This is a genomic window from Epibacterium ulvae, from assembly GCF_900102795.1.
Taxonomy (GTDB): Bacteria; Pseudomonadota; Alphaproteobacteria; order Rhodobacterales; family Rhodobacteraceae; genus Epibacterium; species Epibacterium ulvae.
Genome location: NZ_FMWG01000004.1, coordinates 226,680 through 284,350, shown reverse-complemented (window position 1 = coordinate 284,350; position 57,671 = coordinate 226,680). Strand labels below are relative to the sequence as shown.

The window sequence follows — 57,671 nt, the reverse complement described above, 5'->3', positions numbered from 1 at the left end:
CCTCGCCAACTTCAATAACGAGAGTCGACTGAGTATATCCTGGCTTCACAGTTACCAATGCAAAGCTAAGCACGATACAACAAAGGCATAGGAAGCGAAAAATATACCTGGTAACTGGCGCGGTATGGTTTGTTTTTATCATTGATATCTGCTCAGACCGATTAGGTTTAATTTTCGGGAATGCCTGATATCTGGTCTGCCATCAGCTTCGTGTGAGCGTCACCAGACCTGTTCCAGAAATTGCCCGACAAGATATCAATAACACGATCAGCTGGGTCCTTGGCAACCATAGTAGAGACTTCTTCGATGCTCATCTGACCACTTTTAATCATAAGATCATCGTGTTTCTTTGTAACTTTTTGCAGATCGACCTTAGAGGAGACCGCCTCCACTTTGTTTTCGTCGATTGCACCAGCAACATTTGCCTGCTTTTCGGGTTCGTTACTATCCTCTGCTTGGGTCGGCCGCTTGGCGTTGACCTTCTCGGTCTCAATTGCACCCTGATTGGGTTGATCATTCGGCTGACGTTTTTGTGTTAACAGAGTCGCCGCTTCTGTAACCTCATCGGTATTGTTTTGAGCGTCTGCAAGCTGCTGAGTATACATATCATCGGGTTTGGGGCCCGAGTTTATGGCTTGCGTAAATGGGGAAGGTCCACCAGGCGTTTGTGGAGGTGGCTGATTTTTCGGCGCAGCTTGATGGTTGTTCTTGACGCGCGGTTTGACAGGTTGTTCGTCATTAACACGGCCAATTCCCGAAAACGGTGTAGAACCGGCGGTATTGATTCTATCTGCCATGTTACAGCCCCTCCCCGTTATGAAATAAATTTATACCACAGGTATACTCATGTAGATCATAAGAACTTCTTCTACTCATATAATTTTTTTTTACTACTTTTGCGCAGGTGGCTCGTCTGACATGAAGGTGAATGTGAAACTAATGCAGCCTACACTTAAGTATTTGATATTAAAAAAATTACGACCTACCTGCGCCTCGCAGTCGGCACCTTCTCGCTGAAACTACGGTCGAGTCAAAAAAAAACGCAACGATGTTTCACCCGTATTTTACCTCCAAATTCGGGTATTTTACTTAGGTATTTTGATTCTTATGACAAAGGTGGGAAATATTCTTGCAGATCAACAGACGTTGATTGCAACACTATGGATCCATTTGTCTTCCGAATAATTTAAATATTGCTCATACAAATGCATGCGTGCGAAGATTGTTGTATAAAAATGGCAAAAAAATCGAGCACAACATCAGGCATGATAAAACAAACTTTTGGCTTCGCTAGTACGCAGCGCTCAAGCCGCGCTTTGATGGTCGCTTTTATGGCCGCGGCCTCTACGTTGCTTCATGGCTGCGACTTTCTGGGTTCTCAGCCTGTCGGTTATCAATCTCAAATTCAGTTGGCTGAAAATTTTCTTCAAGCAGGTGATTTTGACAGAGCATACAATCTGTTTGATCAGGTGGATGAGGCGAATAGCCGGTCTGCAAAAGTTCAGCTGGCACTTGGGCGCGCTTATTTTCGCCAAAATGCTTTTTTAAAAGCGGAACGTGCCTTTGACAACGCATCTGGTCTTGGGGAGATAACAGAAGCACAACTCGGGTTAGGTGCGCTTGAGCTTTCCCGTAACAATGCCGGAAAAGCGATGCGTATTTTTGCCAACATTTTGGTTGAAGATCCCGAAAATCTGCGCGCGCAAAACGGAATTGGCGTGGCACATGATCTCAATGGAGATCACTATCTGGCGCAGGTTGCCTATCGAAATGCCTTGAAAATTGATCCTGGCCATGTCGACGCAGCCAATAATCTTGGCTTGTCTCTCACCCTGTCCGGAAGCGCAGAATCAGGAGCAAGTATCCTGGCTGAACTTGCAAGCTCCCAAATTAACGATGTCACCGTGAGGCAAAATCTTGCTATTTCCTACTATATAATAGGACGGAAAGAGCTTGCGCTAGATATTGCTTCTATTAACTTCAAAAAAACGGAAGCGTTGGCATTATTTGAAGCCGTTTCTAACTATAGGCTGTCTGGATCATGACGAATATCAGCATCAAGAAAATAAGGGTTTTCTTGGCTGCGGTAGAAGAGAAAAGCTTCACTCGCGCGGCGCTCAGGGAAAATATCAGCCAGCCAGCGGCTTCAATCATTATCAACCAGATTGAAGAAGAGTTGAACACTGAACTGTTCATGCGCCAAGGTAACACGCGCAAGTCTCAGTTGACGCCGATCGGTGTCGAAGTCGCTGAAACCTTTAGCCAAATCATGATCTCTTACAATAGTGAAATCGAGAAGGCCTATAATATCCCTCTTGGCAAGACAAAGGCCAAAGAATTATTGATCCAGTCTGCGTACGCAGATGCTATATCGCCTGATTGGTTAGCGGCGTTTTTTGCTATGCACAACGGCGATCATATAAACGTAAGAGTTTTAGATCGCGCTGGGATCATAGAACTTCTGAAAGAAAGAAAAACGAATTATGCAATTGTCGACGGAGCCATCGAAGACAGTAGAGTCGAACAAATTACGTTGTTGCAGACAAATCTACAGTTAGCTGCGTACGACGCTAAGGCGTTGTCGACTGAGCCTGGACATTTAGAAGGTCTAAATGCGGATGTTGTACTATATCACGATATAGATCCCACAGGTCTGCAGCGTGTAAAAGCAGCACTTCGAAAGAGCCCGGCTCCATTTTCAAGCACAGATGTGAAAATTTTACAGGGACAGGCTGCTCTGATTTCGGTCTTGACTTCATCCGAACGCGGTGTCGTATTGCCCGCACCTTTGGCGCAAAAGATTGCAGCGACCAACGAAACAAGATTCGACTCCATTGATATCCAACCCACAATTGGTCTGGATGTCACTTTAGCTTTGCCTTGGGGTGCAGGTAGTCGTCTTGATCAATCAATTTTGCGCGACATATCTCTTTTTTGACCTGAATATGACACTAACTATACTCAAGCTTTGAGGACAGGAGCGTGACAGCGATGAGCACAAGTGACACTCACAGACACATTGAGGATACAGCTGAGCGTTTTCCAGAACAAATGCTGCTGATCAACCATGTGTTCGACTTTGATTTCAATGAGATTGAAAAAGTCGTGGAGCGGATTTCATCTAACATCGATCTGATGCAAGCTTTTGAGCAGACAGCAAAGTATATTGAGCAGAGTGAATTGCCGGATATGGAAAAAGCTCAACTTATGCAGTTAATCGGGGAAGAAACTGAAGTCATCGCCTATGCGCAGACGTCACGTTGCAGCGTAATTGCGATCTAATCAGCAGGTAAGCTTTAGTCGTCCAAATTGACTTGTAGATTCTGCAACAGTGATTTGACAGAGCTTGAAGTATCTGGGTTTTGGCCACCAGACTGCACGTTTGGTAGAGGGATGCTTTGGCTGTTTCCGGTCAGTCCTGACAGGCTTTGCAATATGTAGCGGGCAATATGGCCGCGGAACTCTTCTGTTTCAGTGTCTTCAAAGGTTATGTTTACACTAAACTCATCATCCTCCTCTCCGGAAGATGACACATCTGCTGCAAAAATTTTCCGTGCAACTTCATGATTTAACTCGGATGACGAGACTTCAAAAAGTTGCCCAATCTCTGACAGGTCTGACAAAGGCGGCGCGTAGAGGTCTCCATAATCAATCATGGTAACGTTGGAAATCAGAGACTTTGCTTGAACCTTCTCCAGATGCATATGAAATTTAGATATAGCTTTGAGCAATTCTACAGTGAGATCTGGACGTGCATATGGTCGGCGCTTGAAAGCAAACACCACCTCTATAGCACCACCTGAACAGGATGGGATATCCAAATCACCTTGATTAATTTCTGGGAACAGATGATAGGGAAAATCCTGTCGTTCTTGAGACACAAACGCAGTCGCAACATGTTCAAATTCGGACCGTGATAGGTCCAAATTAACAATAAAAAGCGTTGTTCGATTTTCCGTCATGCTCGCTACACCGTTATGAAGAAAAAGCATTATTATGATTATAGTTGGAATGCTATCGCTTCTCTCATCAATATGCAATGTGTGCGCAATTTGCTTCAGTTTCCCTAGGTATGCAGTTCAATACGCTGAGCATTGATATTCGCGGAAAGAATCCCCTCCTTAAGCACCGGCTGCTTCACGAAGAGTTCTCGCGGTCTCATCAAGCAATTTAAAGGTATCCGCTGTACGAGAGGTTTCCGCTTGTTCTTCAACATTCAATCGCTTTCGTACGCCTTCCGACTCCGCTTCTTCTCGACGCTGAGCTGCCATCAGATTTTGCTGATGCATTTGCATTTCATTGTTCATCAGCATTTGTTGAGCCAAACCTTGTTCACTCGCATGTTTTACAGCGGCTTGAACCTCATTCAAATCCAAAGGTTTGTCTGGATCTGCCGGGTCAGTTGGATCATCACCTCCCTCCTGGGTTTGTGATGTATCTCCTGCAACTTTACCCGACGCAGCACCTGTATCATGGTCTGCTGTCGTTGCACTGGATTGATTCGCTTGACTATTCTGGCTGGGCGCTGCTTCAATTAAGCGTCCTTCCGGAGTAGGTTTGGGACCGTCGTCAAGCTGTTCAATTGTGGTCTCACTAGACGCGGCAGAAATTTTTGGTGCAACAATCATCGCTTGGGCTTGTGCGAATGGGGATTGTGATGATTGTGGTTCGATGCGTCCAAGTGGCATTACTTCTGTATGAATTGAACTATCATCTGGAATTTCAACTGTAACTGTAGGTTCGCTGGTCGAATTTTGTATTGTAGCGGATGCTATAGGTGTACTCGTCGATGGTTGAGCTAGGGCGGCCACATGATTTGGACGCGTAGCGATAAGTTGACTATCGGTCGAAAGTTTCGGTTCTGGTGCCACGGCTTGTGCAAACGGCGACTGACTTACAGGAGCTTCGATCTGCGCAGGCTTACCCGAAACAGGCTCATCATCAGGAAGCTCGACGACAATCGCAGGCTCATTCATGGGATGTGGACGAGCATCTGCCTGAACCAGCTGATTGGGTTTGGTCTCCACCGTAGCAACTTGTTTCCCCGATGAAGGTAGTAAATCCCCGGAAATTTTAGGTTTTGGTACCAAAGCTTGTGCAAAAGGGGATGACTCAGCAGAAGTCTGTTTTTTGCCTGCAGGAACAAGAGCTCCAGAAGACGAATCGTCATCTGGAAGTTCAACCACAGTTGCCGGTTGATTGATGGCCGCTTGTGGCCCTGCCGAACGATTGTCAATTTTAACGGTAAAGTTCGGAGCTTTTACCACCGCCTGAGAAAATGGCGAAGTTTTAGGCTGTTGCTCCTGAGGTTGAGCTGCAGCTTGTAAAGCCCGGTTTTTATTGCGTAAGACAAGTTTATTCTGAGGGGAATCTGCAGCGGGACGGTCTGTGATCTGTAGCGTCTGAGCGTTAGACTTTATTGAACCTACCATTTTATTCCCCTGATCATGTACTGCATCTTCGTTGGTCCCACGCTAACACGCAGCAGCTAAACTATTCATCGTACTCTAGGCGCTTGTAATATCCGACCTGCACCTGATTGAACCCCATACGTTCCATCAAAGGGTGCTCATGCTTGAGGGCACATAATGCATGCGTAGATTTCTTTTCGCGGGCCCAATTTAAATATTCTTTCAATAATCTGATCCCTCGCCGATCAGACTCTTTTCTCGTGTACCAGATCAATTCCTGGGCAACGGGCTGTAGGCTAAACTGTGTTGGCAGCATCATCCCGACTAAAATCCCTTGATCCTCATCCAAGAGCAAAATTAATGCTGCAGGCTGGTCGATTACGGCCTCTACAAGGGATGAAAAATATTCAAAATCATGGGGAAAATCCGGAGTATGATTTTCTCGAAATCCTCTTAAAAGATCTCGTATGACTGGCATATCTTCTTTGGTGGCGCGTCGAACAGCTGGCATATGCTTCCTTTCGCTTTTCAGCCCATACCCTGGATAATTTTTTGAATCAGGCTAAATTTGCTAAACATAGAAGACAGAACGCGATTTGAGTGCTCGTTTGCGAGTGCACGCTGCGTCTGAAATGCTGTTGTTTCAAGCTGTTGCCGTGACATTAACAGGTCTAACCGACGATGACGCTCAGCTTTTTCAAGCGACATTTGTGCTTGCTGCCGTGTCGCGTCGACGCGAATGTTCTGTAAAATCTGTTCCCGTTGCTCATTTGCTTCAGAAACCGAACCTACACCTTCCAACATCACATCCCCACACATTTATAAAGGATTAAGAGCGCTAAATAGCGCTCTTAAAAGTTCTAATGCCTGCGCTTAGGCTGCTGCCGCACCACCAAGTTCTTGCTGAGAGTTTTTGTTCAGCTCGAAGCGGTCCTTGGTCTTTTGATCTTCCGCTTTTTCTTCGCGGTTGGCTTTGTTACGACGACCTTCATCCTCGATGCGCATGCGGCGGTCTTCACCCTGACGGTTTTGTTCGCCAATTTGGGTTTGAGCGTTAAGCATTGTTTGGCGCGCCATGTTTGCTTCCATCGCTGCGTTTGCTGCTGCTGTTGCTGCTGCTGCACTCATGATAGTTCTCCTTTAGGTCAGACTTTATTAAGTTAGTTCACTTTGGGATTTCAGAAAGGGTTGTGTTAACCCTCTTGATTAAGCCTTATGGCATCTTCAACAGCGCATCTTGCAGCAGCTGGTTTTTCATCTTCTCTTTACCTTCATCAGAAAGAGAATTGTTGTTATCGATCTTTTTATTAGTGTCGCCGATTCTGTTTAAGTTGTCATCAACTTTATCGAGATATTTATCAACATCTTCGAGAACTTTATCATCACTCACTTGTTGAGAGTTTTGAGCAGGACGTTTATCGACGGCATCATTGCTATTATCAGGGTCAAGAATTGCCTGCTTTGCTTTTTCTACAGCTGCATCAATTCTATTTTTGATCTTCTCGCCATCTTCGGCTGAAATTTCGCCTGATGCAACTCGCTGATCAACTTCGTTTTTATTCTCTTCCGCTTGCTTCGTAATATCTTGTAATTTATCCAGCTTCCCAGCCATACCTTTGAAGTCTGGAAGTTCCATCTTGTCGAAGGCTTTAGGATTATCGACAAGTTTATCTTCAGCGCGTTGAAATTGGCGCTCCATTTGATTTTTGAGCTTATCGCCTTCAGCTTCAGTCATAACGCCTTGATCTACAAGTTTGTCGACCTTGTTACTTGCATTATCGAGCTGATCTTCAAGTTTGTTCAATGTGTTCAAACGTTGTTCGGCCGCTTTAATCGGATCGTCGGAAACCGGAGGCCGTTCTGGTTTGCCTTCGACAGCACCGCCACCCCCTTGACCTTCAGCTGCGATTGCGTCGTTTTGCGTTTGGTTTACAAGCTCATCCAAAGCTTTGATCATTTCCGCAATCGGACCACCAAATGGCTGCGAAAGCGGGTTTTCGCCTTCGCCTTGCAGCAAGTTTAGACCACCAAATGGCTGATTGAGATCAGGCATGTTGAGATCGCCGCCAGGACCACCGGGCGCACCACCAGTTTGATTCGCGCCACCAGGTGCGCCGCCCGCTTCCTGTTGAGGCTTGGAATCGTTACCTAATCCCAAGTCTTCAAGCTTGTCCATCATCTGCTGCAGCTCTTGATTAATCTTTTGCTGCATCTGCTGTGTTTCTTGCATCTGCTGCTGAGCTTGCTGATTCATCTGGTCTGCTTGCTTTTCAGCTGCAGCTTTAGCAATCGCTGCCTGAATCTGCTGGATGATCATGCTTACAATCATTTCAAATGTCCCTCTGTCATTCTGACCCTAAAGCCATTTACGTCTGTTCTACGTTCACTAAACATTAGGCTTCGATTAATTGGTTATGATTTTTTTTAATAGGTTGAAATTTTTCACTTAATTTTTTCTTATTTCATCACCAGATTTTTTTATGGTCGTAATTGCATCTTTCAAAACATCAGTGATTCTCTTTTGCATCATCGTTCTGACGGCGCGCTCAGCATTTACTTTATGAAGCTCACGATCAACAATCAGGGCGCTTTTATCGCTCCTCATTTGTGTTTGGTGTGTTTTCAAGGTTTGTTCGGTGGCACTTGCAATAACTTGACTATTTGCACTATCTACGGAAGATATCGTCATTTATTCATACCTGTTTTTGTATTTTTCGTGGTCACGCTATTATGCGCATTCCGAGATCAAGATTTGACGGCTGGAAATATTTGTTCTCTCATTTTTTTCGTAATCGCCATAATCTGCTATCACACGAAGTCCAACTTTTTCTAAATACTTCCTTATTTCAAGGTTTGAATAAAAGCGGTTGTCGTAGCTGGAGGTCGCTTTAAGATCCCGTGTCTCATCATCAAATGCGCTCCACTGCACATTCATGATGTTTGTTTTCCGGTCGAACTTCGTTTTCTCTAATACAGTGATATTGCTATCGCTGGTTTTATCTTTGAATTGGGCTCTGATACCTTCAAATTTTTTTGGCATATACTCTAGAGCAACTTGATCAATTGATACGATAACCTTGCCATTCGCACTACAGTGCTCCTTAAAACACGTAAGCGCGGCCAATGCCTGATCTTCAGTGCATAGGTGCATAAACGAATTCAGAGGGCACAAAACCAGATCAAAGGTTTCGTTCAGGTCGAACGCGCACATATCACCTTTGACAAATTCGGCCTCTTTCGTGAGCGATCGCGCCTTCACTAGCATTTCTTCCGAGAGATCAACGCCAACCACACGCCGATCTTGCCTGCACAAGGCTTGCGCAAGAACACCTGATCCTACGGGCACCTCCAAAATCGACTGCGCATTGGATGCTTGTTCTTGGTAGAAGGCAATCTCAAGTGACCGATCACCGTGGATCTGGTCATAAAAATCTGCCAGATGGTTATAAAATTCAACGTTCTGATTCATGTGCGCACCCTTTGCGGGGTACGAAACCAACAGATTGCTAAAATTTGGAATAAATTAAATTTATGATCACATACGAACGTATTTAAGTATCTGTAAAATATAGACTTTTCAAATAAATCTCCCGCAAAATCATTCACCGCTTCATCAAAGTTCCGGTTACGAGAGGCCCATCAGGTGACGACGCAGAGGATTAAGGATTTCATGACAAGATTTAGTTATATGTCAAATGCAACGTTGCTGGAGCAAGACTAAACGACTAAGTGTTCTTTGGGTGGCATATATTGAAATTATCTGTGTTTTAGGCGCAGCATCAGGAGTGCAGGTGTGAGAAAAGCAGCGGATATTCTGTATCTTCTTTCGACCTATGCAATCAAAGGCCAATTTGTTGAAAAAGCTTTGATTTATAGCCAGTCGGGTCACCATTTGTTCCCCCAAGACACGAGGCTGCTTGAGACCTATGTATTCTCACTTCTGTTAAATGGAAATTATGAGAAGGCAGAGGAGGTACTTAAGAGTACGGATATAAGGTCGCAGAATCTGGATTTTTTGCGCCTTCGATTGTCGATGATCTTAAAGAAAACCACTGAAGAAAAAACCCAACTCGCTCGAATGTATCTATCCACATAGGTTGAAACGCCTTAACATTTGCTATCTGCACCGCTTTTTTGCCAAGAAACTGCGGGAGCGTTTGCCTCATCTGGTTAGTGTGATTGGCGGCGCGTTTGCTTTGAAGTAAGCGTCGCGCTTCGAGGGGCTTGCGTTTAATCCTCCCCCTTTGTTTTAGAACGCCTTCTTTACCACATGTGAAGTCAACACCGGCTGGCGCAATGTTGTTCAGGCTCTTGCGATATCGTTGATAGTTGTTGTGATAGACGAAGGCTTCAATCTGGGTTTGAAGGTCACCCGGCAAGAAGGTGTTTTCCAGAAAGATGCGGCTCCTCAAGATTTGGTGCCAACGCTCAATCTTTCCTTGTGCCCGGGGTGATACGGTGCACAGGGCGCATACTTCGTACCTTTGTCTCGAACTATTCCGCCAATCCGCTTGAGACATAGTTGGAGCTGTTCCCGCTCGGCAGCCTTGGCTTGTGGAGGACCTGAACAGGTCAACATCCTGACGCTTGAAACGCCAACTACAAGGTACCACTTAGCCTGTCTTCAGCCCGCATATTGATGCAATACTCCCACGAGGAGATCTAGCGGCTATAATTGTCGAGGATAGTCCTGAGATAGAGCCAGTCAGAACCGAGAACTTTGAGATAGGCAAAGTAGGTCTGCCAAAGCTGGGTTATTGCCATTGTCTTGTCTTTGGCCTCATTTGCAGCCTTTATGACAATAAAGACTGGGCTACTGAGATATTAGTAATCCGTCCAAGCCAAGGAAAGACCATGAAACGTAGATTTTGAGATGAACAGATATCATTGGAATGGTCAGAGGATATGAGCTGGTGTGAAGGCGCAGCAGCTGTGAACTGCCCGGGTCTTGCGGGTGACTGTTGAGTTCGTCTTTCAAGCTGTGATTTTGTCTGATTTCGAGATTTGTTGGTATCATTCATTCGCTTCGATGGGCATGCCGCAGCAGGCGCTCTTATTTGAACCAGTCTACCCATCCATTCGACCTGCTCTTTGGACGTCCTTTGAACAGGCCGATGGTCGTCTCGGCCGGGGCGTTCTGCGCCTTCAAATGATCCCCCGATCATCTGGATTACCTATTCCAGTGCGTCTAAGACAAACTGCGTGCCCTGTGTCGTCGATGCTGTCCAGCCGATGATCCCGTTCGCGAAGCCAATAACACTCTCTTATTAAATTGCTCTGTTGGAGCCTATTTGTGCTGCCGTCAGGCATCTACTGTCGATTGGCTGGTGCCATGGAAACTCCGTGGCTGCTAAGGTTCAGTTGGGATTTGCGACATAGCCTTTGACATAGGTTTTGTTAGTGAGGCGCGTCGATAGGTCATAAGTTGATCAGTTGAAGACCCTTATGCCTCCAATTTGTAGCCTATAAGAAATTTAAATTACCTAATATCTCGCGAAAAATTGATGATCGAGGATGAGCTTTTGTTAATGCGAGATTCCAATGCCCTCAACTCCGAACATCGGTGAGATTGCCTCATCCTCACGTCCTTCAGCAGAATTTGACGCTAAACCTTCTGCGCCATCGCGCAACAATACCGCTCAAAACTCTGCAAAGCCTGACTCATCCTCTGCTGCTTCTGCGCCCAAAGAGTGGTCAACCATGTTGTCTTCAGCTTGCGAAGATAACACCCGGACAGAAGTTAAAGTTCCAAAGTTACGTGAGACGGCAGGCACCGATGAAATTCCGGAAGCCTGGATGCGCAATAACAGCGAGATAGAGACCAATGCCAAGCGTCATAAGGCAACCGCACAGAAAGTCATGGTCGCGATCAAAGGGACGCCTGAGCAAAAGTATCATGATCCCGACCCGAAGCGTGGTTTTCCTGAACAAGAGCGATTGCATCGGGGACGCCCGTTTCCAGCCAACAGAGATTTCTTCCAAAAACCTCAATATGATCCAGACTCTGAGGGCAAATCAAAAGCTGAAGTTCTGAAGCAGAACAAAAGATCAGCGAATAATGCCCATTGGGATATTGAGAATATGCAACAGACATTCAAAATAGAGTTGGAACGCAAGTATCCGAATATCACACCGTTATTAAGGTCTGGCCGTGGAGGTGAAGATCCGGGCAAATCTATGCGCCGTCTGGAGGCGATGAGAACGCTGGCGATTGAAGACTCCCAGAACTTCAGTGTGAAAAGGGAAGAGAGAAATATCGATGCCAGCGATAAGATGTTTAAAAAGGGCAACTATTCAGAAACACCCCTGACAGATCAGGAAAAGGCACAAAAAGAAGTTACAGATAAAGCCAAGTTGGCAGCGGCAAGGTTCGACGGGATGCGTGGGGCGACTTGTGATGCGCAGACTGCTCTGGCATTTCTAGAGTTCAAGAAAGACGATCCTGAGGCGAAGCTTGAAGTCTTTGACTTGCGAAAAGGCAGTCGTCGTTTTGTGAGCGTGCCGGATGAAAATGGCGCTATGAAAACACGTGTATTTAACGGTGAACGCGTGACAACGCCAATTACAGGTTCGGTGTTTGATCTGAACGGCGGGCCCCAGCATCGGTTCCTTGTCATCAATCGTGACACCGGCACTGATGAAAGTGATCCACGAACCTGGAACCCCGACGCCGTCATTCTGGATGCATTCGCAGAACGCATTTATCAAGTGCCGGAAATCATGAGCGAAGTGGACTTGCTGGCGCGTTTCAGCGGCGGTGAGTTCCGCACGCAGCTTGCCTATGATGATAATGATGTGGCGGAGCTGACCGATGTGATTGCGTCAGAGGAAGACAAACTGCAAACAGCTGCAGAAGAGGCTAAAAAAGCCGCAGCGGAAGCGGAGCAGGCTCCTCAGCGGACGCGGAAAAGGGATAAATTCGCCAAAATGTTTGGCATGAATCGCCACTGATTAAAAAAAATTCAGAACACTGTTACATCCCACCGTTCGGCTGCGAACGGTGGGTTTTTATTCATAGGCTGAAGACACTTCTGGTTTGAAAATAGGGAAGCCGTGCGCGGTCTCAATAGTATCGGCGTTTTCAGGGGTCTGTTGCAGCGATTTCTGTAGACGACCACTTTGGGGCATGGTCTGGCGTGATCGCGGTTGTCATGAATGATTTCAGGGGGTGTCTTTTCACTGGCAAGGTCGTTCTTTGAGCAGCAGTTTGATAGCACTTACCACGCCCAAGGAGACTGAATGATCTGGCTTTGATATGTTGCCGGTTTTTTAACGCCCTGCAAACAGTCATCTCCCCAACCACTAACCTAGCATGAAGATGCAAACCTATCGCTCTTCAGAAGGTTTGCATCATCTGGCGGTCTCATCACAAAAAGGCCGCCGGATCGTTTCCGCATTAAAACTCAACAGTGATTTCTTCACCAGCAGCGCGGGACACACAAGGCATAATTGCCGTATGTCGCTCTTCATCTGATAGCACGATGTCGCGATGTGCAACTTCACCTGCGGTCAGTGTCATCCGGCAGGTGCCGCATGTACCACTTTCACAAGAGCTCTCATAGGCGATACCGTTTTCACGCAGAACATCCAGAATGCTCTTATCTGCAGGTACGTCAAACAGCTCATCCGTCGCCGCGCGCCGCAGACGAAATGGGTGTGCCGTACCGCTATGTGCAACGATACCTGCAAAATCTTCAGAATGAACTTGCGACCGCGGCCAGTGGATCGAGTTCAGATAAATCGCCTGCATCAACCCCGCCGGGCCGCAATAATACAAATGGCAGTCTTCTGGGGTCTGAAGATATGGCCAAAGATCAATAATCTGCTCGGGATCACCATTGTCATGATGCACTATGACACAAGCCGCATCTTGAGCGGTGAGAGCATCTAGATATGCTGTATCTTCAGCGCTGCGTGTCAGATAGATCAATTGCACCGGTTTGCACTCTTTGCGCAATGCAAAAAACATAGACAAAATCGGTGTAATTCCAATCCCGCCGGCAATCAGTAAATACCGGGGTGCTGTTTCAAGAGAAAATGCATTCTTCGGCACGCGCGCCTCAATTAGATTTCCGATAGAAAGATCCGCATGCATTGAATTGGAGCCGCCCTGCCCGCCCTCTTCTCGCTTCACTGCAATCACGTAACGATCCGCGGAAGTGTTGACACCGGTCAACGAATAGCTTCTCCAATTTCCAGAAGGGGTATTCAACGTCAGATGGGCGCCCGGTTCATATGGAGGAAGCGGGGCGTCACCTGAGGACGCAAATGTAAACTCTGTAATCTCAGAGGTCAGATCGCGACGCGCCTCAAGGCGGAGTTTCAACGTTTCGTTCATCTCACACTCCTTCACAACGGATAGGGGTACCGGGTTCAATCTCTGCCCCGGTTTCAATTTCGGCATAAACACCCATATCCGCATGCCCATAGTGCTGCACCAGCAGGCGAGGCAGGGGCAGATCGCGTTTGACGGTCTTAGGGTTTACTTCAGTTGCGGCACACCGGCGCGTGCGCAATGTGATTTTGGCCCGGGCATCACCAATTCGAATTTCCTTACCGACAAGATCCAGTTCAGAAAAAGGTGGCCACCCATCAAACAGGATATTGCCGCGAAACCGCATAGGATCGATCTCTTGGCCAATCTTTTCACCAAAAGCTTTCACACTGTTGGTATTGATCAGCGACACTGCATTCATCAAGGCTTCAGAAGCAACGGATACATCTGTAAACCGATGCGGGGCGGCATGAACAAAACGCGGCATCTCGTCCGCGGTCATATCAAACATGCGTGCAAAAAAAGTTTCGGTTTCCTGTCGGCCCTTTTGGGTTGAAAGATCCGCCGCCATCAAAGGCTTGCCTTGCACATGTAACGACAACTGCCAGGTTTCAGTGTCAAAGTGGCTCTCTAACCCCGCAAGACGTTCGTCCATCATCAACATCAAGAACCGCGTTTTGGGAAGCGGTTTATAGGCGTTTGGGTCATATCCACTGTCATGACGCGCAAAGCCAAATTCGCGATCAAACGGAAAGCCTTGCGCAGGGTTCAAGCGCACATGATCAATACGTTGCGCGGTCAACCCTTTCACAGGGTAATGGTAAAGAGCTTGAATATTTCCTGTCAGCATACGGCCTCTCTCAAAACACATGGCAGCTCCGCCATTTAAAGACCCTGCCAGTACATGTCCTCGTTGTTATCAAATCCATGATGGAATTCTATCCATAGTTTTGGGGATAAGCAGACGGGTAATTGATCGTGAGGAGTGTCACTATCCCCAAAATGTGATCCCTTCACAGTGGAATTCTAGATCGTATACGCGGTGTCCTAACGTGATCTGGAAGAGATCACTATGACGAAACCAAGGCTTTGCGCAGTTCGCCAACCTCGCAGCATAGGCGCGTCTTCATAACGACTATTGCTCTAAAGCTCTGCGACACATTCCTTAAACCTTCAACAAGTTCGAGATTTCGTTTCGCAACTCTGGCCCATTCGCAGTCTCGTGGATGATCGCCCCATGATCCATCACAATCACCCGATCTGCAATTGCCTCGATTAACGATAGGTTTTGCTCCACTACAATCACAGAATGCCTCGCCTGGAGTGTCGATCTTATGACGGTTGCCATGTGATCAATATTTTCCGGCGCCACACCCTCTGTTGGTTCATCCAGTAGAACGACTTGTGCATCTTCAGCCATAACGCGCGTGAAAGAGAGTATTTTGCGCTCGCCACCTGATAGGCTACCAGCAGATTGCTCCAACCGTTCGCGTATCCTGGGAAACAGAGCAAACAGATGTTCATATCGCTCAAGATTTTGGTCTTGATAATGAAGCGTTAGATTCTCTTTCACGCTCAGCGGTGCAAAAGTCACGCTGTCTTGTGGTCCGTAACTCAGGCCCAAGCCATGGCGGCGATTGGTCGGCAGCGCTGAAATTTCTGTTCCTTGCATCTGAATCCCACCTGATATGAGCGGTAACTCTCCAGAGAGCGCACGCATTAATGTGGTTTTGCCCACACCATTGCGACCAGCAATACAAAGACATTCGCCAGCACCGACATCAAAGCTGATATCTTGCAGAACCTGTAGGTCGCCGTATCCGGTTGCAAGGTTTTGAACAGTGAACTGTTGCATGCTCATTTGCGCCCTCCTGCATAGACTGCCTGCACTGTGGTATCGGCGCGAATGTCTTCTAAACTGCCCTCTGACAGCGCAGCACCTTGGTGTAATACGTAAACATGGTCAGACAGACTTTCGATGACCGAGAAATCATGCTCAATGATAAGGGCTGAGATTTCGAATTTCCGACAAATCTGGCGAATAGCTGCGGTCAGCTCTGCGGTTTCCTCCGTTGACAGTCCCGCGCAAGGCTCATCCAATAACACCAAATTAGGCCGAGCAATCACGGACAGTGCAAACTCCAAGACCTGCCGATGACCCAGCGACAGGCTGCCCGCCCGTTTGCTCTCATCTCCCAAAACAGGGAACAAATCATGGAGCACATCTAAAATCTCATTGCGGCGACGAAAGGCGCGTTGGCCCAGCATTTCCGAAACCGTCAGACCCGTTGACCACAGACCGATATCGATGTGTTGGCCAATGGTCATATCAGGGAAAATCGCAGGTACCTGAAGCTTACGTGCAATGCCAAGGCGCGCAACGCGGTGCGGCGGTAAGTTGGTAATTTCACGCTCTTTCCAATGGATTTGGCCACCTGTCACCGGCAAACGTCCTGTCATAGCATTAAAGGCTGACGTTTTGCCCGCACCATTTGGCCCAATCACACAATGCAGCCCTGTTTTTTTCACATCTAAGGTTAAACCGCGCAAAATGTTTACGGCGCCAACCGAAACGTTCACATCCTTAAACCTTAACGAAGCGGGAACTAGTGGCCTATCCACTGTGCGAAGGTCGTCTCTGTCGGTTTTGGTTTTTTGGGCAAAGGGAGCTAAAAACCGTTCCGTCAATCCGGCAAGACCGCGTGGCGCAAAAAGAACTGTTCCAATAAACAACAGCGCCATGATGATTTCCCAGGACTGCACCGTATTGCGCAGTTCAGATGTCAGCATTCCAACCAGAACAGCACCGACGACCGGGCCGATAAGACTGTTGCGCCCGCCAAGCGCCGTCCAGATCAACAGCTCACCAGCCAGAAGGTAGCTGAGCGATTGTGGCGTTACGATCCCTTGCTGAGCCGCAAACAAAGCACCGGCCATGCCCGCAAGACCTGCTGAGATGGCAAAGGCCAGCGCCTTGAGCTTTGCTGTGTCATAACCAAGGAAGGACATGCGCAGCTCGTTTTCGGATACCGCCTGAAACAACTGCCCCAGCGGGCTGCGTGTGATCCACAGTAAAACTGTCGTTGATAAAATCAGCGCCAGAACAATAACCCAGTACAAATTGGTCCAAGGGTCTGTGCCGGGCAAGGACGGGATGCCGGACAGACCGTTGAAACCGCCCGTCAACCAGTCCGTACTGAGCGCCACCTGATAGGCCAGCATCGTCAACGCCAGCGTGATCAGCGAAAAATAAGGGCCAGACCCGACCTGCCGGCGAAACACCAAAAAGCCAATTCCTCCCGCTAGCGCTGCCGGCACTAAGATGGCACCTAATAGTGCGGGATAAAGGACCACAGGCTGCGTTTCATATGCAATCAGTGCACTACCGCCAAGATACGCCCCCAAGCCAAAGAACAACGATTGTCCAAGGGGCAGGATGCCCACTTTGCCCCAGCACAATGCGATCCCCTGTGCGACGATCCCGTAAAGTAAAAAGAGGCCCAATTGATGAGCGGTAAACTCGCCCATCGTAAAGGGCACGGCGCAGATCAGCGCCAGAACCACTGGAAAAGACAAATCAGCGACGCGCATGAAGACCCTCAGGTTTGAGCCACAAAAATAGGATGGAGATCAGAAGAACGGTTACATACCCCGCAGTGCCTCCCATCAGGGTTGATCCTGCGCTTTCTGCGCCACCGATAAGGCTTGAACCGATAAACAACCCTTCAAGGCTGCCAAGACCGCCGACAACCAGAACGAAAAAGGACTGCAGCAGGAAATCGATGCCCATAAAGGGTTCAATCCGCACCAAAGGCGCAAGCATTGCGCCGGCCAAACCCGCTGAGGCAGCACCAGCCGCAAACGCCAGACGCGCCAGCTTCTGAGTGTCGATTCCGACAATCGTTGCAAGCTGTGGATTCGCGATCATTGCGCGCACCCGCACACCAGCATTGGAGCGACGATACCAAACATAAAGCGCGGCGAAGCCGATTAACAGCGCAACCATCAGCATGATGCGATAGATGGGATAATCCACACCCAAAAGGCGCACACTGCCGCTCACAGGTTCAGACACCGACCGGTATTCAAGCCCAAATGCCAATTCGATCCCTTCGCGTAAAAGGATCGAAAGCCCCCATGTCGCCAAAAGCGTATCAAAGGGCCGCTTATACAGATGGCGGATAACGGAAGCTTCGATCAGCCACCCGACAGCCCCCGTCGTTATGATCGCAAGTGGCAATGACAGGATCAATGGTAAACCCGCGGATTGCACCGCAAATGCGCAATAGGCACCGATGGCGACAAATTCACCATGGGCCATATTCAGCACGCCCAGGAGGCCAAAGATAATCGCCAGGCCCAATACCACCAATGCAAGCGTTAGCACCGCATAGCTGGTATTGAGAAGGAACAGAACTGATGACTCCATGAGATTAGATTGAACAGGTCGTGCCGGAAGCGATGCCTCCAAAGTTTTCGATAATTTTGAACTCCGTACCTTCAGCCTTGGCCAGATAGATATTGGCGTTCACAAAGCGACCCGACATGGTGACATCTCCGCGTGGTCCGCTGTAGCTGATGCCTTCGGAGGCTGCTGTGATGGCATCAATGCTGGTCTCGCCGGCCTTTTCGATCACAGCCTGCAAAAACAACACTGCTTCAAAACAGCTTTGCCCAAGCGTGTTTAAAACCGGCGCATCGACCCCAAAAGTGTCATAGTATGTTTTGCGGAATGCAAGCGCTGCAGGCGTGTCCAATGCATCAAAGTAACCTGAAACAGAATAAAGATCCCCGCTGTTTTCCGCCCCAATCCCAGCCAATGTGTTTTCTTCGATTAATGTGCCAAGGCGCAATGCTTGTTTGTCTAACCCAAAGGACGCGTAAGCCCGGTTAAAGACAACAGAGGCTCCACCCACCAAATTGATCAACACAGCCTCGGCGCCGCTGTCGCGGATATTGGCAAGCGAACTGTCAAAATTGTCAGTGGTAAACGGATGATATTCTTCCCCAACCACTTCACCGCCTGAGTCTTCAATAAATTCTTTTGCAGCTGCATTGGTGATGCGGGGCCAGCTGTAATCATTGCCGATCAAATACCAGCGTTTTATACTACGTTCCTTGGCCAGATATGGAATAGCAGGTGCCAGCTGCTGGCTTGGCGTTTCGCCTGTCGTGAAGACACCGTCAGTACAATATCCCCCTTCATTCACAGGAGAATAGACATATGGCAACTGGCCACGTAGCGCACCTGCAACCGCTTCGCGAGAGGCGCTGCCATGTTCACCGACAATGGCCTCGACACCGTCGCGACGCCACATACGCTGTGCAGCTTGCACAGTGTCGCTTGGCGCGCCACCCGCATCCCCAAGCAAGGCTTCAATCGGGCGACCAAGAATGCCGCCTTCTGCATTGATCTTATTGACCGCCAGTTCGATGCAGGCTTCAGATGAGGGGCCAAACAATCCTGCAGTCCCAGATCGGGGTATAAGAAAACCCAGTTTTAATGGTTTACCTACCGGAGTCGCTTGTGCAGTTGCTACGCGAGGCAGTTGGCTCGCAGCCAGCGCCATAGCACTGGAACTTAAAAAAGCTCTTCTATCCATCTCAAAGTGTCTCCCAGTTGGTGGAATAGGGCTTTGCCCCTTTTTTCTGTTCGCTGAAGCCTAATGAGAGGTACCGATCCGGGGTATCGACATTATTGACGATAGGGTGATGTACATGCGCTCCTTAAGATCAAGCCGTCTCGTTTGATCTTCTCCAAAGGCTCAATATGCCCAAAGCTTCAGCTCACTTTACACCTTCAGATCACACCTTATCGCTGTCTCAGGCACGTCAGATACGGGATCAGCGCGGCGCACAGGCGTTGACGGATTCTGTCTTGTCACGCGCCGCAGCAGATCAGAGGAATGCAGTTCTTGCCCATTCAAATTCTGTTGCGCCACAGGCCGAAGGACCCTTGGCGGGTATTCCGTTTGCGGTGAAAGACAATATTGATTGCCTACCTTTCCCAACGACGGGGGGTAGCCCTGCATTACTTGACAATCAGCCCAAAGCGGATGCGCCAGCCGTCGCCAAATTAAAAGCAGCCGGCGCGCATGCTCCACTCAAGCTGAATCTGCACGAACTGGCTTTTGGGGTGACCAACAACAATGCGCATTTTGGTGCCGTGCCAACCCCGTTTGATAGAACACGGGTGTCTGGAGGATCCTCCGGTGGGTCTGCCGCTGCGGTTGCCTCTGGGATTGTGCCTTTTGCCCTTGGAACAGATACGGGCGGCTCTACCCGCATTCCTGCAGCATTTTGTGGGATTGTTGGCTTTCGCCCCTCAACGGGGCGCTACCCCGATGGGGGTGTTTTGACGCTCAGCACCACGCGTGACACCATCGGACCAATGGCAAGCAGTGTGACAGATATCATCGAGGTTGATGCGTTGATCTGTGACGAAATAGACCCGGTGCCTACGACCCAGCGGCCCCTGCGGATCGGGCTGTTTTATCACAAACAAGGTCTCTCTGTTTCACTGGATGTACAATTTCAAAAAGCAGTGGACCGTCTTCAATCCGAAGGGCTGGTTGAAATTGTCGAGGTAGATGAAACGCCTTTTACCGATTTAGAACAGAACTACGGACATATTGTCGTGACCCATGAGGCTGCGACGATCTGGACACAGTTTTGTGCAGAAGTTCGAAACCAATCCATTGAAGATTTCGCCGCATCTCTTGGCAGTCCTCAAGTCAAAGCGATATTTGATCTGTTGCCAGAGCGCGGATCAAGCAATGAAGCAAAAGCCGCTTACGAAAAAGCAATAAAAGGCATTGCAAACCTTCGCCAGGCCTATGAGCAGCTTTTTGTTACACATAGTTTGGACTTGATCGCTATGCCAACAGTGCCAGTGCCCCCGCCCTTGATTGGGGATGAAGATATGATCGATACAGATCTTGGACCACAACCAACTTTTCCCACGGTGGTTCGAAATGCCTCTCTGGCCAGCCTGACAGGCGCCCCGTCCCTGTCTATTCCAGCAGGTACAGACACAACAGGCCTGCCGGTTGGTTTCATGATTGAAACACGCCGCAACGAGGATCGGTTTTTGTTGGCCGCGGGCGTTGTTCTGGAGCGCGGCTTGCAAATGCTCTGATATTGTGCGGCGATTACGCAGTCTGGGTTTTGAAAGCGAAAGTTACAAATAAAACCACAGACCCTCTTGCTGGGTGGCGCAGGCTGCTCCTACAATCGTGCAAGGAAGGGTGTTATGGAACGTCAGATCAGAGATATGTCAGGTGCAGATATCCAATTGTTTGCCGAGTTGATCCATGGTTTTTCAACATCCCATGGATCACATGACCCGCGCGAGCAGGCCGCCGAAGGGATTTTGAAATTGCTGGGCGGCGATACTTTGGCCTCTTATGTCTGGGACGATCAGGCGAACCAGTATGCAAACCCTGTATCTGTAAACCGTGACGATGCTGCAGTTCAAAAATACCTGACTGCGTTTCAATACGACGACCCGCTAACCGCGCGTATGCGGGCCTTTCGTGGTGCGACATTGGTTGAACAGGTGTTTCCCATTGCCGACCTGGCAAAAACGGATTTCTATCATCAATACTTGCGCGGGGATGGCATGTACCACGGTATGAACATCTTCCATGATGCCGGAAATGGCAAAGTGGTTGATCTTCGAATATGGCGTCAAAAAAGCAGGCAACCATTTGAGCGGCGTGAAATTGATTTATTGGACACGCTTATGGCTTACCTTGGCCCGGCCTTTGCCTATCATAATGAGACATCAGGGCAAGTTTCTGCAGAGTTGGACAGCCTTGCACTGCTTTCTCCACGAGAGCGAGAGATTGCACAATTTGTCGCTCGTGGCTGCACCGATCGCGATATTTCAGAGATGCTGGGTATCAGCTTTTCAACTGTACGGACACATGTAAACCGCTGTTTTGATAAGCTAGGGTGCGCCAATCGCGCAGAATTAAGCGCACGCTTCTGTGCATCTTTAAGCAAGCAGTTAACGTGACAACACCCAATGCGGCTCTTAAAGCTTGCCTCAAACCCAACACAAAAGGGTGAGCCCCTACCCTGCCCGCCTTCATCAAACTGCTCCAGACCCACCAAACAGTTTTACTAGCGCTCATTTATAACCACCCATTCCATGTCCGCACCCCCTCAATAATTTTGAGATCGGAACGACATTTCTGAATGGCCGACGGGTGACATCTTAGCATCCCGGCTACAACAGATTTACCGAATATATGTGTTAATTATTTCCTACAGACATAGTTTGAAATGTCTTCTAACTTGGTGGCCACTGGGTGTTGCAGGTGTCGAAAACACCCAGTGACGATGTGTGTAGAGGTTAAGCCCAGCTTTTGATGTGATCTGCTACAGCTGTCAGCTTTACGTTGAACGTGGTTTCAAGGGCATCTGTATCAACCGCCATGTCTTCGCCGTTCAGTTTGGCAATTGCACCATAAAGATCGCCAAGCGCAAAGGCCGCTCCTGGACTTCCAATAGCATCCCCAACCCGAGTGCCAAATTCATCGGGGGTCATGGGGTCAAAGGTAACATCGCGTCCAACCCATACCTGAATCAGTTCAGCAAGATCGGCACCAGTGAGCGCTTGTGGTGAGCCGATTTCAAAGGCGTTGCCTGCAAGATCCGGTCGAGACAGTGCGGCCACAGCCAGCGTTGCCTGATCTTTATGTGAGGTCCATTGCATCTTTAACCCATGCGGGATTGGGGGATAGTCCAGTCTGCCTTTAGAGCGCAGATCTGGAAGGAAAATTTCTGGTTGCAGGTTTTCGAGGTAGACGGCGGATTGAAGGACAATCGAAGGAACGCCAGAGCCTAACACGGCGTTCATGCCTTGCGTTGTGGCATCAACAATTACAGATGAAGGGAAACGATCGCCAGAGGGACCGCCAGTGACGTACACAAGAAGCGGCAGATTGACCTTATGTGCAGCGGAAAAGAACGCAGCCGCCCAGTTTTGGCTATCGTCGGGGCCACTTGGCATCGGGAAATGCAGGAAGGCGGCATCAACACCCTCTAGAGCTTTGGCCACTGCGTCTTCATCTGAAAGATCGGCGGCGACCGCAATTGCATCGGGATGATGGGAGGCGATTTTTGCGGCGTCCCGCGCGATGGCACGGACCGTGTGCCCTTTTGCCAAGGCTTCCTTCACAACCGGTGATCCTTGGGCGCCAGTTGCACCGAAAATAGCGAAGGTTTTAGAGGTTGCAGACGTCATGTCGTGCTCCTTTTATGTGGGATTAAATAGATGTGAATTCGGCAGGATTTGCGGGTACAGTTTCGGGGCGACCGTAGAAGGTTTGGTGATCGACTTGTGTTACGTGATCCCCGCTGACTTTCAGCACGGTGGGCACACCGCGGGATCCGACGGCAGCCATCAAAACTTTTGCGCGCTCTGCATATGCAGTGGCTTTTGCTTCTAGTTCGGGTGTGCCAATACGTTCCGCCTGATCCGGCGCGACCCCTTCGGCGATGAGCGCATCAACGATAGCCTGCCGATCAGTTGAGGACATACCTTCGCCAAAATGAAGCGTTTCAAGACGATGGCGCAGTGCAAATTCTTTTTCTGGACCTTGATCATGAACAAGAGCCGCGGCCTGTGCGGAAAGTCCTGAGGCCAGCACTTCAGTTTCTGATCGCGCGATATTGTCTTTGAAGGCCTCGGAAAAAATTTGCCCGGTCAGCCCTTCAACATGTGGGATAAGCTTTAGGATCTGAGCGCCTTTTCCCTCGCTCATTTTGGGAGCGTATGGGCCGTCAAACAAGTGCCGGTGCAGGACCTCAACTTTGGCATCTGTGTCGACAATTGCGTCAAAGACAGGAGCGGCACCATAGCACCAGCCGCAAAAGGTATCATAAATGACGATAAGTTTCTCTTCAGACATTGGGATCTCCTAAAGGCTTTCTATTCGCTTGCGAACAAAGGTAGAGCGTCACACAAGTCAGTAAAAGAGAGATTATCCAGACTGTATGTCAGCTTTAAACTGACGAAATTTTCCCATATCCCAAACAAAAAGCGATGCGTCACTTTCAAAAAAAAGCAAATCTAGCTGTCAGCTGAAACCAAACAGATTTGCACTATTATCAATTTAAACTATACTTAAAGAATGAGCAGACGCCCCAACTTCAATCGCCTCGCCCACTTCATTGCTACGGTCGAAGCAGGCACCATTACAGGTGCTGCGCAAGTGCTTGGCATCAGTAAAGCGGTTGTCAGCAAGCAACTTCAACTTCTTGAAGAAGATGTTGGCACGCCACTTCTGCTGCGCAACACGCGGCATTTGCAGCCAACAGAAGCGGGGCGCATCTTTTATGAGGACGCCAAGTCTGCGCAGACACAAGCCAACAATGCTTATGAACGCATTCTAGACCGTGACAAGACACCCAAGGGAAAGTTAAGAGTGACCGCCCCTGTCGATTTTGGTGTTTCATATGTAGCGCCATTTGTGGCGCAATTTCAGGAAGCCTACCCAGACGTCGGCGTCGATCTCCATCTGACAGATGGGGTCATTGACATCATTGAAGACCGATATGATCTGGCTTTCCGAATAGGCTGGTTGTCAGACTCCAGCAACCTTGCCCGCAAACTTATGGATTTTAATGTGATCGTGGTCTGTTCACCGCAGACAGCGAAACGTCTCAATGTAAAAGAGCCGCGTGATTTGGCCTCGGTTCCATTTGTGCGCAGTGATGCGTTTCCTGAAAAGATGGAATGGGTGCTTGAGAAAGGCAAACAACGCGAGGTGCTGACCACGCAAGTTGTATCGACGATGAACATGACTTTAGCTATGCGTGCCTATGTGGCTGAGGGGTTTTGCTACACAGTTCTGCCAGATTTCTTAATGCAAGATGATGTGAAACAAGGGCGATTGACCCGGCTATTAAGCGAGTGGTCGTTGCGCTCTGGTGGGGTTTATACGGTGACACCGCCCAGCCATGTGCGGTCAAATGCCCTTGAGCGGTTTTTGGATTTGGCACATCAGAAGATCAAACCGCGGTGAGATTGAAGGCCCTTAAGTGGATGCGGCACAGCACAAACGGTATATTGCGCTGACAAATGATGTGCATTCAACTCCGTAGGGAACACAAACAGAGGCGTGCCCGTTTGGAACGGGGACAACAAGCTGCTGGAAGTTACCATACCCGACAACCAAGAACTTCAAACCGCCACAATCAATATTTCCACGCGCAGCCGCGAGGGTGAGCAGCGTTGGGTTGACCAATATTTCTTCGTAGTGGTCACTTTCTGAAGCAGATGCATCACTTAGACCGTCCCGCTGTTTCATCGAAAGATTGCCATCAAGTCGCACCGCGACATACCGTATGTCTGAAGACAACTCAAGAATTGCATCAACAGTGTCCGTGGTCTGAATATCCGATGTCATCAGGTTTTCCCCTACTAAGATGATCAACCCTAATCTTGAATGGATCCAGCTCTATCTTACGAGCGGCATGGATCAATCTTAGAGCGGGCTTTCTACGAACCACTCCATTTGATTGAGCACCCTATGCTGGGCGTTTGGCCTTCTGGGCCCTTTCCAGTTTCAGCAATCATACGCGCGGCATTCACCAGCTCTGGGACACGGTTCTTGGGAGTGCCTCGTGCCGCGTCGTCCAGACGGCCACGGTATTGCAACGCGCCCTCTTTGTTCAAACCAAAGAAATCCGGGGTGCAAACGGCGCCATAGGCTTTTCCAACAGCCTGATTTTGGTCAATAAGATACAAAAATGGAAAATTAAATTTCTTGGCAAACAGCTTCATATTTTCAGGATTGTCCTGAGGGACATACCGGTAGTCGTTTGACATAATGGCAACGACATTAATGCCTTCGGCCATAAGGGTCCTGGCATCCTGCGCTAAACGATCCCCAATGGTTTGAACGTATGGACAGTGATTGCAGATGAAAGCAATCATCAGGCCTTTCGCTCCCAGATTGTCTAACATTGTAAAGGATGTGCCATAGGGGTCGCGCAGGGTGAAATCGGGGGCTTTCCAACCAAAATCGCAGGTGGGGGTATCAAGTAGCATGGATATTCCTTGAATATTTGATGATGCTTGCCACGTTCGGAGATATGGTCATCCGCTCTTTGGAAAACAACTCTTACTTTGTCTGGCATTCATAAGTTATGACTTCGACTGCGCAAAACCTGCAAAGTGCGGCTCGGCATGGATCATCGGTTGTGTCAGTTCAACAGGTTGAAGAGTGCCCATAGGGTTGCGACGTGATACGACAAAACTGCCTAGGTTAAATAGGTCATTCTGGCCCCATGAAAGTAAAAACTCTACTGTCGTGATATCGGTCAGAATTGGTTCTCTGTCTGCATTTCGGAAATTGTTTCAAAAATTTGTTTCTCCAGTTCTCTTGCCGCAGGAGAGGCCGGCGAATCTGCATTCCGCAACATATGAATTCGGCGCGGTGGGGGAGAATCAGGCAGTGTTAAAAATGCAAAATCATTGTTTTCGACCGTCTTGAGAGTCATCTCCGGAAGAATTGTTACACCAAGATCAGCGCGCACCATCGCCAATAAAGATGTGATGTTATGGACGCTTAAAAGAGCCTCCGCGTGCAACCGCTGAAAGGCTGGGTCTGTCACCAAACGAGATAGGTTGTTAGCTATGAACTTGTATTGCGCGATCATATCCCATGTTAGATTTGGCTCTTCTTTTATCAGCGGATGATTGGCTGCGCAGATCAATCCAAACCTATCTGAAAGCAGCTCTTCGCAATGGAGTGCTCCACTGCTTAGATCAGCGGATGCAATTCCGATATCCAGTCTGCTACGCGAAAGTTCGTGCAAGATCGTCGTAGAGTCCATGTCTCGCAATTCGATCTCTACACCTGGGAAATTATTGATAAACTTAGTGATTGCGCGGGGTAAAACAGTGGCAGCAACAGATGGAACAGCGGCTACGCGTACACGCCCATGGCGGGCATTTGCAAAGCTTTCGATAGCGTGAATCGTTTGGTCAAATTGGTAAAGCTCTCTTTCGGCCTGTTCCAAGACAAAACTGCCCAAAGCCGTCAGTCGGTTCTTGCGATCGGTTTTGAAAAGAGGCTCTCCAAGGTGTTCTTCGAGTTGCTTTAACATCATAGAAACAGCCGATGGCGTCCGGTTCAGCTGATGTGCAGCTTCTGAAAGCTTGCCTGTCCGTGCGACAGCGGCAAAACAACGAAGCATTTCAATTTTGAGCGCCATAATTCAGAATTCCTGAAATTAAATTCATTTATTTAAGTTTGACTGAATTTTTATCGAGTGTCCATATAGTCTCGCACTTGCACGCACAACACAGCGGAGACGACCCCAGATGACCGAAACCAAATTGAACCTTATCGCAGGCTCCTGGACAGTAGGTGTTGATGAGATTGAGAACAGAAATCCATCCGACCTTTCCGATTTGGTAGGAATGTTTGCACAGGCGTCATCTGATCAGCTGGACGCGACACTTGACCAAGCCAAAATTGCGCAAGCTGAATGGGCGGCTTATGGGATCGAGCGCAAGTACAATGTTTTGATGGCGATCGGCAACGAAATGATGGCGCGTGCTGAAGAGCTTGGCACACTACTATCTCGCGAAGAAGGTAAGCCTCTGGCAGAAGGAAAAGGTGAAGTTTATCGCGCTGGTCAGTTTTTCACCTACTATGCCGCTGAAACGCTGCGTCAAATTGGTGAGAATGCTGACTCGGTGCGCGAGGGGATCGAAATCGATGTGCGCCGAGAAGCAGTAGGTACGGTTGCAATTATCAGCCCTTGGAACTTCCCGACAGCCACAGCGTCTTGGAAAATAGCGCCAGCGCTTTGCTACGGAAACGCCGTTGTCTGGAAACCTGCAAACGCGACTCCTGCGTCTGCCGTGGCCCTCACTGAAATTATCGAACGCCAAGACATTCCAAAAGGGTTGTTCAGCTTGGTTATGGGCGCAGGCCGTGAAATTGGACAACGCCTTGTCGAAAGCTCCAAAGTGGATGCGATTTCGTTCACTGGCTCGGTTCCTGTGGGTAAAGGGATTGCAAGCGCAGCCATCCAAAATTTAACAAAAGTTCAGATGGAAATGGGGTCCAAGAACGCCCTGGCTGTTATGGATGACGCGGACATTGATCTGGCCGTTAGCTTGGCACTGGGTGGCGCCTTCGGCGGCACCGGTCAAAAGTGTACAGCTTCCTCTCGATTGGTTGTACATTCGGCCGTTCACGATGAATTTGTTTCCAAACTGGTTGCTGGCGCAAAGGCGATGAAAGTGGGCCATGCTTTGGAAGCTGGAACACAAATCGGTCCTGTCGTGACTGAGCAGCAGCTGAATGAAAACCTTGCCTATGTTGATCTTGGGAAATCTGAGGGTGCAGAGCTGCTCTGTGGTGGCCAACGTCTAGAGATGCCGCATCAGGGTTATTACATGAACCCAGGCATTTTTATTGGCACAACCAATGACATGCGTATCAACCGTGAAGAAATGTTTGCGCCGCTGGCAGCCGTGATCAAAGTTAGCGGCTACGACGAGGCTCTATCTGTTGTGAACGATACGAATTTTGGTTTGACCTCTGGTATCGTGACCAAATCCTTGGCGCGTGCAAATCACTTCCGCCGTAATGCACAAACAGGCTGTGTCATGGTCAACTTGCCCACCGCAGGCACCGATTACCATGTGCCATTCGGAGGGCGTGGCGATAGCTCTTACGGTCCACGTGAGCAGGGCAAGGCAGCGGCTGAATTTTATACAACCGTGAAAACCGCCTATATCTCTAGCGGTTCGCCTTTCTAATGCGGATTGATAACCTTCAATACGCCAATTGGTCAGAGAAAATCTTTCGACAACTGCGCGAAGGCGGCGTGGATGCAATCCACGTCACTATCGCCTACCATGAAAATTTTCGTGAAACGGTTTTGAACTTTGAAAAGTGGAACCGTTGGTTTGAACAATACCCTGACCTGATCATGAAGGGGCAGTGGGCGGCAGACATCGATGCCGCCCGCAAAACAGGCCGCACGGCGATCTTCTTTGGTTTTCAAAATCCAAGCCCGATCGAAGATGACATTGGTCTGGTGGAAATTGTGCATACCCTTGGTGCACGATTTATGCAGCTGACTTACAACAATCAGTCCTTGTTGGCGACAGGCTGTTATGAGGCCGAAGACATCGGCATCACCCGTATGGGCAAGCACGTCATCAAAGAGATGAACCGTGTGGGCCTAGTTGTAGATATGAGCCATTCAGCAGATCGGTCTACGATTGAGGCGGCGGAGATTTCTGAACGCCCAATTGCTATAACACATGCCAACCCGTACTCTTGGGCTCCGGCGCTGCGTAACAAGAAAGACGATGTGATCCGCGCCGTGACTGATAATGGCGGCATGCTTGGTTTTTCAGTCTATCCGCATCATCTGAAAGACAAATCGGACTGCACGCTGGAAAGCTTCTGTGAAATGATCGCCCGTACGGCGGACAAGTTCGGTACATGTAATTTAGGGATTGGGACAGATCTTTGTCAGGATCAGCCCGATACCATCGTAGAATGGATGCGTGTCGGACGCTGGACGAAAGAAATTGACTATGGCGAAGGCTCTGCCAGTGCCCCGGGCTTCCCAGAAATGCCCAACTGGTTCCGCGACAATCGTGACTTTGGAAACATAGAAAACGGTCTGAAAGCTGTTGGCTTCTCGGAAGAAGAAGTTGCCGGAATCATGGGGCGCAATTGGTACAACTTTTACGCCGAAAACTTCACGCCTGCCTCGTGAGCTACGCAAGATAGCACCAAATTTCTCGGGGCCGTTTCCGTTATCAGGGAGATAACCATGACAGACCAAACTCTCACGCAAGAGAGACGGGTTCAAAAGCCGCTCTTTTATATTTCGGGGGGATTTATTGCCCTCTTCGGCATTCTAGCTTTGGTCAGCATTGATACGCTGAATGCTATTGTCGATTGGGGTTTTAAAGTCTCTGCAACATACTTCGGCCTTTATTGGCAGGTGCTTCTCCTTGGAACCTTTCTTATCGGTATTGTGCTCTGTGTGCTGCCAGGTGGCAAAGCCATTATGGGAGGGTTAAGCGTACCAGAATTCACCACCTTCCAGTGGGGTGCGATGATCATGTGTACGCTTTTGGCTGGTGGGGGTGTTTTCTGGGCCGCAGGTGAGCCAATCGCTCATTTCCTGTACTCTCCACCGCTTTATGGCGCGGAAGGTGCAACCGAAGCAGCTGTAAATGGCGCGATTGCGCAAAGTTTCATGCATTGGGGTTTCTTGGCCTGGGCTATTCTTGGTTCACTAACGACGGTCATGCTGATGCATTATCATTACGAAAAGGGCTTGCCATTGGCCCCGCGCACTTTGCTTTATCCAGTCTTTGGTGACAAGGCGATCAACGGACCAATTGGCTTGATCGCAGATGCGTCTTCCATCATTGCCGTTGTTGCGGGCACGGTCGGTCCCATTGGTTTTCTGGGTTTGCAGGTTAGTTATGGTCTGTCTGAACTCTTTGGCATCCCCGACGTATTCTTCACTCAGGCGCTGGTGATCCTGGGCCTTGTTGCGATTTATACAATTTCTGCGATGACGGGCCTGTCCCGCGGTATTCAGGTTTTGTCCCGTATCAACGTTATCCTCGCGGCTGTGCTACTGGTGTTCGTTTTGCTGGCAGGTCCAACGGGCTTTATCTTTGGTTCTTTCTTTTCGGGTTTTGCCACATATATCGGAAATTTTTTCCAGATGGCGCTCTATCGTGGCGAAGCCGGTGTGTTCGGCGATCCAGGTTGGCTGGGTTGGTGGACAGTGTTCTTTTGGGGCTGGTTCATGGGATACGGTCCGTTGATGGCGATGTTTATCGCGCGGATTTCGCGTGGACGTTCCATCCGAGCTATCATCATTATGCTGTCCATCGTGGCGCCAATCGTGACGAACTTCTGGTTCACAATTATTGGCGGCACTGGCATTGCGATGGAATTGGCGGAACCAGGCACAATTTCTACTGCGTTTGAAGGCTTTAACCTGCCAGCCGCGCTTTTGGCGATCACTGGAAATCTGCCAATGGGCTTCCTCGTATCCATCCTGTTCCTCATCTTGACCACAATCTTTGTGGCTACAACCGGGGACTCCATGAGCTACGTTATTGCTGCGACCATGTCCAACGGTGACAACCCACCGGCTGGCTTACGCGTCTTTTGGGGTATCGCGATGGGTTTGATGGCGATCATCCTAATCTCTATCGGTTCTGGCGGCGTATCCAAACTACAAAGCTTTATCGTGGTGACAGCGGTTCCAGTGTCGCTGATCTTATTGCCCTCCTTGTGGGATGCTTTGCGCATCACACTGCAAAAAGGCAGCAAACAATAATCCTAATAGCCGGGCAATTTTTGCCCGGTTGCCCATTTCCGAGGAAGACAGGATGACCCTAGCAGACATGCAAACCACAAAGGTTCCATTACGTGATCCTGCACAGGTTATGCGCCTTGCACGTCTTGGATCTCTGCATCAATCGCGTCTGTCATTTATGCGTATTCTGGTTCGCCGAATGGCACGCGAAGGCTGGACTTTTGATCGTCCTGTATTTGACATTAATGACAGCGGCGTTGGTCAAGCAGTTTTATCAGCGCATGGTCCAGAACGCACGTATTCTCTTGTTGCTTTTGCACATGACCTGCCCGCCGAAAAACGTTCTGACCGCGTGATCGCGGAAGCATGGGATTGCACGTTCACATTATTCGACGGAGTTCCCACATCCGAGGATATCGAGCGTCTTTCAAAAAACGTTCCGCTACAGGAAGCAGGTCGCGTCACTGGCGCTGAACTGTCGGTATCCCGCGCCAATCGCTCTGTTCGCTTATGGGAGCACGTGGTGTCGTCGCTTGCCGATGGTCAACAACCGGATCAGGATAAGATCGACGCTGTTGGCTATCTTATGCGGACAACTGCGGTATATGGCTCTGGTAAACTGGGGGCGGCTGATCGCGAAATGATTGCTGATCGCCCCGAGTTCGCAACTCCGTTTCAGGTTGAGATGCTCTCGGTGTTTCTGACACGCGCTTTTGTGCGTGATCTTGTTCAACATATGGCCAACACCCGTGCAGCATCTATGGGGAAAACTGCCGCTACGCTTGATCCGGGGGTTGCCCGAACCATGGGAATTGGTAATTCAACCGGTCTCGGTATGGCACCGTTTTTGCTGAATCATCCTGTGCTGTTCAGCAACTGGATTACCGCTCGCGAAACAGCAATCGCGCGTGTGCGTAGCGTTGAAACAGCTACCGCGCGGGAGGTTGCCACCTTCAAAGAGCTATTTGCGCGCAGTGTGCAATCGGTCGAAACTTGGCATTCGGAACATCCCATTCAGCTTGAGAAACTTGCACGCTTGCGTGCCGATTTGAAAAAGCTTTCGTCCCATTTGCCGTCTGTTGATTTAACCTTAGACACCCCATGGGACCCTGTTTTTCTTTGGGCACAAGACAACCTTGGCCTTGATGCACAAGAATGGCTCGCCTCCCTTCTTCTTGAACCATACGGCCATTTAGTCGACGATCTTGCGGATAATATGGCTGCGGATAATACGCCAACTTTCCGCATCGCCGGTGCCATGACACTTGGCGGACTGCGCGACATCTTAAAAGACGCTTATGGCTGGGCTTTGGATACGGACTGGCAAGAACCGGATAACAAAGCACGTGCATGGTATGTGTCCGAAGAAAAATTGGAGCCGCGCCTTGGCGAACGTTTTGAAGAGCCAATTGAAGACTATGAGCAACCGCTTGCTCCGGGGTTAGATGCGGCAATTTTAAATCAGGCTATGGCGCATTGGCCCATGAACACCTCTGTCGCCGAATTCCTGCTACGCCACCCAGAGCACAGGCATATTATTCGTCGCGCTCAGATCGTGGGGCGTGCACCCTTTGCGGAAATTAGGGACAACACCATCTCCAAAGACGTACTCCCAATTGATATGCTTCGGTGCAAGTTGGCTTTCTTCGGTGCCATACATTTTGATCCTCGTTCCGATCGTTGGGTCCGGATCTGTATGTACGCAAACGCGCCATTTCCAGATGAAATACAATCCCGTGATGCGGACTTTTGGATCTACCCCGAAGGCAGCGAGGTTTAACTCATGAGCCATTCTCTGAATGAAATTGAGGCGATGAGCAAGCGGGCCGCACGCGGTGCGGGCCTATCTTGGGGGCTGGCGGAAGAGGCCGCAAAAGGTACGCGGTGGCTCGCCGGGTATGGCTATCCGGGGCCTGATCTATTGGCGGACCTGCTTGAGCTAAATGATCGCCTGCCTGCGATTGATTTTTCACCCACCAGCTTAAACGGCCTCTGGCAGGCACCTGCCGGTCGCATGAGCCCATTGATTTCTGGTGCCACTATGTCTGACTGCGCGATACGAATGCAGGAAGGGCAGACAATCACAATAGAGCACGTGACCCAGCCTCTGTTGATTGTACCTTTTGCCTCAGGTGCCGCGCTGCGTTTGGGTAAAGCTGTTGCCTTGGAGTGGGACCAGGTACGCCTAACCACCGATGGCAAACAGCTTTGTGTGCAGGGTGACAAAGAAGGTGTCTTGGCCGCGCAGACATCCATAGTAAGGTGCTCTGCTCCAGCGCAGATGATGACGCCGACGAAACCAGTGATGCGAGCCCATGTCAGCGCCCGTTGCTGGGAACGACTTGGCGCATTTGCGCAGCGCACATACGCCCCCGCAACCGATGCCTCTCGGTTGCGGGGGGCTGGAGCCGGCTTGAACGACAATGACTAATCAAAGCAAAATGAAACGGGACTGTACATGACTGCAACCGAAACCCTAACTTTGGCTGAAATAGAACAGCTGTCATATGACGCGCTTATCGCCGCCGGCACGTCACCCGAAAATGCAGCCCCCTTGGCGAAAGCCACCGCAATGACCGAAGCGGACGGCGTGGCGTCTCATGGCTTGGCATATATTCCTATCTACGCTGAACACGTGCAATGCGGTAAGGTTGACGGTCATGCAAAACCCATTCTGACGCTGCCAAAATCATCGGTGGTTCAGGTTGACGCAGCAACTGGGTTTGCCCATTCCGCAATTGAAGTTGGATTTGAACAGTTGATCCCTGCCGCCAAAGAGCAAGGTGTCGCAGTTTTGGCGATCAAAAACTCTTACAACTGTGGCGTGCTTGGGGTTCACACGCAACGTTTGGCACAGGCAGGTCTGATGGGCATTGGTTTCACAAATGCACCAGCCTCAATTGCACCGACCGGTGGTGCGAAACCGGTTGTGGGGACGAACCCGTTTTCAATTTCAGCTCCTGGACCTAGGGGGCAGGCTGAAGTGCTTATAGACCAATCAGCGTCTACTATCGCCAAAAGTGAAGTGATGAAACACACTCGAGAAGGCAAACCTGTCCCCGAAGGCTGGGTTCTGGACGCAGAAGGCAACCCGACGACAGACCCAACTGCGGGGCTGAAAGGATCTATGGTTCCATCGGGGGGTTATAAAGGTGTTGGTATTGCTTTGATGGTGGAAATGATGGCAGCCGCGATGTCCGGTGCAACACTTGGAAAAGATGCAAGTCCATTCTCAGGTACAAAAGGTGGTCCTCCCAAAACAGGTCAGTTCTTTATTGCTATTGATCCGGTGGCAACATCAGGTGGTGCTTTTGAAGCTCAGCTAGCGACACTGACGAAAGCTGTGCGCGCCCAAAATGGTGTGCGTGTTCCAGGTGATGGACGTGGTACAAAGCGGACGCAAGCGGCAAAAGAAGGGGTGGCTGTGAATGTAGCAACGCTCCAGAAAATTCGCGCATTGCTTTAACCGGCATTAATAAATTCAGTTGCTTGCGCGTCGGCAACTTTCCATCCAGCGGGAGCCCAACAAAGGGACTTTTGCGTTAACTGGATTTTTATTCCTGTAACATGACACGTTCAAAGAGGGCTGATATGGTCGGAAAATTACCAGTCAAGCATTACTAGTTCACATGCGACAAGATCCTGTGCGCATTCCTCCCGTAATTGTGACATCCGCTGTCTTAGGGTCAGGACCCATCGATTTCTGTCCGGTAGCGTGTTTTGCGGTTCAAAGAAATGAGCGGTGGCTATGTCTGATCTTCGCTGGCTAACAGCGTGATGTGGATCAGAAATTGATCCTCACCGGAAAGCGATCACTCTTGACCATAAATTCAAGTAGTTACACAAATGTGTTATCTTTCGTGATTTCAAATTTTAACAATTTTAGGATGTATATTTAATTAGACTTTAAATCTAAGAGGATAATATGCGTCTTTGCCTAAAATGCTTAATTTTAACAACTACAACTGCCTTGATTGGTGTCGCTGCACATGCGACATCGCCCGGTATTTCTCCCGAAAATACTAGAGACATACGCAAGAATGACTTTTGGTGGCCCCAGCAAGTTGACTTGTCTCGCTTGCGCCAGAATGGCTATGATGCGGATCCGATCGGTGATCAATTTGACTATGCGGACGCTTTTTTAAGCTTAGATTTAGAATCTGTAAAAGCAGATATCGAGAATGTATTGACCACATCGCAAGACTGGTGGCCCGCAGATTATGGCAACTACGCTGGTCTGTTTATTCGTATGGCGTGGCATAGTGCTGGAACCTATAGATCGGGCGATGGTCGAGGTGGGGCAAATGGCGGACAAACTAGATTTGAACCGTTGAACAGTTGGCCTGATAACGGCAATCTGGACAAAGCACGTCGGCTTTTATGGCCAGTGAAGCAAAAGTATGGTCACGCAATCTCGTGGTCGGACCTGATTGTGCTCGCCGGGAATGTGGCACTGGAAAATTCTGGTTTTGAAACTTTTGGCTTCGCAGGCGGACGTATCGATGCATGGGAGCCCGAACTTGTTTATTGGGGCCCAGAAACAAAATTCTTAACCTCTGACAAACGGTATTCCGGAGACCGGGAACTGGAGGAACCGCTTGCCGCAGCAGAGCTTGGGTTGATTTACGTTAACCCTCAAGGCCCTGAAGGTAATCCAGATATCTTGGCCTCAGCTAAAGATATTCGTGTCACATTCGGCAGAATGGGCATGAATGATGAAGAAACAGCCGCGTTGATTGTGGGCGGACACACCCTTGGTAAAGCTCATGGGGCTCACAAACCTGAAGAATGTGTTGGAGCAGAACCCGCTGCGGAGGGGGTAGAGGCACAGGGGCTTGGCTGGAAAAACAAATGTGGAGCCGGTCATGGGCCTGACGCGGTCACCAGCGGTTTGGAGGGTGCATGGACTGCAACACCGGTGACTTGGAGCAACAACTTTGTTGATAACCTTTACAACTTTGAGTGGAAGAAGACAAAGAGTCCAGCAGGTGCAATCCAATGGATTCCTACAGATGATGAACTGAAATTTGTGCCTGACGCTTTTGATCCGGACGTACTACACGCGCCGATTATGCTAACAACCGACCTGGCGATGCGATTTGACCCGGAATACGGGAAAGTGACAGCAAAATTCTATGATGATCCTGATTATATGAATGATGCTTTCGCACGTGCGTGGTTCAAGCTGACACATCGCGATATGGGCCCCAAAGCGCGCTACCTTGGATCTGAGGTCCCAGATGAAGATCTGTTGTGGCAAGATCCACTGCCTGCCGCCGAAAGCGAAGGAATTAATTCCAACGATATCGCTGCGCTGAAAGCTGAAATTCGCAATGCGAAGATCCCAGGTTCTGATCTTGTACGGACGGCTTGGGCTTCTGCAGTTACATTTCGCGACACGGATCTGCGCGGAGGTGCAAATGGGGCACGCCTGCGTTTGGCTCCTCAGAAAGACTGGAAGGTCAACGACCCAGCTGTTCTCAGCTCTGTCCTTGAGGAGTTGGAGGCCATTCAGGCGAAGTTCAACACAGGAACGCGAGATGTATCTTTAGCAGATCTGATTGTCTTAGGCGGAGCTGTCGCAATTGAGGATGCTGCAAAAGCGGCCGGTCATGTCATCACTGTTCCATTTCATCCAGGCCGCGTTGATGCAACACAGGAGCAGACAGATACGATTGCATTTGAATTTTTGCGTCCAGCTGCAGATGGTTTCAGAAATTATTACAGCGACCAAGCACGTCTCTCACCTGCTAAGATGTTAATTGATCGGGCTGATATGCTCACCTTAACGGTGCCTGAGATGACAGTTCTGGTTGCAGGCATGCGCGTCCTTGATGCTAACTCTGATAACGCAAAACACGGCGTATTTACGGACCGTCCTGGCACTCTGAGTTCTGATTTCTTTACAAATCTTCTTGACCTGTCTACCGAGTGGACAAAAGAACAAGATGGTTTCTTTACGGGTACAGATCGCACGAGCGGTGCTCAAAAATGGACAGCAACCGAAGTCGATTTGATATTCGGATCCAATGCGGAGCTACGTGCCGTGGCTGAAGTTTATGCGTATAACAGTGGCGAAGATCAGTTTGTCTCAGATTTCGTAGACGCTTGGACTAAGGTGATGATGTTGGATCGCTTTGACCATCGCTAATTGTTATAGAATTACTGGAATAGCCTTCTCAATGAAGGCTGTTTCAATTTAAATCTCTTCGTTGAGGCAATATTTTTCATTGCTCATTGCGGCAGCTTAAAACCTCCCGGTTGAGCAACCTCATTTCTGAAAAGCAGTTGCGATTCAAATTTTGAAGTTTCGATGGTATGTTTTGATAGGGCTCTGTTGCAGCTGCTCGACGATATCACGCCAATCGAAGCAGAGGAACGGTACCAACAACCCTTGGGATCAGACAAAATCGCGACTTGAAAGACGAACGCGACAGTTGCCCGTAAAACCGGGGCGGTTCAGTTAGGTGATACGGTATTCTTCTCAGAACACCCTCGCCTTACAGACGCTTGCCGTCACGCTCTTAAATTGCGAATTTTCGGCTATGGTTGATTAAGTTGTTCCACACAATCCAGAATAGAAAAACGCCTTTGCGAGCGAGGTTTTAGTGATCAGGGACGCGCTTGACATTGAACTGCGTCACACCGGTAGCATTCTTGCGAAGCCAATCATTGACCTGCTTGGAGTTGTATCTGACCCAACGGCTCTGGACGCACGGAGTGATGCTTTCATGGGGATTGGATACGCAGTGATGGAAGCATATGACATTGATAGAAGGCCTTGTTTTCGAAAGGTGAACGGTTTGGGAGCCTACACCCATCACCTACACATCTACGAAACGAAGTCGGCTTATATCAAAAGGTATCTTGCATTTCGAGACTATCTTATCGCCTGTCCGAGCAAGCCGTCTCTACATTAGTATCGATCTTACGCTAGCGTACTATTCCGTCCCTAGTCGGAAGCGCCCCCTCCAACAGGAAGAGAACTCTTTGTCGCCATAAAGATTGGGAATTCGTTGAGAAATCACCTCAAACTCACCTCGCAAACCGGCAGCTTGCGAGATGCGGTTTCAAAACAAGCCAGTTTTATTAACCCAATTGGTACCAAATCATAATGTTCACTCAGCACAGCAATGCTTTGAATTCAAGAACGGTGACAGATCTTACCCCGATCTGTCATTAAATAAACCGCAGGGGAGAATGTTAGTTCGCCCGAAGCAACTACTTAAATCTGACTTGCGCGCCAGTTCTGTAAGGCAAAGCGCGTTTCCGGGCCGATAATTCCGTCAATCGGGCCTTCATAAAACCCTTCTGCCTTCATCCGCTCCTGAATTGAGACACGGATTTCCGGGCTCAGCGACTGACCACGCGCTGAAATCAACATCGCCTCGACTTCGGCGTCGCGGCGCAGCCATGCGTCAAGAATACTGTCTGACGGGCTGGCCTCTTCGGGGTCTTCATCCGGTTCAGTGTCATAGGGAAGCGCGTTCACCTGAAACAGAGACTGCGGAATGTCGAACCCGGAGAAAAAGCCCGGACTAAACGGGTTATAGCGCTGTTGTGCATTGAACTGCAGCGCCGCCGTCCCGCTTTCAAGATCATAAACGCTTTCCGCAAGTCCCAGAGAGGGGTTCAACGCAACCGAACCTTCTTCGGATAGATGGAACCAAGACCAGGGTCCCTGAAACGTTTGGTTCATCACGGCACGGGAGCGGTTGAAAATTCGCAGTGTCAGATCGTTGTCTTGAACGCCGGAGACCGGCCATGTCTGCTCATCCCAGACAATGGGGCCATGGCGAAACTGATGCAGCGTTACACCGGAGGACACCACAAGCCGACTAAAGCCATTAGACATAAATCCCGTGCGCAGACCAAATTCAAGGAACGGCGCGCCATCAACAAAAAGCGTACTGGAAATCCGGCGAAACCGTTCAAAAGCTGTTTTTGCCGATGGTGCCAAATCGGCGTTGCCAGTCAAAAGGAAGGTCGGGCGAGGTACATAAGCCCCACTCTGTGCTTGAAATGGGGTGAGGTACGTCTGCTCAAACATGGGCAGCGCGCCTTCCGCCCCGAATAAATCAGTAAACTCTGTCAGTGGGAAATCGCGATCACTGCCGGAATTGAATGGGAAAGATTGCGTTAGCCCCGCGCCAAAGGTCGCGAGAATCTGCTGCTGCCACTGTGCATCAATAAAATCATAGACATACTGCATCGCCCGTTCGTCAAGCGTGTTAACGATGCTGAGACCAAAGTTACGGATGATCTCCAGCTCGGAGCGGATCACAAAAGCATTCAGCACAGCCAGCGGGTTTTTTGCGTCCCCGTTTTTAAACTGCTCAAACAGATAGGCCCCTGCCCCGTTTGTTGCTGAAGCGGCTTCATCTAGCCACAGGTTGACGTCGCGCGCATAGGCGAGGAAGAGATCAAACTGGCTTTGTTTGTCTGCATCGGCCCGCAATGCGTCCAGATAGGTTCTGAACGCCGTTCTGATATTAAAGGCAGTGGCGGCCTCGGGACTATGGGCGGCCGACGCAAGCTGTGGTTCTGCAGGCGATGCCTCAGCGCCCTCCTCTGCCGTAGCAACAGATTTTGGTAGGTAAATCTTGATGTCGGTATTGGATGCCAGCATCTCAACCAGCTGATCAACCGGATTCTCTGCGGGGCTGGTCAAGGCCTGCATCAGGATCTGCGCATCAGCCCAGTCAGCCGCATCGCGTAGACGCAACGCAGAGACAAAAGCATTCCAGCGGGCAATATAGTCAGCTGTGTAATTCTGCGCCACGCGCCGGATTATTGCATTTTCAACCGCATTGTCTGTTTCTCCGATCACGGCCTCATAGCTTGCAATCATCTCCAACAGCTCTGGCATCTCACCATTGGTAAACAGCTGATCAAATCCGACCCGGGTATAGCCGCGCGGCACCAGGTAGATCTCAGGATCGCCAATAGAATCAAACACCTCAAAGAAACGCGGACCGATCATCTGACGTAGATCTAAACGTTCAGCATAATCTGTGCGTCGCATCAAAGACGCATAAAGCAGATCTGCAGTGTCCAAACCAAGAAGTGTATTTGTCACCACAGCGCGCAAATCCTCATTGCGGGTTGCCGGCGGCTGATTGAGAGAGAAGAGATCGTCCAATGTTGCGCGCAAAGTGTCCTGGAACGCACCAGACACTTCGCCCTCTGCGGCCAGACCACCGGCAAAATAGGAAATCAACTCGGGTTTATATTTCTTCTGGTCCGCAAAGAGTTGCGCCTCGGTTGAGGCCAGCAGGATCAGCTCCACCCCGTCGCCCACACTGTTAAAGGCGAAAATATCCTTTTCGAGAAAGGACACCAGCGAGGTTTGCAGCCCATTGACTAGCTCGTTGTGATAAAGCTCGCGGTAAATACCCTCCATGGACGGGTTCGGCAGCCAGCGGTGATAGAAGCGTTGATCTAATGGTTCATAGGCCATCAGCCCTTCGCGCAGGGGTTGCAGTTTCAACACGCGTTCAACCAAAAAATCAGAATCAGTTGGTACGCCACCGATAGAGGAAAAGTAGGCTTCAAACGTTGCTTCCATCTGGGTATTTACCCGGCTGTAAGCTTTGGAATGTGCCCAGACCGTAAGGCTGAACAGCCCCACTAGCCCGGCCAGAGCAAGCGTCCACAAGCTTGCATTCAGCGATTGTTGAAGGCTGTAACGGCGGTTGGGTGCAACACGGAAGCCTTCTTTATGGTAGGCAGCAGCAGCCAAGCCCGCATTTTCCATCGTAACGCTGTTGAGATGGTCTTCGGCCTGGGTGGCAAGCGTTGGCGCATTGACGAAAAACCGCTGTCCGGTCACCTGACACAGTGGATCCACCGCGGCCATACCATCACGCGCGCCAATAAACACGATACTCTGCAAATTTAGAGTTTTTTGCCGTGGCGGCAGCGCGCGCGTCAGCCCTGTCATGCGGCTGCGCAATTGGGTTTGCAACAAAGCCAGCTGGAACGGCGCATTCAAAAGCGCGGAGCTGAACTCCGGTAAAAGCTGTTTTTGCAAGGCCTGCAACTGCGCTGCATTGAAGCTTTCGATCAACTGCGCAAACAATGTGTCGATGCGGGTCGTTACATCCGCACCTTCGTTGGGCAGAAAGCCCCCAAAAATCACATCTTCGCCCAGATGCCCCGTCAAAAGCGCCGCACGGGCCAGGTCAGGTAGATGATTGAGACCGCTCAAGAGAACGTGAACGGGTACATCAATGCCAAAGTTTTCAACTACAACGTTCAAGATCCGGTTCACCGTCGCAGCATTCGCCGTTTCCACAGATGTGGTCTGCATCAGGCTGGCCAGCTCATATTCGACATAGGCCGCGTTGACCGCGAGGCTTGGGCGCTCCTTAAACAAAAGACGCAATACCGTATTCAGTAGGTCAAAGGACAGATCCGCGCCTGCTTCGATCTCCACCCGGTAGGCGACCGCTGTGGGTGAGGTCCAGGTGGTAAAGGTCAGCCCTTTATCGGACACTGGATTGCCAAACACAACATAGCCCAGCTCTGCCATAACGGTAGCACTGTCTTCCTTCTGCATGGCAAGAAACAGGTACCAGGGGGTATTATTCGGGGACTTGTCAATCGCTTTGGCCCGCTGTCGGGCCTGACGGAACTGTGCCTTAGCGGATTGCGTCAGGACTTTGGCATGTTCGGCCTGTGGATCATGCACCCAGATTTTCTTGCGAAAAACGAGTGTCAACGTGATCGCCAGCAAAGTCACAAAGGCGCTGATCCCAAGCCAGATAAAATGCCCAAGCTGAAAGGCAACACCACTGAGCCAGTGCCAGAGCAGAAAGGAGAACTGCAGCGTCAACACAAGGGACAACACCAACAATCCGATTTTTATCAGGCGCAATCGGTTCATTCTCTTGTTGCCGTTGATAGGATGCCGGTTTCGCTAGAGAAAACGAAATCTACGGCAGTTTCATTCTCTGCGGCAGTCCGTAATCTTTCGAATTTGGAATAGGTGGTTTCGGCCAATTGGTAGCGCCAGCCCCAGACCAGAACAAAGACCATCACAATACAGGTGACAGCAAGGCCAATCTTGCGCGAGGCCCGCATATGGCTGCCGAGTGCTTGGCTGGTTGTGATCGGGCGGCCCATTAGGGTGATGTCACGTTCAACCGGGACCAGATTCATGGCCGTCTCCAGTCGATCAATCAGTCGGTCGCGTTCATGTTCACTGCTTTTGCTGTATTTTCCGCGATAACCAAGCTTCAGAAAAATATAGATGATTTCCAGAAACTCTCGCAGCGCCTTGGGCTGCATCAGCGCACGATCCGCAATGTGATAAAACCTGTCGCCGCCATCACGGAACCCAAAAAGATCCGCGACTAACGTGCGGTTCTCCCAACCGCTTTCGCGTCCCCACTTGCTAACCAGAACAAATTCATCCAGCGCAATAGCAAACAGCAGGCAGAGATTTTCAGCAACGGCCGGTGGGTAATCCAGTTGAGCGACACGATATTTCAGGTCAATGATAGCACGCGATAACTCCAAACGAGTTGGGTTCAAGTCCGCTCCCGGGTTCATTCGCGGTATAGTAGCGCAAACGGCCAACAAATCAGCAGACGCATTGATAAGCGTATTTTGGGAACCCTTATAATGGCTCAGCGTCCGGTCAAGCGTCTGAAGATCACTGCTGGAGACTTCTGCTAGGCGCGCACCTCCCCCTACCGAAACCCCTTTCGGGGTCAGTGTGATGGTAGGAGTATCCGAGCCGCGTTGCATCATGCTTAATCGATCAGATAGAGCGTTGCGTCAACGCGTTGAATGCGGTCATCCACATGCAGCGCCAGCGCTTCGCGTTTGCCCAGATAACTTTGCCAGTGTTCACTGCTTGTATTGATCGTGAAGAAAGCTGCGTCGGATCGGCTGCGCAGCTCCGACGGGGGAACCGGCAATGATGTAAGTTCGACACCAGTTAGTCCGCGTGAGACCAGTTCAGGCATCGCCGAAAGACCCGCCAGTTTACAGGCAAGCGGTGCCAGATCTAAAAGTGCCGGCGCTTCTTCGCTGCCACTCAGTGCCAGAACAAGCCGCCGATTTTCTTTCAGGAGCCGCGGCGGGATCACCAGACGCAACACACGACGTTTTTCAAATAGCTCACTGTTCCAGCTGAGCGCCACAACACTGGCCGGTTTTTCAAGCGTCAGCTTGCTGCGCAGATCACTCCACAATCGATCAAAAGATGTCGCCTGACGGGCTGCATCAAACATCATGTTTTCACTCGTGGCCTTGCCCAGAATGGCATCCAGCTCTACCGACATGCTGGCAAGGCTCAGATACAGGTTGCGCGGGCTCATCATGCCTTCAGCCTGGGCGTTTTGCAGTACCAAAAGCCATTTGTTCAGAACCTGTAACTCCAACCGCTCGCTCATCAGGCTTGCATAACTCCGCGTATCACTCTGCGTAGCGACACGACCAGCCGCATTGCTGGCCCGGACCCGCGACAGCGAAACAATCTCGGCCAACCGTTCCTGTAAAACAGGCGCTGCTGACATGCGCAGGCACTGCGGCAAGAAAGATCGGTCCAGTACCACCTGGCCTTCGGCCGTTTTCTCGAGAATTCGTGCGATCGGGATCGTCGCATAGCCGGAGAAATCCATCTTATCAAGCAAAAGACAGGCCCCCACATCAGCCATTTCCGTCTCGACCGGTTCATTCGTGGGATCATTCAAATCTTGCAGCTCAGAGCGGTATTTTAGCATACGCGCCAAGCCAGTTTCACTGCCGAACTGAGCAGTGCCCTTAATCGCAAGCGGCACTGCGAGATGCACGGTTTCATCCACCAACCCATCTGGGATGTCTATCAACAACTCTTTGCTCAGGCGAAAAAATAGACGGTCTGGGAATACTCCTGCAGCTTCACGTACAGAAAACTTCCCTATTTTTTGCGCGTCCGCGTTCAGCTCAAGCGCGCTCACACCGAAATCGCCAGTACTGAGATCAAGCTGTGCAACTTCGTTCACATAGGTCTGCACCGACACATCCAGATGTTGAAAATGCTGCGGGGCGATGAACATGCCTTCGCTCCAGACGACTGATCCTTTGGTCATTCTCCGCCTCCAAACAACTTGCCAGCCCCGGAAAGCATACGGCCAAAGAAGCCTTTTTTCTTAACCGGCTGCGTTGCTGCAACTTCGTCTTCGGTTGCATTGCGATATTGAATCGAAACACCCGAGGTTGTCACGGAAATCGTCACTCCCTCGTCCAGCGTTTCCACATCAATGGGGACAACGCTGCGAAACTGCTGTGTCTCATAGTCCGCAAATTCGGCAAAAGCACCCAGATAGAACACATCGGGCACCAGATCAAAGGCAACGAGACGTGTTTCATTTGGATAAAGCGGCGACAGGCTGCGTTCGTCCAGAACGGCACCAGCCAGATCCGGTGATGTCTTGTGAAAGATGTCCCAGAAGGTGGCTGCTTCAAATTCACTGCGGCTGCTGAGCTGATAAATGCGCACCACCGTAGGGTTGGATGCATTATTGTATTGGTTCACATTCTGACCAGCCTGAACACTCAGCGTCTTATTCACTGGAACGGGTTCAACTTCTGGTGCGCCACAGGATATGAGCAGGCCAACACAAGCTGTGGCGCTGAGAAGACAGGCACGCTGCCTAGAGCCGAGAGCATTCTTCATTGTTTCCGCATTTCCTCGGCAAATAACGCCAAGAAAGAGCGCTTGAACTCTCCGCTGGCTTTTTTCTTGGCAAACTGTCGGCGATGAATGGCCCAGAACCGTTTCTTTCGCCGCATCAGTGGAGGGATAAACAGTTTGTAGTCATCCTCTAAAATGTTGGGATCTACTTCATCCAGAAAACGTTCCAAGGCGCGCTCTACTGCTTCCAATGCGTTTTCTTGATAATGCTGCCCCCGCAGGAGCGCATCGATCTGTGTCGTACTGGGCAAAGTACGGGGCAGTCTCATAACCTCGACATTTTCGGCGGTCTCTGCCTCAGACATCGGAGTTTGCTGGAAATGACGTTTCGGTTCAACCGGTTCGCGCAATTCAGGCCCTTCGGCAAACGGGTCAAACATCAGGTCCTCATCGAGATCCTTGACCGTGTCAGAAAACCCCCGTTTAGGCTCATTTTCATAGGTCTCAATCTCGGCATTGGCGATCAGCAGTTCCTTAGCCGAAAAATCGGTCGTGGTTTCAAAGGGGTCACCGGCCATCAGATCGTCGGCGGTTTCAACCACTTTACCGCTTTTGGCGATAAGACTAACCAAAAGACGATACCCGAGAATGCCAATCACATCGCCATCATTGAGCCCATGTGCCTCGCCAGATGGCAGATCCTTACCATTCAACTTTGCACCATTGGTGCTCAGATCTGTCACAGTATAGCCACCGTCTGGCAGGCGCATCAGTTGAATATGCCTGCGCGACATCTGTTCAGACATGTCCGGCAGACAGATATCGGCGGCAAAATCCCGGCCGATATCAACCTTAGAACCATCCAAGTAAAACTCGCGCTTTGGCACGGTTTCGGCTTCGGGGATTTGGATCAGCTGTATGCTCAGGGTCATTCGGCAATGTCTCGACAAAGCTGGATCATATTGTCAAAGCGCCTTAGAAATAGCGGGTTGGCATTCACATAATCCTTGGAAAAATGCACGCGCATGTCCTGACGACGGAACGGGATTTTGCGAAACTGCTCTTCACTGAGCCCGCGTTCTTCCATGAAATGCGAAAAGATCAACTCATATTCCAGGGCAACATCGATATCACCCACGACCAACATATTAAGAAGAGAAGCGGCATCCCGCGGTCGCATGATCACATTGTAGCCATTGGATTGCAAATAGCGCCATTTGGAGGTGGCGAATTTCGCACTGTAACGCGCGCTCAGCGCATCTGCCTGATCGTTTGGATCCACGTCTGAACTTAGCTGCATATACCAAGCGAGATCTTCGGACACGACCGGTGAGGATGGCACAGAGTATTGCGCGCGGGATTTATTGGACGAACCCACAAAAAATCCGTCAAAACGGCCCATTTCAGTGCCCAGTTGCGCGCCGGACCAGGCCGTCATATGGAATTCATAAGGTACATTCATACGGTCAAGCGCGCATTTTACGCGCTCAACTGCGATTCCGGTCATCTCGCCGTTTTGGATCATTTGATACGGTGGCAACGATTGCGTCGCCAGACGCAGAACCTGTGAATTCTGCGCCAAAACCTGAGACGTCTGCGAAAGGACAAACCCCATACCTGCTACCGCCATAAGAGACAGGCATCTTCTGACGCGCATCGTTCTACTCCAGCCTTAAGACTACCTCGGTGCCGTTATGTGCAACGGTTATTTTTTCCAAAGGTTTATCTTCAATCACGCGATTAATACACTCTTCCGCGAGCTTTGGCAGGAAGTTTTTGTTAATAATGGCTTCCAAAGCACGTCCTCCAGACAGGGGGTCAGTATTGGCCTTGACCACATAGTCGACAAAATTGTCTTCCCAGGTGAAACTCGCACCATATTGTGCGCTGATACGCTTTTTGATTCGGTTCAGGTGGATCTCAGTCAGCTTTGCCCCAACTTCTGGCGTAAGCGGACGATAAGCGATCAGTTCAGTTCGACCGATAAAGGCAGGGCTGAAGTAATCCAAGAGCAATGGCCGCAGATGATCGTTCAGCTCACCCGGACTGGGCATTCCGTCAGATCCATCGATAAAGTCGCGAATTTCCTCGCCACCTGCATTTGAGGTCATAATGATGATTGTATTGCGAAAATCGACCTCATTGCCCTCGCTATCACTGATGTATCCCTTGTCAAAGATCTGGAAGAACACATCCTGAATTTCGCGATGAGCTTTTTCCATCTCATCCAGCAACAGCACACTATAGGGTTTGCGCCGCACCGCTTCCGTCAAAACGCCACCTTTGCCATATCCGACATAACCGGCCGCTGCACCAAGCAGCATAGAAACCTTATGAGCCTCTTTGAACTCAGTCATATTAATGGTGGTCATCGAATCCTCACCACCAAAAAACTGATCGGCAATCGCCAGCGCAGTTTCGGTTTTCCCGACTCCTGACGGGCCGCACATCATAAAAACGCCAATGGGTTTGCGTGTGTCCGTCAGACCTGCGCGAGAGATTTTCAAGGATTTCGCAATAGCTTCGATTGCTGCATCCTGACCGATGACACGCTCCTTCAGCGTATCTTCAAGCGCTAGAAGGCGTTCCGCTTCCGAGGCGCCAAGGTTTGAAATCGGTACCCCCGTCCAATCAGCAATCACTTCAGCAACAGTATTCTGTGTGACCCAGGGGTGCACGATAATCTCTTCGTCCTCGTCAACAGATGGCGGATCACCGGCCTCTGCCTCGGCATCCTGCGCTGCGCGCGCCGCATCAAGGCGCAGCTTGACCTTCTCCAACTGGTCCTCCCACATGGAGATCCGATCGGCGAGCGTGCTCTTCAGCTCTGTGATGTCGGCATTAAGCGCGCTTGAGTCAAACTCGGGATCACCAAACATACGGGCATCGGCTGCGGATTTCTCCAGTTCGGCCTCAACAAAGCGCAGCTCTTCTTCCAGCGTCTCAATCTGTGCCGGGCGCGAATGCTGCGACAGGGCCACCCGAGCACAAGCCGTGTCCATCAAGCTGATCGCCTTATCCGGCAGTCGACGCGACGGCATGAAACGGATCGAGAGATCCACGGCTGCTTTGATTGCCTCTTCGCGCACAAAAACATCATGGTGTTTACTCAGACCATCGGCGACAGCGCGCAAAATATTCACCGCTGCATCGCGGCCAGGCTCATCAATATTGATCGGTTGGAAGCGACGCGACAAGGCCGGGTCTTTTTCGAAATACTTTTTGTATTCCGCAAAAGTGGTTGCCGCAACAGTGCGAAACTCACCCCGTGCCAGAGCTGGTTTCAGCAGATTCGCCGCATCGTTTTGCCCCTCGGTGCCTCCTGCCCCGATCATCGTGTGGGCCTCATCAATAAAAACAATGATCGGCGTCTCCGAAGCTTGCACCTCTTTGATGACATTTTTCAGACGCTCTTCAAACTCACCTTTGACTGAGGCGCCCGCCTGCAACAGCCCCATATCCAGGCTGACCAGATCTGCGCCTTGTAACTGCTCGGGCACATCGCCAGAAGCAATTTTCTGCGCAAGCCCTTCTACAACAGCGGTTTTACCGACACCGGGCGCGCCCAGAAGAATCGGATTATTCTGCCGTTTGCGCAACAGAACATCAACGGCTTTGGAGACCTCACTGGTGCGACCCAAAACGACATCCAGCTCTCCATCGCGGGCAAGCTGAGTGAGATTCACTGTGTATCTCTGCAAGGCTGTGCCATCGCCCCCAGCGGCCAGGCCAGCGGTGGCACCACCGCCCGTGGAAGGCACAGCAGCGACAGTTTTGCCCCGCTCCGCGCAGAAGGCCTGCAGCGCGTCCGTGGACATGGGTTTGAGCGCTGTGATCGTCTCAGATCGCACACCAAGCGCATTGGGCTGCTGCGTCGCCAGAACAAAAACCTCAGGTGTGATTTGGCCCAGACCCAGCTCGACCGAAGCCAAGAGCCAAGCCTGTTCTATCTGCTTGGTGACTGAACCAGAAATCGTCGGCTGCTTGCCCCCTTCACCGACCCCTATGGGCATGACCTTTTCCAGATCGGACTGGAGGTCATTCATATTGACGCCCTGCCCCTCAAGGAAGCTCTGCAGCTCGGTGTCACCACCAAAAAAAATGTGGTATAGCCAATGAGCGCTTTCCACTGCGGCAGATTTGCGTTTGATGGCTTCACCCACACCACTTTCAAGGGAGTTCCGAAGCTGTGGAGACAGTCGAGCGACAAGTTTGGTCAAGCTGGCCAATGGTTTTTTCCCTTATAAAGTATTAGGCGAGTTTAATAGAAGAGCTGAGCTCAGGTCTGCGTTCTGGTTGCAACAAATGATAAGCCCCAAGCCGTGCGGCCCCTTCAGCCTTGGCAGAGAGCGCCGGAGACTTCAGATATTCGCGGCGGATCTGTGCAAAAAAAATCACCGGGACCGGATCACGCAAATATTGCGTCACAATATCGCGCAGTTCATTAAGAGTGGATTGATCATCGGCAAGAGACTGAAGCGCCTCGTCATTTTCGCAGTCGATAGACAGGGCAATGCGACCAACAGGCGTTTGCCCCTGTCGCCCCAGTAACGCACCCTGCCCCAGAGCATTCGCAAAATGGCGCGCGCCACCCGACCCCGACCCCGACCCCGACCCCGACCCCGACCCCGACCCCGTCAACCGGGTGCGGCAATCAGAGTCAATCGGCAGCATTCGGTTAAAACTTGCCGAGACACGAACATCCCGACCGATCCACCAGGCCACGATATCGCGCAGCCCCTCCAGCGTCCGCGCCCGTGACAGAAGCGGCATCATGAGCTGAACATAGCGCGGATCGCCATTGTCGCGTTTGATGGCACGTGCAAGGCGGTTCAGAATGCTCGCCGCGTTCTGACCTGAGCGATCCTGCGTTGCCACCAGAACCGAAGCCTTGCGGGCACGCAATTCCAACTGCATCAAACGGCGGTCAAATAAAGCCAGAAAAGCCTTCATCCCATCATCATCCGCGTGCAGCCCAGACTGTAGCGCATCCTGAATGTGATCCGGCAAAGCACTGTCAAAACTGGTGAGCGCCCCTCCCGACAACTCCGGTGCAGCGGATCCGCTGTTCTGGGCAAAGCTCCCCTTTCTAGCGTCAGCGCCGACACTGCGGCTGCCATCTGGAAACGGATCAAATTTAGCGCGTTCTAATGCATCGCGAAACACGGTCTGCCCCAACCGCTCTGCCTGTAGAAGTGGTATGTCAACCAGCGACTTCGCCCCACGCTCTTTTACCCGCATGTCTGGCTCCCATGCTGGCGGGGAAAGACTTTGAACGGTTCCGCGCGACCTCTTTCGCGCACGCTCAGCTGGAAAAAGCGATCATAGCTGATCATCGCGGCAAAAACGAAATGCAGCGCGGTCGCAAAAACCGTTCGCGAATAAGGCAGCGCATCAGCGTCCAGAACAACCTCTATCCGACTCCCAGCCGACAAAAGCACGTTTTTGCCAACACTGACGGGCGCGATCGACTGGCTAACCGTAACATCCCAGATCCCATTGGCCGCATCGGCATAGCCAGAGGGCGCACAGAGATGCAACGCCTCTTTCAGCGCTTCACTGGGGTTCTCCGCATCAAAAATTGTAGCAAAATTGCCGTTCAGCATGGACATTACATCCCAAAGTTTTGCAGCAGAAACATCAGGCGACACAGGTGCCGTGGGTTCATCAATCAGCTCAAACGGGCATTTCGCCAACGTGTCATCGTCAAAAAACACCTGTGCACCCGGGCGCGGTGCGCAGGCGGCACTGCCATTGGAACAATAGAGACTGGCCACGAAATCAAGCGGTTCGGGATCTTGACCGAGACCTACATTGACAGAAAAGCTAACTTCCCGGCGAGCGGAATTAAACTCACCAATCTGATAGCGCTCTTGCCAGACTGCGAGCCCGTCATCTGCACGGCGCTGAGGGGAAGTCATCGCAGGCAAAAGTTGTTCACCCTCAGGGGTCAATTGCCGAAGATCCCGTATCTGCAGGCTTTCCACATGCATGTCGGCGCTTGTTGTCGGTAAAACCGGTACTTGCTGGCGGCCATAATCATAGCGCACGGGCCGCGAATGATCGGTATAGAGGTTCACAACAGGAACCACATTAGTGGCCAAATCCGCCACGCCCATATCACTCAGCTGTTTCAGCCCTTCGCCTGAGATAAAAAACCGCAGCTCTATACCGCCCTCTGCCACTTTTGCAAAGCCACCGTCAGTATCCCTGAGGGTGAAAAATGCAGCCTTGTCCGGATAAGCAAGAAAATCTCTGAGCCGGGAAATCGCCGGAACCTGCATACCTTTACGCGGCAAGAATGTCCGATCTTCACCCTGCATGGAGAGACCAAAGCCCGATTTGTCCAAAACATGGGTCGCATGGGCCCCGCGCCCTTCGGTCGCGGCATAACCGAGTCCTATAACATCACCGGCCAGCACCTCGATCAGTCGCTGTTTCCGGCCTCCGGGGGCATTCACATATAGCTCAATCTGATCCGGTGCCAGTTCAGACAAAGACTGTGATGCATCAAGCGGTGAAAGCGTAACGCAAATCGCCGCCTCACAGCCCCGTATGTCTTGGGGCACCTCAAAGGCAAAAGGCGCTTGTTCGATCCGTACTGCGGAAACTGAAACGGGTTTTAACGCCGCATCACGGGCAACCGTAAAGCGGCATGAGGGGGTTTCGCCGTCTACGGCAATCGGCAGGACGCTGCCTGCGGCAAGCTCCAGTGCGTCGCCAAACTCCTCTGCGGTCGCGACCAGTCGCACCGCCGCATAAGAGGGCGCACCAAGGAGAAACGTGGGCGCAAGAATGCGCATAAGATCCAGGGCCGTTTCAGGCAGCGTGTCATCCAGCCGCTTCGACAGACGTGCAGCATGCAGCGCCAGCGCATCGGCAAGGCGCTGTACATTTGGATCGGTGCTGCGCCCGGCGGTAATCCCCAGCGCCTTTGCCTTCTGGGGGTGGCTCTTTTCAAAGTCGGCAAACCCCCGCCGCATATATTCCAGCTCGGTTTCGAAATATTGCAGGATCTGCTCCATACTAGAGCCCTTCTTCTATGTGCTGATCAAGCCGTGAAAGCCGGGTTTCCACCTCAATCGGCTGTGCCATACCCCCATCTTTCACGGTGCCCGACACAAAAAATTTTACTGTGTTCTTCTGGTCATCTTCCTGGAGGTCAATTTCGCTAACGGTTTTCAACCGAGGCTCAAAGGCCATAAGCCGCTCTTTCAGCGTGCTGCGCATTTGCCGACTGTTGCGACCTTCGGCCAAGGCCCAATGCATCGGGATACCATAACACAGGATCGACGCCTGCACATTCGGCAGGTTAACACCCGCTGCACATTCCGGCGAAACCGCCTGCAAAAGTGTGGCGATATTGACCTGAACGTCATGCTCAAGATCGTCATCTCCCTGATCCAGAAACGCGGATGCAAAGCTCATCTATGCCGCCTCACCCAATTTACCAGAACCAATGTCCGTATGCAGGACAATATCCCCCATCACCTCGTCGATCTGATACTGCGGCCGTACCACAACTTCGCATTTGAACCGGGCACTGTCAGAGGGGCTTTCAGAGACCTGAATCCGAGCCCGCTGCAGCGGATAGCGCGCCTGCAATTCGGTTGAGGAACTGGAGGGCGACACATAAGGGTCAAACCAGTTGTTCAATATTGCTTCGCATTCGGCAGCAGTCTTCACCTGCCCGATCAGTGCCCGGATCTGAACCTTGACGAAATGAACGATACGGCACGCAATCAGCACCGATTGCAGCTGGGTCACCACCTCGGCATGGCCAGAGCCTTTGCAATCGGTCACCGTGCGATTGCCAACAAAATACAGCAGGTTGTTTTTTGTGCTTTCAGCCAGTGCGATAAAGCCACTTTCGGAATAATGCTGCGCCAGATTGCGGGTCATACGCACCATCGGCATATGATGGCGCAAACAGGCCTTAGGGATAGGATGATCGGGGGTTTCCAGGACCGCCCCTACACCCGGTTCATTGGTCACAAGCTTGAGAAACCCAAACCAGGCGCAACGGCGATATTCGGCAATCACACTGCGCAGAAAATCATATCCGGCAGAGGCCCAGAGCCCCCGGCTCTGGCTTGGCCATTGATGAAACCGGAACCCTATATCGAGATCCTCATATGCGCCGCGCAGCTGAGTCTGGTTTATCACAAGCCCTAGAAACCGCGCATTCGGCAGCTCACGCAGGGTTTGCCAGCCGCGATACTCTTCTCCATTGAGAACATTGGAAATCCGTCTCGCATCCGTAAACCACGCCGCGTCATTTTCCCCAAAAAAATCCTCACCCACACCCATGACAATCGGGCACATACACGCCTCTCCGAGGCTACAGATAAGCTGCGCTGTAAAGAGATCGTCATATTCCGTATCAAGGCTCATCGACAGACCGTGGTCGATATAAGCAATACCAAAGGGCTCGCCACCCAATGTGTCCAACTCCCGCTGACCCAGTAGATTATACAACACCGCCCGGCGAGTTTCGCTGGTGTAATGGAGATCGCGCGACAACTCGTCCCAGCTCAGATCCAGCAGCTTGATCTTGATCGCGGGTGTACTGTCCTTGGACCAGACAACCGAAGCCAAGCCCATCCATCGCGCTTCCATATCACAGAACTTGGGCGCTTCGATGATTTCGTTGAGCTGAGCGTTCAGTACATCCTCAATATCCAGACACAGTCTGCGGACATGGGATGTCAGGGCCTCGACGGAGGCAAACCGCGCCAGCAAGCGTTCAAGCAGCTGCTCTTCCGCCAAAGTGGTCTGTGGCGCAGTTAGCGCCACAGAGTCCGATATGTCTTGTGTGTCCGAAAGGTTCACACCTGCACCATCAACCGCCCGGGATTTTGGTGACCATACGTACGGAGGTTGTCAGCTCTTCCAGCTGCAACCACGGACGCAGGTAAGCGACGGCAGAATAAGCGCCAGGCTTGCCCGGCTGTTCGATCACATCAATCGTACTTTCAGCCAATGGGGTTTTCGACCGTTCAGCGTTCCCCATGGCTCCGCCATTGGTGTACTGATCAATCCAAGCCTGAAGATCAGCTTTGATATCGCCTGCCTCAAGGTTAGAACCTAGCATATCGCGCCCCATGACCTTCAGGTAATGGGCAATCCGGCTGGCTGCCATGATATAAGGCAGACGTGCGGAAATCGCGGCGTTAGATGTCGCGTCAGGGTCAATATATTCCTTCGGACGCTGTGCAGTCTGTGAGCCGATAAACACAGCATGGCTGGTGTTCTTGTAGTGAACCAGCGGCAGAAAACCGAGATCAGAAAGCTCTTTTTCACGCTCATCCGTCAAGTTCACTTCCACAGGGCAGGCCTGCATCGTGTCGCCAGCGTCGGATTTGTAGATCAGGTTTGGCAGCTGCTCAACCTTACCACCATTGTCCATACCACGGATCGCCGTACACCAGCCAAAGGCGGTGAAGGCGTCGTTCATTTTCTGGCTCATCTGATAAGCCGCGTTGGACCAAACCAGCTCACTATTGTCAGCAGGGCGCTGATTTCCGTCCGCATCCGTTGCCAGTTCGTGATAATCAAAGGTCTTTGCCTTACCGCCATTTGCGCCATAAGGTAGACGCGCTAGCGTAGAGGGCAGGGTAAGAGTGACATAACGGCTTTCGTCGCTATCACGGAACCCGTTCCAAGCCGCATAGGCCGGGCTGTCAAACCCTGCTGCAACCGGGCGACCTTCGGCAAAGGATTCAAAGCTGTTGTACTCGAACATCTCAGGGCTTGCTGCCGCAATAAAAGGCGCATGACAGGCTGCGGCGGTTTCCGCCATATAGGTCATCAGCGCGACATCTTCGTCGCCATACCCAAAGTAATAGTCTCCGATCAGCGAACCATAAGGTTCACCACCAGCGGTGCCGAATTCATCCTGATACAGCGCTTCAAAGAGCGGGCTGCGGTCTACCGCAGGCGCATCTTCGAACTGCTCCAGCAATTCTTCCTTATCGTAGTCAACCAGCTTGATCTTTTGCTGAGTCCCAAGCTCGGTCTCACGCACGATCTTGTTCACGCCGCGCCAGGATCCTTCGAGGCGCTGAAACTTGTCGTTCTGCATGATCGCAGACATCTGCTTGGACATCAGCTTATCAATCTCGGCCACCGTTTTACGAATGGTCATGCCGACATTTTGATCCCACACCAATTGGCCGTCCATTGCCTGAGAGGTGAGAACCGAAAGCAGTTCCTTGGTTGTATCCTCAGGTGTCTGGACCGTGGCTTCAAGCGCACGCTCCAGAAGACTGATTTCTTTTACCTCGGCTGCGCCTGCTGCTTCTTGCTCAGACATTACGCATCTCCCTCGGTGCTTGTTTCAACGCCGAGCTCTTCGCCCAGTGCTTTCACCATATCAGCGTCCTGAAGTATTTCCTTCAGGACTTTCTCTAAATCACGAGAGCGGTCCGCCTTCGCCACCAACGTCATCAGCTTTTCACGCGTTTCAGCCAACTTCTTCAAAGGCTCTACTTTGTCGACGATCGCATCGGGTTCAAAATCCTTCATGGATTTGAAATCGAGGTTCACCTCGAACTCGGAACCATCATCCTGGATCTTGTTCTCGACTGTGTAGGTCAGTTCAGGACCAACACGTGCCATCACATCGTTGAAATTGTCTTTATCAACCTGATAAAAGGTACGATCTTCGATCGCTTCTTTATCCTGACGATCACCAGAGTAGCCACCGATCATCGCCGTGACGAACGGGAGTTCTTTTTTCTGAACAGAACCACCGTCTTCAACATCAAAGGTGATGCTGACCCGGTTTTTGCTAACCCGCTTTTGCTGAGCGTTCAATGCCATAGGCGTTCCTCCTCGGAAGCGTTATTTTTTAGCGGCCTGGTTGCCAGAAACCAGTTCACCGGTACGCAGGTCGAACTTAACGACATCGCCTTTTTCAACCGCACCGGAAGTGGTCTCATAGTAATGAGTCACAGACAGGGTGGTGAACGCAAGGGTCATTTTGCATTTGCCCGGCTCGGTTTTGTAAGAAGACAGGCGCGCTTCTTCCATCGTTATCACACGGACAGGGATCATGCCCGCGCCATCGTTCTTGGTTTTGGTTTCAACCAGCTCAAAGGTTTTACCCTTGTCGCCCGGTGCGAAAAACAATGTCTCAAGGATCGCGGAGGCCGCATCTGGTTCGCGCGCCACTTCGATGTCACTCAGCGCGGGGATGCCGGTTTCCGCATCGCCAGAAGCACCAACCGCAATAGAGATGGAACGGGAGTAACCCATTTTATAATCGGAGATCGGGAAGAAGCCTTTCTTACCTGCGATTTCCTTCACGCTTGCCATACCGTTGAAGCTATCAATTCCATCAACACGCATAAATACGCCAGCCATGATATCACCTTTTGATTTGAGTGAACTTAAGGGATGTAATTACCATTGAAAATCCTCGACTTCACCGGAAACTTCGGCATTTTCTTCTTGAATTTCAATAGGTTCCAAAACAGGCGCAGGAGCGGCCTGAGCGGAAGGCACAGCGGCAGATGCCGCAGCACTCGGGACGGGCACGGCTGGAGCCGGCACCGAATTCAATGGGGTGGCCGCAGGCACAGGCAGCGCCGCAGCATAATTGTCGAGCGTTGGATGCTCCACCCCGCCAGACGCACCTGCACCTGCGGTACCGTATCGGTCAGCGAACCCCTGGCTTTCAAGGCCGGTCATCAACGCCATCTGCGCCATGCCAACGCTTCCCTCAGACAGAATTTCACGGTAGAGTTCTGCCGCACTCAGGTTGCCCCAGCGCACCGCGCGATCCAGCAGCAGACAGATCGGCGAATGAGGCTCAGTTGTCCGGAAATAGGTTGCAAGCTGGGCAATCGCTTTCAGCGCATCCTTCCGGTTGGCCACATTGCCAGTTGGATTAAATCGGCCGCCAGAAGCTGTCGCAGCAGGGGCACGCACTTCGCCTGTGTTGGATTGCTCCTCTGGTTGTACGCTCTCTTCAGCCGCGCCTTCTTCGGCAATCGCCTCTTCGCCTGGCCAAGGAAAACCAAGACCTTCGACCAAACGCTGAATTGCGCTCAGCATATCCGTGATCTGCCGAAGACCATAGCCGATAGAGGGCGGCGTTTGACCATGGGCCGTCGCGTAGGTTTTGACGCGTTTATCAATCCCAGTGATTAAGTCGTGCATGGATTGCAGAGCTTCAATCTTGGAGGTCAGCGCCTGGCCTTCGCCACCGATATGGGCCATAACCTCCGCTTTCAGCTCCTCCAGATTGCCGTCTTTATCCGCCAGCAGGAACTTGCCAAAGGTAACTTCGCCAATGAGGGGCAGGTTCGTGAGCGGCGCATTGAGCAAACCGCTGCCCTCGACCTCACCAAAAAGCTGAACAAAAGATCGCAGACGCAGCTCCGCAATTTCAGCCGCCTTAACCTCATCCGTGTCACCACGCAGCTTTTCAACGGGCGGGTTTGGCTGCAGATTTTCAAAGCCTGTTTCCAAAAGATCCGCCATTGCCGCCAAAGCATCACGGGTCTTCTCAAACGGTTTGTGGCCATGAAGCTTCGAAGCGACATACCAAGACAGGATTTCCAGATCCTTGGATGTCTCGCACAAACAGCTTGCACACTGCTCGGCCAGCGCCTCCCACGCCACCGCATTCGCCGACTGGTTTTCGGAATCCGCGAGCGCATCCGGAGTTTCAGAATATTTACGCCACGCCGCCTGCGCACCATTAAAGGCATTTCGCAATCCACGGTAGATTTGACGTTCACCTTTGAGGAAAACACCATAAGGAGAATCACCCGGTATCGGTGCTAAAATATCAGCCATGACACTCCTCACGATTTTGTGTTCGCATAAACCATCCTATGTACCCATCACAAGTGTTCAAGAGGGATGTTTCCAAACTTTTGCATTTATTTTTATAACCTTGGTCAAGAAATTCTTAACAAACGCATACTGCACACACAAAGAAATTCAATTAAATGACCTCCCGACACTTAAGGGAAACACAAAAACTCCACATCGAGATATCCAAAAA

Annotated in this window: 51 protein-coding genes and 1 pseudogene (1 of these 52 only partly in view); 15 read left to right on the top strand and 37 right to left on the bottom strand. The window is 50.7% G+C overall.

Going from position 1 to position 57,671, the window contains the following annotated elements:
• On the bottom strand, positions 1–142 hold the beginning of the coding sequence (locus BLP79_RS08450) for a type II and III secretion system protein family protein (RefSeq protein ID WP_090218080.1). The gene continues 1,199 nt to the left of window position 1, outside the view; the window shows 142 of its 1,341 coding nt (coding positions 1–142); it begins with the start codon at positions 140–142; the stop codon falls past the left edge of the window.
• Between the two features lie 25 nt (positions 143–167).
• Complete coding sequence (locus tag BLP79_RS08445; protein WP_090218078.1) at positions 168–797, bottom strand: hypothetical protein; 630 nt, start codon at positions 795–797, stop codon at positions 168–170.
• A gap of 438 nt (positions 798–1,235) precedes the next feature.
• Here BLP79_RS08445 and BLP79_RS08440 point away from each other — a divergent pair, with 438 nt between their 5' ends.
• The 3 genes from BLP79_RS08440 to BLP79_RS08430 are packed head-to-tail and all read left to right on the top strand — an operon-like array spanning position 1,236 to position 3,282.
• Positions 1,236–2,045, top strand: a complete 810-nt coding sequence (locus tag BLP79_RS08440; protein WP_157843974.1) for a tetratricopeptide repeat protein — start codon at positions 1,236–1,238, stop codon at positions 2,043–2,045.
• Positions 2,042–2,938 carry a LysR family transcriptional regulator gene (locus BLP79_RS08435; RefSeq protein WP_090218074.1) on the top strand — a complete coding sequence of 299 codons (897 nt, stop codon included), beginning with the start codon at positions 2,042–2,044 and terminating at the stop codon, positions 2,936–2,938. Before BLP79_RS08440 ends, BLP79_RS08435 begins: the two co-directional genes overlap by 4 nt.
• A 53-nt stretch (positions 2,939–2,991) precedes the next feature.
• Positions 2,992–3,282: a hypothetical protein gene (locus BLP79_RS08430; protein WP_090218072.1), complete on the top strand. Its 291-nt coding sequence runs from the start codon at positions 2,992–2,994 to the stop codon at positions 3,280–3,282.
• Positions 3,283–3,296: 14 nt separating this feature from the next.
• On the opposite strand, the gene BLP79_RS08425 is transcribed toward BLP79_RS08430, so the two are convergent.
• The 9 genes from BLP79_RS08425 to BLP79_RS19490 all read right to left on the bottom strand — a co-directional run bounded on the left by BLP79_RS08425 (position 3,297) and on the right by BLP79_RS19490 (position 9,931).
• On the bottom strand, positions 3,297–3,992 hold the full coding sequence (locus tag BLP79_RS08425) for a hypothetical protein (RefSeq protein WP_090218070.1): 696 nt from the start codon (positions 3,990–3,992) through the stop codon (positions 3,297–3,299).
• A 129-nt stretch (positions 3,993–4,121) separates the two neighbouring features.
• Positions 4,122–5,432, bottom strand: a complete 1,311-nt coding sequence (locus BLP79_RS08420) for a hypothetical protein (RefSeq protein ID WP_090218069.1) — start codon at positions 5,430–5,432, stop codon at positions 4,122–4,124.
• Positions 5,433–5,493: 61 nt separating this feature from the next.
• Positions 5,494–5,922 carry a GNAT family N-acetyltransferase gene (locus BLP79_RS08415; protein WP_090218067.1) on the bottom strand — a complete coding sequence of 143 codons (429 nt, stop codon included), beginning with the start codon at positions 5,920–5,922 and terminating at the stop codon, positions 5,494–5,496.
• 17 nt (positions 5,923–5,939) lie between these two features.
• Positions 5,940–6,218: a hypothetical protein gene (locus tag BLP79_RS08410; protein ID WP_139163185.1), complete on the bottom strand. Its 279-nt coding sequence runs from the start codon at positions 6,216–6,218 to the stop codon at positions 5,940–5,942.
• 66 nt (positions 6,219–6,284) lie between these two features.
• Positions 6,285–6,539, bottom strand: a complete 255-nt coding sequence (locus tag BLP79_RS08405) for a hypothetical protein (RefSeq protein ID WP_090218063.1) — start codon at positions 6,537–6,539, stop codon at positions 6,285–6,287.
• An 85-nt stretch (positions 6,540–6,624) separates the two neighbouring features.
• Positions 6,625–7,728 carry a DUF2680 domain-containing protein gene (locus BLP79_RS08400; protein ID WP_157843972.1) on the bottom strand — a complete coding sequence of 368 codons (1,104 nt, stop codon included), beginning with the start codon at positions 7,726–7,728 and terminating at the stop codon, positions 6,625–6,627.
• 129 nt (positions 7,729–7,857) lie between these two features.
• The gene (locus tag BLP79_RS08395) at positions 7,858–8,100 is read right to left on the bottom strand and encodes a hypothetical protein (RefSeq protein ID WP_090218060.1); all 243 of its coding nucleotides are present in this window, start codon (positions 8,098–8,100) and stop codon (positions 7,858–7,860) included.
• A 39-nt stretch (positions 8,101–8,139) separates the two neighbouring features.
• Positions 8,140–8,880, bottom strand: coding sequence for a class I SAM-dependent DNA methyltransferase (locus BLP79_RS08390; protein WP_090218058.1), 741 nt, complete (start codon positions 8,878–8,880; stop codon positions 8,140–8,142).
• A gap of 508 nt (positions 8,881–9,388) precedes the next feature.
• Positions 9,389–9,931 (bottom strand): transposase, encoded by a 543-nt coding sequence (locus BLP79_RS19490; protein ID WP_139163184.1) that lies wholly within the window; start codon positions 9,929–9,931, stop codon positions 9,389–9,391.
• A gap of 1,180 nt (positions 9,932–11,111) precedes the next feature.
• On the opposite strand from BLP79_RS19490, the gene BLP79_RS08380 reads away from it, so the two are divergent.
• Positions 11,112–12,362, top strand: coding sequence for a hypothetical protein (locus tag BLP79_RS08380; protein ID WP_139163183.1), 1,251 nt, complete (start codon positions 11,112–11,114; stop codon positions 12,360–12,362).
• A gap of 445 nt (positions 12,363–12,807) precedes the next feature.
• Here the strand turns inward: BLP79_RS08380 and BLP79_RS08375 are convergent, their stop codons facing one another.
• The 6 genes from BLP79_RS08375 to BLP79_RS08350 form a co-directional block, all read right to left on the bottom strand.
• Complete coding sequence (locus tag BLP79_RS08375) at positions 12,808–13,749, bottom strand: PDR/VanB family oxidoreductase (RefSeq protein WP_170830469.1); 942 nt, start codon at positions 13,747–13,749, stop codon at positions 12,808–12,810.
• Between the two features lies 1 nt (position 13,750).
• Positions 13,751–14,557 carry an MOSC domain-containing protein gene (locus BLP79_RS08370; RefSeq protein ID WP_198511988.1) on the bottom strand — a complete coding sequence of 269 codons (807 nt, stop codon included), beginning with the start codon at positions 14,555–14,557 and terminating at the stop codon, positions 13,751–13,753.
• Between the two features lie 294 nt (positions 14,558–14,851).
• A complete protein-coding gene (locus BLP79_RS08365; protein ID WP_198511987.1) occupies positions 14,852–15,547 on the bottom strand; it encodes an ATP-binding cassette domain-containing protein in 696 nt (231 codons plus the stop codon).
• Positions 15,544–17,277 (bottom strand): branched-chain amino acid ABC transporter ATP-binding protein/permease, encoded by a 1,734-nt coding sequence (locus tag BLP79_RS08360; RefSeq protein WP_090218051.1) that lies wholly within the window; start codon positions 17,275–17,277, stop codon positions 15,544–15,546. Before BLP79_RS08360 ends, BLP79_RS08365 begins: the two co-directional genes overlap by 4 nt.
• Positions 17,264–18,115 (bottom strand): branched-chain amino acid ABC transporter permease, encoded by an 852-nt coding sequence (locus BLP79_RS08355; protein ID WP_090218049.1) that lies wholly within the window; start codon positions 18,113–18,115, stop codon positions 17,264–17,266. The genes BLP79_RS08360 and BLP79_RS08355 overlap by 14 nt, the downstream gene beginning before the upstream one ends.
• Positions 18,116–18,119: 4 nt before the next feature.
• Complete coding sequence (locus tag BLP79_RS08350; protein ID WP_090218047.1) at positions 18,120–19,289, bottom strand: substrate-binding domain-containing protein; 1,170 nt, start codon at positions 19,287–19,289, stop codon at positions 18,120–18,122.
• Positions 19,290–19,456: 167 nt separating this feature from the next.
• On the opposite strand from BLP79_RS08350, the gene BLP79_RS08345 reads away from it, so the two are divergent.
• Entirely contained in the window at positions 19,457–20,824 is a 1,368-nt protein-coding gene (locus BLP79_RS08345; RefSeq protein ID WP_090218046.1) for an amidase family protein, read from the top strand.
• A 114-nt stretch (positions 20,825–20,938) separates the two neighbouring features.
• Entirely contained in the window at positions 20,939–21,706 is a 768-nt protein-coding gene (locus BLP79_RS08340; protein WP_090218044.1) for a helix-turn-helix transcriptional regulator, read from the top strand.
• Positions 21,707–22,045: 339 nt separating this feature from the next.
• Here the strand turns inward: BLP79_RS08340 and BLP79_RS08335 are convergent, their stop codons facing one another.
• Together BLP79_RS08335 and BLP79_RS08330 are read right to left on the bottom strand one after the other, a co-directional pair.
• Positions 22,046–22,939 carry an SDR family oxidoreductase gene (locus BLP79_RS08335; RefSeq protein WP_090218042.1) on the bottom strand — a complete coding sequence of 298 codons (894 nt, stop codon included), beginning with the start codon at positions 22,937–22,939 and terminating at the stop codon, positions 22,046–22,048.
• A 22-nt stretch (positions 22,940–22,961) separates the two neighbouring features.
• On the bottom strand, positions 22,962–23,606 hold the full coding sequence (locus tag BLP79_RS08330; RefSeq protein ID WP_090218041.1) for a DsbA family protein: 645 nt from the start codon (positions 23,604–23,606) through the stop codon (positions 22,962–22,964).
• Positions 23,607–23,828: 222 nt separating this feature from the next.
• Between BLP79_RS08330 and BLP79_RS08325 the strand changes: the two genes are divergently transcribed.
• A complete protein-coding gene (locus tag BLP79_RS08325) occupies positions 23,829–24,722 on the top strand; it encodes a LysR family transcriptional regulator (protein ID WP_090218039.1) in 894 nt (297 codons plus the stop codon).
• 12 nt (positions 24,723–24,734) lie between these two features.
• On the opposite strand, the gene BLP79_RS08320 is transcribed toward BLP79_RS08325, so the two are convergent.
• From BLP79_RS08320 to BLP79_RS08310, 3 genes are all read right to left on the bottom strand, one after another.
• Positions 24,735–25,106 carry a hypothetical protein gene (locus BLP79_RS08320; RefSeq protein WP_090218037.1) on the bottom strand — a complete coding sequence of 124 codons (372 nt, stop codon included), beginning with the start codon at positions 25,104–25,106 and terminating at the stop codon, positions 24,735–24,737.
• 92 nt (positions 25,107–25,198) lie between these two features.
• Positions 25,199–25,750 (bottom strand): thioredoxin family protein, encoded by a 552-nt coding sequence (locus BLP79_RS08315; RefSeq protein ID WP_090218036.1) that lies wholly within the window; start codon positions 25,748–25,750, stop codon positions 25,199–25,201.
• A gap of 272 nt (positions 25,751–26,022) precedes the next feature.
• Entirely contained in the window at positions 26,023–26,901 is an 879-nt protein-coding gene (locus BLP79_RS08310; protein ID WP_232716418.1) for a LysR family transcriptional regulator, read from the bottom strand.
• Positions 26,902–27,028: 127 nt separating this feature from the next.
• On the opposite strand from BLP79_RS08310, the gene BLP79_RS08305 reads away from it, so the two are divergent.
• The 8 genes and pseudogenes from BLP79_RS08305 to BLP79_RS20245 form a co-directional block, all read left to right on the top strand.
• Positions 27,029–28,480: an aldehyde dehydrogenase family protein gene (locus tag BLP79_RS08305; RefSeq protein ID WP_090218033.1), complete on the top strand. Its 1,452-nt coding sequence runs from the start codon at positions 27,029–27,031 to the stop codon at positions 28,478–28,480.
• Positions 28,480–29,454, top strand: a complete 975-nt coding sequence (locus BLP79_RS08300; protein ID WP_090218031.1) for a membrane dipeptidase — start codon at positions 28,480–28,482, stop codon at positions 29,452–29,454. The genes BLP79_RS08305 and BLP79_RS08300 overlap by 1 nt, the downstream gene beginning before the upstream one ends.
• Positions 29,455–29,511: 57 nt before the next feature.
• A complete protein-coding gene (locus tag BLP79_RS08295; protein ID WP_090218029.1) occupies positions 29,512–31,047 on the top strand; it encodes a BCCT family transporter in 1,536 nt (511 codons plus the stop codon).
• Positions 31,048–31,099: 52 nt separating this feature from the next.
• Positions 31,100–32,806, top strand: a complete 1,707-nt coding sequence (locus BLP79_RS08290; protein WP_090218026.1) for a hypothetical protein — start codon at positions 31,100–31,102, stop codon at positions 32,804–32,806.
• A 3-nt stretch (positions 32,807–32,809) separates the two neighbouring features.
• Complete coding sequence (locus BLP79_RS08285; RefSeq protein WP_090218025.1) at positions 32,810–33,457, top strand: DUF3726 domain-containing protein; 648 nt, start codon at positions 32,810–32,812, stop codon at positions 33,455–33,457.
• A 27-nt stretch (positions 33,458–33,484) separates the two neighbouring features.
• On the top strand, positions 33,485–34,492 hold the full coding sequence (locus BLP79_RS08280) for an Ldh family oxidoreductase (RefSeq protein WP_090218023.1): 1,008 nt from the start codon (positions 33,485–33,487) through the stop codon (positions 34,490–34,492).
• A gap of 459 nt (positions 34,493–34,951) precedes the next feature.
• Positions 34,952–37,177: a catalase/peroxidase HPI gene (gene katG / locus BLP79_RS08275; protein ID WP_090218021.1), complete on the top strand. Its 2,226-nt coding sequence runs from the start codon at positions 34,952–34,954 to the stop codon at positions 37,175–37,177.
• A 445-nt stretch (positions 37,178–37,622) separates the two neighbouring features.
• Positions 37,623–37,946 (top strand): annotated as a pseudogene (locus BLP79_RS20245) (GrpB family protein); the annotation flags it as partial.
• Between the two features lie 305 nt (positions 37,947–38,251).
• Here the strand turns inward: BLP79_RS20245 and BLP79_RS08265 are convergent.
• From BLP79_RS08265 to BLP79_RS08195, 15 genes are read right to left on the bottom strand one after another with little or no spacing between them, the layout of a single operon-like run.
• Complete coding sequence (locus BLP79_RS08265; protein ID WP_090218018.1) at positions 38,252–41,914, bottom strand: ImcF-related family protein; 3,663 nt, start codon at positions 41,912–41,914, stop codon at positions 38,252–38,254.
• Positions 41,911–42,780, bottom strand: coding sequence for a type IVB secretion system protein IcmH/DotU (gene icmH, locus BLP79_RS08260; protein ID WP_232716416.1), 870 nt, complete (start codon positions 42,778–42,780; stop codon positions 41,911–41,913). The genes BLP79_RS08265 and icmH overlap by 4 nt, the downstream gene beginning before the upstream one ends.
• A gap of 5 nt (positions 42,781–42,785) precedes the next feature.
• Positions 42,786–44,108: a type VI secretion system baseplate subunit TssK gene (tssK, locus tag BLP79_RS08255; protein ID WP_090218015.1), complete on the bottom strand. Its 1,323-nt coding sequence runs from the start codon at positions 44,106–44,108 to the stop codon at positions 42,786–42,788.
• The gene (tssJ, locus tag BLP79_RS08250; protein ID WP_090218014.1) at positions 44,105–44,695 is read right to left on the bottom strand and encodes a type VI secretion system lipoprotein TssJ; all 591 of its coding nucleotides are present in this window, start codon (positions 44,693–44,695) and stop codon (positions 44,105–44,107) included. The genes tssK and tssJ overlap by 4 nt, the downstream gene beginning before the upstream one ends.
• Positions 44,692–45,585: an FHA domain-containing protein gene (locus tag BLP79_RS08245; protein WP_090218012.1), complete on the bottom strand. Its 894-nt coding sequence runs from the start codon at positions 45,583–45,585 to the stop codon at positions 44,692–44,694. Before BLP79_RS08245 ends, tssJ begins: the two co-directional genes overlap by 4 nt.
• Entirely contained in the window at positions 45,582–46,310 is a 729-nt protein-coding gene (locus BLP79_RS08240; protein ID WP_090218010.1) for a substrate-binding periplasmic protein, read from the bottom strand. Before BLP79_RS08240 ends, BLP79_RS08245 begins: the two co-directional genes overlap by 4 nt.
• Positions 46,311–46,314: 4 nt before the next feature.
• Complete coding sequence (gene tssH / locus BLP79_RS08235; protein WP_090218008.1) at positions 46,315–48,882, bottom strand: type VI secretion system ATPase TssH; 2,568 nt, start codon at positions 48,880–48,882, stop codon at positions 46,315–46,317.
• 22 nt (positions 48,883–48,904) lie between these two features.
• On the bottom strand, positions 48,905–49,894 hold the full coding sequence (locus BLP79_RS08230; protein ID WP_090218007.1) for a type VI secretion system baseplate subunit TssG: 990 nt from the start codon (positions 49,892–49,894) through the stop codon (positions 48,905–48,907).
• Positions 49,885–51,678 (bottom strand): type VI secretion system baseplate subunit TssF, encoded by a 1,794-nt coding sequence (locus tag BLP79_RS08225; RefSeq protein WP_090218006.1) that lies wholly within the window; start codon positions 51,676–51,678, stop codon positions 49,885–49,887. The genes BLP79_RS08230 and BLP79_RS08225 overlap by 10 nt, the downstream gene beginning before the upstream one ends.
• 1 nt (position 51,679) lies before the next feature.
• Complete coding sequence (locus BLP79_RS08220) at positions 51,680–52,081, bottom strand: GPW/gp25 family protein (protein ID WP_090218004.1); 402 nt, start codon at positions 52,079–52,081, stop codon at positions 51,680–51,682.
• On the bottom strand, positions 52,082–53,485 hold the full coding sequence (locus BLP79_RS08215; protein WP_090218002.1) for a type VI secretion system contractile sheath domain-containing protein: 1,404 nt from the start codon (positions 53,483–53,485) through the stop codon (positions 52,082–52,084).
• Between the two features lie 10 nt (positions 53,486–53,495).
• A complete protein-coding gene (gene tssC, locus BLP79_RS08210; RefSeq protein WP_090218000.1) occupies positions 53,496–54,968 on the bottom strand; it encodes a type VI secretion system contractile sheath large subunit in 1,473 nt (490 codons plus the stop codon).
• Positions 54,968–55,477: a type VI secretion system contractile sheath small subunit gene (gene tssB, locus BLP79_RS08205; protein WP_090217998.1), complete on the bottom strand. Its 510-nt coding sequence runs from the start codon at positions 55,475–55,477 to the stop codon at positions 54,968–54,970. Before tssB ends, tssC begins: the two co-directional genes overlap by 1 nt.
• A gap of 21 nt (positions 55,478–55,498) precedes the next feature.
• Positions 55,499–56,020: a type VI secretion system tube protein Hcp gene (locus tag BLP79_RS08200; protein ID WP_090217997.1), complete on the bottom strand. Its 522-nt coding sequence runs from the start codon at positions 56,018–56,020 to the stop codon at positions 55,499–55,501.
• A gap of 39 nt (positions 56,021–56,059) precedes the next feature.
• Positions 56,060–57,460: a type VI secretion system protein TssA gene (locus BLP79_RS08195; protein WP_090217995.1), complete on the bottom strand. Its 1,401-nt coding sequence runs from the start codon at positions 57,458–57,460 to the stop codon at positions 56,060–56,062.
• Positions 57,461–57,671 lie beyond the last annotated feature (211 nt).

What these genes read in the sequence shown, in the direction of transcription:
- BLP79_RS08445 (WP_090218078.1), bottom strand. Translation starts at nt 797, where the DNA reads ATGGCAGATAGAATCAATACCGCCGGTTCTACACCGTTTTCGGGAATT.
- BLP79_RS08440 (WP_157843974.1), top strand. Translation starts at nt 1,236, where the DNA reads ATGGCAAAAAAATCGAGCACAACATCAGGCATGATAAAACAAACTTTT.
- BLP79_RS08435 (WP_090218074.1), top strand. Translation starts at nt 2,042, where the DNA reads ATGACGAATATCAGCATCAAGAAAATAAGGGTTTTCTTGGCTGCGGTA.
- BLP79_RS08430 (WP_090218072.1), top strand. Translation starts at nt 2,992, where the DNA reads ATGAGCACAAGTGACACTCACAGACACATTGAGGATACAGCTGAGCGT.
- BLP79_RS08425 (WP_090218070.1), bottom strand. Translation starts at nt 3,992, where the DNA reads ATGCTTTTTCTTCATAACGGTGTAGCGAGCATGACGGAAAATCGAACA.
- BLP79_RS08420 (WP_090218069.1), bottom strand. Translation starts at nt 5,432, where the DNA reads ATGGTAGGTTCAATAAAGTCTAACGCTCAGACGCTACAGATCACAGAC.
- BLP79_RS08415 (WP_090218067.1), bottom strand. Translation starts at nt 5,922, where the DNA reads ATGCCAGCTGTTCGACGCGCCACCAAAGAAGATATGCCAGTCATACGA.
- BLP79_RS08405 (WP_090218063.1), bottom strand. Translation starts at nt 6,539, where the DNA reads ATGAGTGCAGCAGCAGCAACAGCAGCAGCAAACGCAGCGATGGAAGCA.
- BLP79_RS08400 (WP_157843972.1), bottom strand. Translation starts at nt 7,728, where the DNA reads ATGATCATCCAGCAGATTCAGGCAGCGATTGCTAAAGCTGCAGCTGAA.
- BLP79_RS08395 (WP_090218060.1), bottom strand. Translation starts at nt 8,100, where the DNA reads ATGACGATATCTTCCGTAGATAGTGCAAATAGTCAAGTTATTGCAAGT.
- BLP79_RS08390 (WP_090218058.1), bottom strand. Translation starts at nt 8,880, where the DNA reads ATGAATCAGAACGTTGAATTTTATAACCATCTGGCAGATTTTTATGAC.
- BLP79_RS19490 (WP_139163184.1), bottom strand. Translation starts at nt 9,931, where the DNA reads ATGTCTCAAGCGGATTGGCGGAATAGTTCGAGACAAAGGTACGAAGTA.
- BLP79_RS08380 (WP_139163183.1), top strand. Translation starts at nt 11,112, where the DNA reads ATGTTGTCTTCAGCTTGCGAAGATAACACCCGGACAGAAGTTAAAGTT.
- BLP79_RS08375 (WP_170830469.1), bottom strand. Translation starts at nt 13,749, where the DNA reads ATGAACGAAACGTTGAAACTCCGCCTTGAGGCGCGTCGCGATCTGACC.
- BLP79_RS08370 (WP_198511988.1), bottom strand. Translation starts at nt 14,557, where the DNA reads ATGTGTTTTGAGAGAGGCCGTATGCTGACAGGAAATATTCAAGCTCTT.
- BLP79_RS08365 (WP_198511987.1), bottom strand. Translation starts at nt 15,547, where the DNA reads ATGAGCATGCAACAGTTCACTGTTCAAAACCTTGCAACCGGATACGGC.
- BLP79_RS08360 (WP_090218051.1), bottom strand. Translation starts at nt 17,277, where the DNA reads ATGCGCGTCGCTGATTTGTCTTTTCCAGTGGTTCTGGCGCTGATCTGC.
- BLP79_RS08355 (WP_090218049.1), bottom strand. Translation starts at nt 18,115, where the DNA reads ATGGAGTCATCAGTTCTGTTCCTTCTCAATACCAGCTATGCGGTGCTA.
- BLP79_RS08350 (WP_090218047.1), bottom strand. Translation starts at nt 19,289, where the DNA reads ATGGATAGAAGAGCTTTTTTAAGTTCCAGTGCTATGGCGCTGGCTGCG.
- BLP79_RS08345 (WP_090218046.1), top strand. Translation starts at nt 19,457, where the DNA reads ATGCCCAAAGCTTCAGCTCACTTTACACCTTCAGATCACACCTTATCG.
- BLP79_RS08340 (WP_090218044.1), top strand. Translation starts at nt 20,939, where the DNA reads ATGGAACGTCAGATCAGAGATATGTCAGGTGCAGATATCCAATTGTTT.
- BLP79_RS08335 (WP_090218042.1), bottom strand. Translation starts at nt 22,939, where the DNA reads ATGACGTCTGCAACCTCTAAAACCTTCGCTATTTTCGGTGCAACTGGC.
- BLP79_RS08330 (WP_090218041.1), bottom strand. Translation starts at nt 23,606, where the DNA reads ATGTCTGAAGAGAAACTTATCGTCATTTATGATACCTTTTGCGGCTGG.
- BLP79_RS08325 (WP_090218039.1), top strand. Translation starts at nt 23,829, where the DNA reads ATGAGCAGACGCCCCAACTTCAATCGCCTCGCCCACTTCATTGCTACG.
- BLP79_RS08320 (WP_090218037.1), bottom strand. Translation starts at nt 25,106, where the DNA reads ATGACATCGGATATTCAGACCACGGACACTGTTGATGCAATTCTTGAG.
- BLP79_RS08315 (WP_090218036.1), bottom strand. Translation starts at nt 25,750, where the DNA reads ATGCTACTTGATACCCCCACCTGCGATTTTGGTTGGAAAGCCCCCGAT.
- BLP79_RS08310 (WP_232716418.1), bottom strand. Translation starts at nt 26,901, where the DNA reads ATGCTTCGTTGTTTTGCCGCTGTCGCACGGACAGGCAAGCTTTCAGAA.
- BLP79_RS08305 (WP_090218033.1), top strand. Translation starts at nt 27,029, where the DNA reads ATGACCGAAACCAAATTGAACCTTATCGCAGGCTCCTGGACAGTAGGT.
- BLP79_RS08300 (WP_090218031.1), top strand. Translation starts at nt 28,480, where the DNA reads ATGCGGATTGATAACCTTCAATACGCCAATTGGTCAGAGAAAATCTTT.
- BLP79_RS08295 (WP_090218029.1), top strand. Translation starts at nt 29,512, where the DNA reads ATGACAGACCAAACTCTCACGCAAGAGAGACGGGTTCAAAAGCCGCTC.
- BLP79_RS08290 (WP_090218026.1), top strand. Translation starts at nt 31,100, where the DNA reads ATGACCCTAGCAGACATGCAAACCACAAAGGTTCCATTACGTGATCCT.
- BLP79_RS08285 (WP_090218025.1), top strand. Translation starts at nt 32,810, where the DNA reads ATGAGCCATTCTCTGAATGAAATTGAGGCGATGAGCAAGCGGGCCGCA.
- BLP79_RS08280 (WP_090218023.1), top strand. Translation starts at nt 33,485, where the DNA reads ATGACTGCAACCGAAACCCTAACTTTGGCTGAAATAGAACAGCTGTCA.
- katG (WP_090218021.1), top strand. Translation starts at nt 34,952, where the DNA reads ATGCGTCTTTGCCTAAAATGCTTAATTTTAACAACTACAACTGCCTTG.
- BLP79_RS08265 (WP_090218018.1), bottom strand. Translation starts at nt 41,914, where the DNA reads ATGAACCGATTGCGCCTGATAAAAATCGGATTGTTGGTGTTGTCCCTT.
- icmH (WP_232716416.1), bottom strand. Translation starts at nt 42,780, where the DNA reads ATGCAACGCGGCTCGGATACTCCTACCATCACACTGACCCCGAAAGGG.
- tssK (WP_090218015.1), bottom strand. Translation starts at nt 44,108, where the DNA reads ATGACCAAAGGATCAGTCGTCTGGAGCGAAGGCATGTTCATCGCCCCG.
- tssJ (WP_090218014.1), bottom strand. Translation starts at nt 44,695, where the DNA reads ATGAAGAATGCTCTCGGCTCTAGGCAGCGTGCCTGTCTTCTCAGCGCC.
- BLP79_RS08245 (WP_090218012.1), bottom strand. Translation starts at nt 45,585, where the DNA reads ATGACCCTGAGCATACAGCTGATCCAAATCCCCGAAGCCGAAACCGTG.
- BLP79_RS08240 (WP_090218010.1), bottom strand. Translation starts at nt 46,310, where the DNA reads ATGCGCGTCAGAAGATGCCTGTCTCTTATGGCGGTAGCAGGTATGGGG.
- BLP79_RS08230 (WP_090218007.1), bottom strand. Translation starts at nt 49,894, where the DNA reads ATGCGGGTAAAAGAGCGTGGGGCGAAGTCGCTGGTTGACATACCACTT.
- BLP79_RS08225 (WP_090218006.1), bottom strand. Translation starts at nt 51,678, where the DNA reads ATGGAGCAGATCCTGCAATATTTCGAAACCGAGCTGGAATATATGCGG.
- BLP79_RS08220 (WP_090218004.1), bottom strand. Translation starts at nt 52,081, where the DNA reads ATGAGCTTTGCATCCGCGTTTCTGGATCAGGGAGATGACGATCTTGAG.
- tssC (WP_090218000.1), bottom strand. Translation starts at nt 54,968, where the DNA reads ATGTCTGAGCAAGAAGCAGCAGGCGCAGCCGAGGTAAAAGAAATCAGT.
- tssB (WP_090217998.1), bottom strand. Translation starts at nt 55,477, where the DNA reads ATGGCATTGAACGCTCAGCAAAAGCGGGTTAGCAAAAACCGGGTCAGC.
- BLP79_RS08200 (WP_090217997.1), bottom strand. Translation starts at nt 56,020, where the DNA reads ATGGCTGGCGTATTTATGCGTGTTGATGGAATTGATAGCTTCAACGGT.
- BLP79_RS08195 (WP_090217995.1), bottom strand. Translation starts at nt 57,460, where the DNA reads ATGGCTGATATTTTAGCACCGATACCGGGTGATTCTCCTTATGGTGTT.